This is a genomic window from Paraburkholderia sp. (assembly GCF_047605525.1).
Lineage (GTDB): Bacteria > Pseudomonadota > Gammaproteobacteria > Burkholderiales > Burkholderiaceae > Paraburkholderia.
Genome location: NZ_JASGFN010000009.1, coordinates 230,686 through 276,452, shown reverse-complemented (window position 1 = coordinate 276,452; position 45,767 = coordinate 230,686). Strand labels below are relative to the sequence as shown.

Sequence of the window (45,767 nt, the reverse complement as noted above, 5' to 3'; positions counted from 1 at the left end):
GAACGCGGCGCCGCCCAGCGCCGCGGCGCCCACGGCCCACGTGGCGTTACGCAGCCAGGCGCGGCGCGCGACGTTTGCCGGCGCGTTGTCGTCGTTGAAATGGTTCATCGCTTCCCCTGAAACGTGATGTGTTATGTGTCGAGACCCAGCAGCGCCAGCACCTGCCGGCGCAACGCGACGAGCGCCGGATCGTCGCGATGCCGTGGATACGGCGCGTCGTTGCGCACCTCCGCGACGATGCGCGCCGGCCGCTCGCTGAGCACGATCACGCGATTCGCGACATACAGCGCTTCCTCGACGTCGTGCGTGACGAGCAGCACCGAAAAGCCTTGCGCCTGCCATAGCTGCACGAGCTCGGCCTGCATGCGGATGCGCGTCAGCGAATCGAGCTTGCCGAACGGTTCGTCGAGCACCAGCAGTTGCGGATCGTTGACGAGCGCGCGCGCGAGCGCCGCGCGCTGCGCCATGCCGCCCGAAAGCTGATGCGGGAACGCGCTCGCGAACGCGGCCAGGCCGACCAGCTCGAGCGCGGCATCGATGCGCTTGCCGGCGTCGCGCGTCGCGCGCCGGGCCGCGGGGCCGAGTCCCACGTTGTCGCGCACGGTGCGCCACGGAAACAGCGTCGGGTCCTGAAACACGACCACGCGCGACGGGTCGGGTCCGCTCACCCGCTCACCGCCGGCGTGAATCGCGCCCTGTGCCGGGGCTTCGAGGCCGGCCACCAGCCGCAGCAACGTCGATTTGCCGCAACCGCTCGGGCCGAGCAGCGCGACGAACTCGCCGGGCTCGATCGTGAGGCTGATGTCGTCGAGCACGGGCAACGCGGCGCCTCGCAGCGCAAACCGGTGACTGACGTTGCGCACGTCGATGCGCGCGCCTTGCCGCCCATCGGCGGCGAACGGCTTCGGCGAGGCGGCTACCATTTCAGCATTCCTTTCTGCCATGCGAGCAGACGGTCGCGCACGCGGAACAGCAGCGTGATGAGCCCGGAGCACATCAGCGCCATCACGAGCAGCGCCGCATACATGTTCGGATAGGCGGCCCAGCCCTGGGCCCATTGCAGATACCAGCCGAGGCCGGCCTTGACGCCCATCATCTCGGCGACGATCAACACCGCGAACGACGCGCCGAGCCCCATGAACAGGCCCACGAAAACGGACGGCAACGCGGCGGGCACGGCGACGCGCAGGATCAGGAACGACGGCGTCGCGCCGAGCGTGCGCGCCACGTCGTAGTAGGCGGAATTGACGCTCGCGACGCCGGACCACGTGAGCACGGCAACCGGAAACGCGGTGGCCAGCGCGATCAGGAACACGCTCGCACTGAAGCTCGACGGAAAGAAGAAGAACGCGAGCGGCAGCCACGCGGTGGCCGGCAGCGGCCCGATCAGCCGCAGCACCGGGTGCAGCCAGTAGCCGATCGCCTTCGACCAGCCGATCGCGACGCCGGTCACGAAGCCCGTCAGCGCGCCCGCCGCATAGCCGTAGGCGAGCAGCACGAACGAATGCGCGACGCTCGCCGCGAGTCGAGGCAGATCGTCGGCATACACGGCGATCAGCGCCTGCGGCGGCGCGAAAAACGGACGCGGCAGCCATTCGAGTTGCGCCGTGACGACTTCCCATAGCGTGATCGCGACCGACAAGGCGAGCAGCCACGGCGCCGCGTCGAGCCAGGCCCGCAGACGTCCGCTCGCCGAGTTCGGCCTGACTTTCGCCGCCGTGCCGGCGCGCCGGCCGGCCACGCCGATGGCCAGCGATATCGCCGCGAGCACGAGTTTCAGGATCAGCAGCTCGCGCGTGTACGGCCAGTCGTCGAGCGCGGGCCACCATTGCGTGAGCGCCGCGCCGGCGAGCCAGCCGAGCGCGGCCAGCAGCGCGACGCGGCGCTTGCCGTGCTCGCGTGGCGCGGGTTCGGCGCCGGCGGGAAAACCGGCAAGCTCGAGACTCTGGGTCTGGGCAGACGTGGCGGGACGCTCCGTCAAGGCGAGATCATGCGTGGACAAGATGGGTCTCCGAAATGGCGCGCACGTCGATGCGGCGCGGCAGGATGGCATCGCGCCGCGCGCGGTCGGCGACTTTCTGTAGCGCGTCGATGTCACCGTCGGTGACGAAATGCTGTTTGAGCGACGCGCGCCTCGTGATCTGCCGCGCGGCATCGAGCGGCGAGCGCGTGAGCGTCGCGTAAATTTGCGCGTAGGCGTCGGGATTGGCGAGCGCCCAGTCGCCGGCGCGCTGGTAACGAAGCAGCAGGTCGGCGATCGCGGCGCGTTTGCGCGGATCCGCCAGCGCATCGCCCGATGCGGTGATAAAGCCGAGCCCGCTGTTGATGCCGGTGCCGTCGCGCAGAACCCGGCCACCGCGCTCTACCGCGATGCCGTAGTACGGATCGAAGGTCGCCCATACCTCGATCGCACCCGATGCGAACGCGGCAAACGCATCGACGGGCAGAATGAAACGCACCGTCACGTCGTCTTTCGACAGGCCCGCTTCAGCGAGCGCACCGTATAACTGGAACTGGGAAATGCTGCCGCGCGCCGACGACACGAAAACCGTGCGGCCCTTCAGGTCGGCGACCGTGCGAATCGTCGAGTGAGGGGCAACGAGAATGCCGAGTTGCGCGCCGGAACCGACACGCGTCGCGACGATTTTCAGCGACGGGTCGCCGACGGCCGCCGCGAGCACCGGCAGGTCGCCCGCCGGCGCAAGATCGACCGAGCCCGCGCGTTGTGCCTCGAACAGCGGCGCCGCGCCCTGGAAGTTGGCCCAGCGCCATGCGTAGGGCGTGCCGTCGAGTACCTTCGCCGCTTCGACGAGCGCCCGCGTGCCGCCCGCCTGATCGCCGAGCACGAGCGTTATGCCGTCTGCCGCGCTGGCGCCGCGCATGCCGGCGAGCACGGATGTCGTGGCGAGCGGCGCGACGACAAGCGAGCGCAGCAGCGTGCGCCGCCGTGTCGAAATGGACGTTGGAACAGATGCGGTCATAGGTCCTCGCTGTCGATATGCAACACAGCGTAGCGACGAAAAACCGCGCTGAGAATCATTCTATTTCGATATGTTTATATCGATTCAATATTTATGTTTTGCATTTTGTGATCCGTTCTGCAAAGCAATCAGGCTCGGGTTTGACGTTGGTCGGCGACATACGACGGGCTAGACGGTTAGTTGCCTTTCGACGCAAGCGAGCATCCCGCACATATAAAGCGTTTCGCCGCCGGCAATCGCATCAACCGGCGTTCCCGATCAACCCCACCACCGCGTCAAACAACGCACTCCCCGGCTCCGCCAACTCATGACGATATTGAAGTGATTCGAGTGCGTGTTCGGCACGAGCGAACCGGCAAGCCGCGCCGGCTGACGTCTTCATGAAACTGCAGCGTCTGATTCCTGAACCCGGTCGTCTCCAACCCACCCACCGACAGCACCAACGGCGGCGCCGTCCGCGGCAGACACAGCGCCGGACTCAGCAACGCCGCCTGATCATTCAAGCTCGGCCTGAATGCGACGCGCACCGTGTTTCATTCCGGACTCGAGGGTGCGAACGTGGACTTCAACAATTACGAAGCGTGGGTCGGTTACTACATCTCGCCCGCGTTGCAGATAGGTGGCGGCTACACGCTCACCGACGTCGACGAACACGCGACCGGCAACAAGCCGCGTTATCAGCAGGCGAATCTGATGCTCGATTACTTTCTGTCGAAACGCACCGACGTGTATGCGATGGCCGCCTGCCTCACCGGCAGCAGCGGCACGCACGCGCAGATGGACTATGTGACGGCCGCGTCGTCGAATAACCGGCAGGCGCTCTGGCGAGTGGGGATCCGTCACAAGTTCTGAGATGCTTGTGACGATGCGGTTTTGAGCGTCGCTATGTGTGGTGCAGCGGGCGGCGTTGGGTTTGCTCGTCCCGCCGCCTGCTTCAATGGCCGTTCGCCAGCGCCAGGCTCAGGAACGGCAAGCCCGCGCGGCAACCCGCGTCGACGAGACGCTTGCAATGCTCGAACCCGGCGATGCGGTAGTCGAAGAAATAGCAAGCCGTCGCGCGTTTTTCCGCATAGAAGGTGTCGTCCTTGCCGGCACCTTCCGCAATGCGCAGCGTGCGGGCCCATGCGTAGGCAAGCAGCAGCCAGCCGATCATCGCGAGGTAATCGTCGGCGACGCGATAAGGCAGTTCCTTGTCGTGAGTACTTTGCTCGAGGATCTTCCCGGTGATCTGCCATGCGTCTGTACACAGTACTTCGAGCGTCCGCGCCGCACTTGCAACTTCCGCATGCGCGGTGCCAGCGCGCTCGCATTCACGCGCCTCGCCGCGGATGTGCACGAGCAGTTCGCGCAGTTTCTCGCCGCGATCGCCGATTGTCTTGCGCACGAGCAGATCGATCGCCTGAATCTGGTTCGTGCCTTCGTACAGCATCGACACACGGCTGTCGCGCACCGATTGCTCGATACCGTATTCGTGGATATAGCCGTAGCCACCGAACACCTGCAATGCGTTCGATGCCGCGTCGAATCCATTCGCCGTGAAAAACGCCTTGGCTACCGGTGTCAATAGCGAAGCAAAGCGCTCCGCCTTCGCGCGCTCGATTTCATCCGGATGATGCGCGGCGATATCGAGCCACTGCCCGATCCAGAAGCCGATCGCGCGCTCGCCTTCGACCACGCAGCGCAGATCGAACAGAATGCGCCGCAGCGCCGGATGCAGCACGATCGGCGCGGGTTGCGCAGGGTCGCCCGTGTAATCGGCGGGTGCGGCGACGGCGCGCATCTGCGTGCGCTCGCATGCATAGGCCGCCGCGCGTTGCCACGCACTTTCGGCATGCGCGACACCCTGCATCGCTACCTGCAAACGCGCCGCGTTCATCATCACGAACATCGCGGCCAGACCGCGATGCGGTTCTCCGATCAGCCAGCCGAGCGCGTGCTCGAATTGCATCGTGCAGGTGGGGCTCGCCTTCAGGCCCATCTTCTTCTCGATGCCCTCGCAATACACGCCATTGCGCACCGGTTCCGCGGAGCCGGTTTCATCGATCCATTTCGGCACCAGAAACAACGACAGTCCACGCGTGCCTGCCGGCGCATCGGGCAACCGCGCCAGCACCAGATGCACGATGTTGTCGGTGAGATCGTGATCGCCGCCGCTGATGAAGATCTTGCTGCCGCTGATCCTGAACGCGTCGCCTATGTCGTTGCGGAAATCGGCGTCGGGCACCGCCTTCGCGCGCAGCAGGCCGAGGTCGGTGCCCGCCTGCGGCTCGGTCAGGCACATCGTGGTCAGCCATTCACCGCTGGCGATTTTCGACAGATAGCGCACCTTCAGGCGTTCGGCGCCGTGAGCCCGCAGGCACGCACTCGCGCCATGCGTGAGGCCCGGCGACATCAGCCATGCGTGATTCGCGGCGGCCAGCATTTCGTGCAGCGCCACTTCGAGCAATTGCGGCAGGCCCTGCCCGCCCGCGTCAGTGCTTATCGCCAGTGCCGGCCAGCCGCCGTCGACATACGCGCGATACGAATCGCGAAAGCCCGCCGGCATCGTCACGTTGCCGCCTTCGAACCGACAGCCTTCGAGGTCGCCGCTGCCATTCAACGGCGCAACCTGTTCGCCGACGAAGCGCGCGGCTTCCTCGAGAATCTGCATGGCCGTCGCCGAATCGAGATCGGCCCAATCGGGCACGCCGCGCCAGACGGTTTCGGCGTTCAGCCATTCGTCGATCACGAAGCGCATGTCGCGCAACGGCGCGCGGTAAGAAGACGTCATTCCACTCTCCATCGACGGGCTCGCAGCCCGGCTCCTGGCGAGCATTTAATATCAGGTCACCTGATATGTAAAGTGGAATTTGCGCTACGGCATGGCTTACGGATGTTCGCCGGAGAGTTCGCGCGATCTTCGCGCACCCTCCGGATAACGGCAGGATGAGTCGGGAATCAGTCGGGGATCTCGGGCTCGACCAGCTTCGCCAGTTGCGTCAGCGATTCCTGCCAGCCGAGATAGCACATCTCGACGGGAATGACCTCGGGAAGGCCTTCCTGCACGATGGTCATTTCGGTTCCGCACGACACCTGCCGCAATGAAACGGTCGTGTACATCTGCCCGGGCAGGTTCGGATCGTCGAAATGGTCGGTGTAGCGAATCTTTTCGAACGGCACCAGCTCGAGATACTCGCCGCCGAACGATTGGACATTGCCGGAGCTGAAGTTACGGAACGACATCCTGTACGTGCCGCCGACCCGCGCTTCCATCTGATGAACCTGACACGTGAATCCGTATGGCGGCAGCCACTTCGCCATCGCGTCGGGTTCGAGGAAGGCACGATAGATGCGTTCAGGTGTCGCGCGCAGAACGCGGTGGAAATTGACGGTTCCGGTAGCCATGGTGATCGCCTTTCGCTGGGGTTGAACATACTCTCACGACGGGCCGGCGACGTGGTTATCGACATCCGGGAGACCAGGAGAAACCCGCAGAGGCTGCCTGCGCGCGAACGTTGCGCGTCGATGCCTACCCCTGCTTTTGCGCAAGCGGTTGCCCGACGACGAAGCGATGCCCGTCGGGCGTCGCGACCACACATTCGCGCATTGCGTACGGACGATCCGCGGGAGGTTCGAGAATGAGCGCGCCCTTGCGCGCGAATTCCTCGTGGAGGGCGTCGACATCGTCGACTTCCATATAGCCGAAGTAGCTGTGATCGCCGATTGCCGACGCCGGCGCGGCGTTCGGGCACGAGCCGAGCATGATGCGCACCTGCCCTCGCGACATCAGGCGCCAATCGGAGGCATCGGTCCACTCGGCGTGAAAGCCGAGCACGTCGCGGAAATAGGCGGCGCTGCGCTCGAGGTCCTGAACGGCGAGGACGAAGGCGAAGGGACGCAGTGTGTTAGGGATAGGCATAAGGGCTCCTCGAGACAGGTTGTCGCCGGACCGGACGCTTCAAACTTGCCGCTCAACCGGCTTCACGTGGCGCGTGCCCACATCGATCGCAGCTTGCCGGTCGCGAGAGCAGTGCCGACAAGAATAGTCGCACAGCCGAGCACCATCCGCGGCGTAATCTTCTCGTCGAGAAACATCGCGCCCCACAGCACGCCGAAGATCGGAATGAGGAATGTCACCGACGCCGCATAAGCCGACCCGACATGCTCGACCAGCCTGAAAAACAGCACATAGGCGAACCCGGTGCAAAGAATGCCCAGCGCGATCACGCACGCCCACGTCGAAAGTGCGACGCCATGACGTGGCCACGCGAGCAGCGCGAGAGGAACCAGCACGATCGAAGCGAAAAGCTGACTGCCGAAAGCCACCACAAAAGGCCGCACGCCCGCGAGCCGGCGTTTCGAATAATTGACCGCAAAGCCGTAGAAGAACGTGGCGAGCAGCGCCGCGCCAATCGCGAGTGGAACGCCTTTTGCACCGGCATCGAGCGTGTCCCACACCAGCACCACAACGCCTGCGAGCCCGACCAGCAGACCGAGCGCCTGAGCGCGTCCCATCGCGGACTGGAACAGGGTTGCCGCGATCAGCGCGGCCCACAGTGGCGTCGTCGCGTTCAATACGGAGTCGAGTCCGGCATTCAGATAAAGCGTCGAATAAGCCAGCAGACAGAATGGAATCGCGGAATTGGTCACGCCAACGACGAACAACGGCCATAACTTCGAACGGAATTGACTGCGTGCGTCCGCGCTCCGCAACGCCGGCATCAGCACCAAAGCCGCAATGCCGACCCGCAACGCAATCAGCGCAACCGGCCCGAATTCGGGCGTTGCAACGCGCATGAACAGAAAAGAGGCGCCCCAGATTGCGGCGAGCAGGAAGAGTTCGATAAGGTTCATGGCCGTGGAAATGGATTGACGTCGGAACATCGTCTGCGATGCGCAGGGCGGTATTTGCAAGCGGACCGGGAGCTGCGTATTGGATCAGCCGGCATTACCGGCATCGATCCTCGTGTTGGCGCCACACATGAAGCGTTGCGTAAGCTCGCCACGGCTGCCACTGGTCGGCGTGCCGGCTAAGTTCGGACGCGCTCGAATAGCCGAGTTGCTTCTTCAGCACCGCGTCCCCCTCGGGAAACGCATTAGGCCATCCCAGGGAGCGCATCGCGATGTATTGGACCGTCCACTCGCCGAGGCCGCGAATACGCCGAAGCGCGTGAAGCGTGTCTTCGAGCGGCGCGGCCGGCTCCAGCATGATCCTTCCCGACACGACTTCGCCAGCGAGTGCAACGATTGCTTCGGCGCGACCCCGCGCGATGCCCGCTTCCTGCAACGCGGAGACCGGCAAGCGGGAGAACGTTCCGGCGGACGGAAACGTCCGCGTCAATCCACAGGGAGCCGTTGTCCGCGTTCCGAAGCGTTCCGCGACGCGCGACAGGATCGTCCGGGCGTTGGCCACCGAACCGTGCTGTCCGACGATCGCTCTAACCGCGATTTCGAAGCCGTCCAGCGCGCCCGGCACACGCATGCCGGGATGCCCGCTCGCAAGCTCGCCGAGGTGCCCGTCGATCAGATCGGGACGCGCCGAGAGGTCGAACATGCGCCGGACCCTTGCGAGAACTTCCGCCAGCACCGGTATCACGGACACCGGTATCGCCACGTTGACCGCGAAGCGTTGCGGGTCGTTCGTTACGCTGATCCAGCCGATTAAGCTCTGCTCGCCTCTGTTTATTTCGATGACCCGCGTATAGCAATCGTCGCCGACGTCCTCGACGCCGCTGATCTGCCGCTGCCGGAGAAAGGCCTGCATGCCGGACCACGAAAACGGCGGCCGATATCCGAGCGCGAAAGAAAGCGTATCGGGCGGATTCGAGTCGATTGTCTTGCGGAATCGCCGCGGGTTCAGGCCGTATTTCTTCAGAAAGAGATCGTTGAATCTCCGCACGCTCCCGAATCCCGCCGCCAACGCGATCTGCGTGACCGGCAGGCGCGTGTCGGTCAGCAAGCGCTTGGCCATCAGCAAGCGCTGCGTCTGCGCAAATTCGACGATCGACACGCCGTATCCGGCGTCGAAAATGCGCCGCAAATGACGATCGGTCACGCCGACGCGCGCCGCCAGCGCCGGAATCCCCGCGGAGTTCAGGAAGCCCTCTTCGATGAGCGTCGCAGCCGATCGCGCGAGTTGAGCGGACACGTCGAGAAGACCGTTGCCGGGCGCCAGTTCGGGCCGGCAGCGCAGACACGGCCGAAAGCCCGCTTTTTCGGCGGCGGCCGCGCTCAGGAAAAAATGGCAGTTCTCGCGCTTCGGCGTCCGGACGGGACAGACCGGCCGGCAATAGATGCCCGTCGAAGAGACACCGACGAAAAACCAGCCGTCGAAACGACGGTCTCGCGTGAGCAGCGTCTGATAGCAGGTGTCCGGGTCGAGTCTCATGACTCAACTGTAGCCGAAGCCCGGCCGCGATTCTGGCCAGATTCGGACATGTGTATCGGCGCGGGTGGACTGCGTGAGTCAAGCCATCGAGGCCTCGAATACACGCCGGTAATTGCCGCCCAGCAGCAATTCGGTTTCCTGCTGCGAGAACCCGGCCGAAAGAAGCGCCGCCCCCAGCGACGGCAACTGCTCATAGCTACGGAAAACCGGCGGCGAAATAAAGCCGAGCATGTCCGTGCCGAGACCGACATGTTCGACGCCGACGACATCCGCCATTCTTCTGAAACCGTGCGCCATGCCATCGAGATCGTGGAACGTTCCGGAACTCGGCCAAACACCGATAACGCCGCCGGTATCGGCGATCACGCGCGCATGATCGGCGCTGATCAAACGGCTGCGCGCACCGGGATGCCCCGCCAGCGCCGTATGCGACAGCACCAGCGGCTTCGTCGTGACGGACGCGGCGCGCTTGACGAGATCGTACGTGCCGTGCGCGACGTCCACCACCATCCCGAGCGCGTTGCAACGGCGCACGACGTCCGCGCCGAAATCGGTGAGCCCGCCATGCACGGGTGCCTCGGTTTGTATGTCGCCGAGTTCATTGACGCGGTAATGCACCAGTTGAAGATGCCGTAACCGATGCTGTGAATACGCTTCGTCGACACGATCCAATCGGCCTTCGAGAAAATCCGCCCCCTCGGCCGAGATAATCACGCGCGGCTTCGACGTGTCCGTCGCTGCCAGCGTGGCGGCGCCTGTCACGACCTCAAGCTGTTCACGCCCGATCAGCTCCGTCGCGCGGACAAACTCTGCCTGGCCGAGCCGATAAAGCTCGCCCGGTTGCGGCGTGCGCCATGCCTCGAAGCGCTTGCGATCGGCGGACACGCGCGTGACGACCGTATCCGTGACGATAGCGAGGCAGATCACGTTCATGCCGCCCGCGCGCATCGATGCGCTCACCGGTGTCAGCGGCCGGTTCGCGCCGATCTTCGGATCTCGCGAAACGGTTATGTGGCCGGTGTGGGTGTGCATGTCGATGGTCAGCGCGCCCGCGGATGCCTGCCACCGCGCAGGCTCGCTATCGCCTGGCCGCGTGTCGTCGTGCGCGTCGGTGTATCCGGCAAAGCGTCCGGGCGCGCAAGCCGCAAGGCCGAACGCGGCGCTGGAAGCGAGAAACGCGCGGCGGCTCATTGCCGACGACTCCGGCACCCGCTCCGCCGATTCGAGCCGATAACGCCAGCCGGCCGGGTCGTCGACGAGCCGCATCAGACGGCCGCGCAAGCGGACCGGACCGCTTTCAGGCACGAGCGGATCGCACGACGTCACTTCGATACTACGAAGCGGATCGCGTGGCACGCAGCCGCCGCAGCACGGTTCGTCTTCCGTGAGCAGGAAATAGGTGGCCGCGCCCGCAGTCGGCTCGAGCGGAATCATCCATCCGCGAATTTCCACTGTCGCCGCATGCAGCGTGCACGCGGCGTCGCCGCGGATTTCACTCCATAACGATTGCGCCGGGATGCACGCGTCATCGGTTCGCATGGGCTGTTTCCTCGCCGCATTGGCGCAGGCCTTTAACGGCTCGTCACCTGACTGGAAGATAATCGAGGATATCAGCGCGTGCTTTCGCGTTGCCTGCAATGGATGCCGATCATCACCTTTCTATCTATCCGGAGATGCACCGTGATCTCACATATCTTTATCGGCGTGAACGACTTCGATCGCGCATTCGAATTCTATTCGACCCTGATGCGGGAACTCGGTCACTCACTCAGGTTCTGCGAGCGTGACAAACCATGGGCCGCCTGGATGACGACGGAAGCACCGCGACCGCTATTCCTTATCGGCAAGCCTTACGACGGCAATGCGGCATACGGCGGAAACGGTCAGATGGTGGCATTGCTCGCGCGTGACAGGCAGACGGTCGATCGCGCCCACGCGCAGGCAATCGCGAACGGCGCCACGTGCGAAGGGCCTCCCGGACTGAGGCCGCAGTATCACCCGCACTATTACGGGGCGTACTTCCGCGACGCCGATGGCAACAAGCTTTGCGTGTGCTGTCACGATCAGCCGCGCTAGCCGTCCGCACACCCGGCGCGAATCCCGCTCCGTTCAATCGTCCATCGGCCGATCGTTCGGATGCTCGAACACCGCCTTCATCGTATCGCTCATCGGCATATCGAGGTTGATGCCCTTCGGCGGAATCGGCGACATGAACCACGTTTTATAGAGCTTCTCGCCCTCGCCACCCTGTTCGATCTTCGCAATCGTACGGTCGACAATTGCCTTCATCGCGGTATCGCCCTTCGGCAACATGCACGCAATCGCTTCGTGCGTCTGCGGCTCGCCTGTCACCACGTAATCGGCCGGATTGCCCGAGGTCGCCCGCTCCGCGGACAGCACGTCCGAATCCATGAAGAAGGCCTGCGCACGTCCCGTCTCGAGATTCAGGAACGAACCGCTGTGATCGCGCGCGGACAGAATCGTGATGTTCGCGTGCTTCTCCTCGACGTACTTGCGCAGAAAGCGCTCCGACGTGGTACCGGCCGTCACCGCAACCGTCTTGCCGTTCAGATCGTTGAACGAGTGAATGCCGGAATTGGTCCTGGTAAGCAGCCGTGTTTCAGTCACTGAGATCGTGTCGGAAAATCCGACCTGCTGCGCACGCTCCCTGTTATTGGTGGTGCCGCCGCATTCCAGATCGATCGTGCCGTTCTGCATCAACGGTATGCGGTTTTGCGCGTTGACCGGAATCATGCGCACCTGTAGCGACGGCGCGTTGATCGCCTGCTGGATCTCCTTGACGATTTCCTGCGCAATATCGCGCGAATAGCCGACGACCCTTTGCTCGTTGTCGTAGTACGAATAGGGCAACGACGATTCGCGGTAGCCGAGCACGATGGTATTGCGCGACTTGATATCCGCGAGCCGCCCCGTCAGATCCTGCGCGTACGCGCCGAAAGTAAAACAGCTTATCAACAGCGCCGGAATCGCGCGTCGTATCAACGTATGCATGGTTGTCTCCTTGTTTATTGTCAGATTCCATTCATGCCCGGGCTTGCAGCGATTCGCACGCGATCGCGATGCGCCGGCATCCTTCCTGCAACTGTTCGTACGATGTCGCAAACGAAATCCGGAAGGCGGGCGACAGACCGAACGCGGCACCCTGAATCACGCCGACGTCCTGCGTCTCCAGCAGGTACATCACGAAGTCGCCATCGTTGGCGATCACGCGTCCGTCAGGCGCGCGTTTGCCGATTACGCCGGCGCACGACGGATACACATAGAACGCTCCCGTCGGACGCGGACAATAGAGCCCGTCGATTGCATTCAGGCTGTCCACCACGAGATCCCGCCGTCGCTGGAATTGCGCGCGCCAATCCGCCAGAAAATCCTTTGGCCCGCTGAGTGCCGCCAGCGCGGCAGCCTGGCTGATCGCCGAAGGGTTGGTCGTGCTTTGCGACTGCAATTTCGCCATCGCCTTGATGAGTGTCTTCGGACCGCCCGCAAAGCCGATCCGCCAACCGGTCATCGCATAGGCCTTCGACACCCCGTTGATGGTCAGCGTGCGCGCCTGAAGCCGCGGATTGCACTGCGCGAACGTCGCGAATTTCAGGCCGTCGTAAATCAGGTGTTCGTAGACGTCGTCGGTCAGGATCCACACATGCGGATGGCGGTTCAGCACCTCGCCCAGCGCGACCAGTTCGCTTGCGGTATAGGACGCACCCGTCGGATTGCACGGCGAATTGAGCACCAGCCATTTGGTTCGCGGCGTAATCGCGGCTTCCAGTTGCGCCGGTGTCAGCTTGTAGCCGCTGTCGACGTCGCATTCGACGATGACGGGCTGCCCGCCATTGAGCAGCACCATGTCCGGATACGACACCCAGTAGGGCGCCGGCACGATGACCTCGTCGCCGTCGTCGACCGTGCAGGTCAGCGCATTGAAGATGACCTGCTTGCCGCCGTTGCCGACGCTCACTTCATCCTGCGCGAACACCAGGCCGTTCTCGCGTTCGAACTTCTCGCGAATCGCCCGCTTCAATTCGGGCGTGCCGTCGACCACCGTATAGCGCGTCTTGCCGCTTTTCATCGCGTCGTAGGCGGCTTCGATGATATGCGGCGGCGTATCGAAATCCGGCTCGCCGACGGTCAGCCCGATGATCTCCCGTCCCGCCGCGCGCAGTTCCTTGACCCGCGCGGTCGCCATCGAACTCGGCGACGGCTTGATCCGGTCGAGGCGCGCTGCAATCAGTTTCATGTCAGTCCTTTGGCTTCTGGTGCCTTCCGCCGCAAGTGCCTTTTACGCAATCACGCCGCGCTCTTTCAGGTATGCGTCGATCCAGCTGCGCTTGTCCTGTCCGGCGAGAATCGCCTCCTTGCGCTGTTGTTCGCGCCGCGCCTGCGCGCGCGCCGCCTGCAGTACTTCGCCGAGCCGAGCCGTAGGCACGGCGACGAGACCGTCTTCGTCGCCGACGATCAGATCGCCCGCTTCGATCACGAGACCGCCGATGGCAACCGGCACGTTGATTTCGCCCGGCCCTTCCTTGAACGGTCCGCGATGCGTATTGCCGCGCGCGAAGCACGGAAAGTCGGCGTGATGGAAAGCCGCGATATCGCGGATCGCGCCGTCGATCACGAAACCCGCGACACCGCGCACCTGCGCGTGCATCTGCATCAGTTCGCCGACCAGCGCCTGCGTCACGTCCGCGCCGCCGTCGACGACGATCACGTCGCCGGGCGCGGCGATATCGATCGCCTTGTGGATCATCAGGTTGTCGCCGGAGCGCACCTTGACCGTCAACGCGCGACCGACGAGTTTTTTCTCGCGGTGATACCGCCTCAATCCGGTCACCCCGCACAGGCGGTGCATGTTGTCGCTGATATGCGGAGTGGCGATCGAGCGGAATGCGTCGACCATGTCGGCCGGAATCGCCTCGGGCATCGGCAATATCCTGAATCCCAACTGATCGGGATGGCTCATGGGTTTCCTCCTGAACAGGTTCGAATCAGAAATGCGGATGCCGGCGCAGATACGGAACCAGCCCGCCCGCATCGAGAATCGCGAGCATGTCCGGTGCAATCGGCGCGGCCCGCAACGGCCCGGTCATGCCATCGCAGTGCACGACGACGCCGGCGCCTAATTCGATGTGCAACGCGCTGCCCTCTTCGATCCGGCTCGTGTCGCACTCGATCGGATAGAGTCCGTTGTTCACCGCGTTGCGGAAATAGGTGCGCGCGAAACTCTGAGCGAGCACGATCTTGATGCCGGCACCGACGACAGCCGTGACCGCGACTTCCATCGCCGAGCCGCAGCCGAAGTTCCTGCCGGCGACGAGAATGTCGCCCGCGCGGATCGACGCCGCGAATTCAGGCGCGATCGTCTCGAACAGATACTGTTTCAGCACCGCCGGATCGAGCGATTCCCGTTTACGCCGCGACGAAATGATGTAGTCGGTATTGACGTTGTCGCCGAAGCATCGGGCAATGCCGTGGATTGAAGTTGTCATGTCGATTGGCGGCCCGCAACGAGCATGCGTGGACTCGCGATGCGGCCGGCGACCGCGCTCGCCGCGCATACCTCCGGAGACGCGAGAAAGATATTGGCGCCCGGATTGCCCATGCGCCCCTTGAAATTGCGGTTCGCGGTGGAAATGACATTCGCGCCGTCCTCGGGAATCGCCCCGCTCGTTCCGCAGCACGCGCCGCAACCCGGCGTCACGATGACCGCGCCGAACCCGATCAGCTCGGCCAGTTCGCCGCCCTGCGTCAGTTCCAGCAGGACCTCGCGCGAGGCCGGCGTCACCACCAGTTGCACGCCGTCGGCAGGTCCGCCGAATTCGCGGAATACGTTCAGCGCCTGACGGAAGTCCTTGGTCCGGCCGCCGGTACAGGTGCCGAGAAACACCATCTGCACCGGCGTCGGCTCGAGCGACGTGACACCGACGTTGCCGGACACCGCATGCGGCAGCGCCACGAACGGCTCGAGCGTCGCGAGATCGATGTCGAGCGTGCGCGAATAGAGCGCGTCCGGATCGGCGCCGAGCGCGCCGGAGAAGTCGTTCACGCGCCCTTCGAGATAGCGCCGGCAGGCGTCGTCGAACGGGAAGATCGCGTTCTTCGCGCCGAACTCGACCGACATATTGGCGACCACCAGACGATCCTCGAAATCGAGGCTTCGCACGCCGTCGCCATCGAATTCGAGCGTTTCGTAGGTCGCGCCGTCGGTGCCGAGCAGTTGCGCGAGATAAAGCGCGAGATCCTTCGGATAGACGCCTTGCGCAAGCCGGCCATGCAGCCTCACGCGAATCGATGCCGGCACCTTGAGCCAGACCTTGCCGGTCTTCATGACACCGGCCAGATCCGATGAACCGATGCCGGTCGCAAAGCAGTTCGCCGCGCCATACGTGACCGCATGGCTGTCCGCGCCGACGAGCAGACGCCCTGGCGCGGCAAAGCCCTTTTCGACGACGAGCTGATGACCGATCCCCTCGCCGATATCGAATAGGCGTATACCCTGTTCTTTCGCGAAGCGCCGGATGCCCGCCTGTAACAACGCCGCTTTCGGGCTCGGCGCCGGCGCGTAGTGATCGAGCGCGAAGAGCAGCCGCTGCGGCGCGTGTACACGGCCACCGCCCATCGCGTCGAAGTAATCGACCGCCATCGGAATCGAACCGTCGGTGCCCAATGCGCAATCGACCTCGCAGATCACGACGTCGCCCGCGCGAACGTCGCGGCCCGATTTTGCCGACAGAATCTTTTCCGACAGGGTTTTTCCCGACATGGCCTCGATCTCGCCGATTGGATGCCGCGTTGCTGAATCTCGGGTTAGCGTCCCGTGCAACGCGATATCGGCACAGTATGGCAAAGCCGTCGGCGGCGAACGCGGAGTAATCGGCATTGCGACCCATGAAAAAAATTCCTGCTTCGGGTGATACCGCTTGCCAGAAAACCCTCCGGCCATCGATACTGCGCGTTATCCCCTACCGGCGCGAATGCCCGGTCTTCTCGCCCACAACGATCTTCCGACCTCCGTGATCACGCTCAAGCAGCTCGAAGCGGTCTACTGGGTGGCCCGGCTCGGCACGTTCGCCGCCGCCGCGGATCGCCTGCATACGACGCAGTCCGCGATTTCGAAGCGCGTCAACGAACTGGAAGTGTTCTTCTCGACGCCGCTATTCGACCGCAGCCACCGCACGCCCCGCCTGACGCCGAAAGGCCGCGACCTGCTCGACACCGCGGAGGAAATGCTGCAATCGCGCGACCGGCTGCTCGAGCGGATGGGCAAGCAGGTCGAGGAAGTGCGGCGCTTCCGGATCGGCATTACCGAGCTGATCGCGCTGACGTTTCTGCCGCGTCTCGTGCGCGAAATCCGGCTCGCGTATCCGGCGCTGTCGTTCGAGCCTGAAATCGACGTCAGCACGAAACTGACTTCGCGGCTATTCGCCGGCGAGATCGACTTCATCATCGCGCCGACCGCGATCAGAACGCCGCGCTTCACGTCGATCCCGCTGCGCAAACTCCATCTCGACTGGATGGCGAGCCCGTCGCTGGTCAGTGAAACGCGCACGCTGTCGCTCGACGAAATCGCCGCGTGGCCGATCCTGATGCAGGCCGGCACGTCGGGCGTCGACGCGATCTACGAACGCTGGTTCGAGTCGAACAACGTATCGATCCGGCGCGCGTTTGCGGGCAACAGTCTGATCTCGCTGTGTTCGCTGACGATTGCCGGAGTCGGCGTCAGCTATCTGCCGGCACTTTATTTCGCGGACTTCGTCCGGCAACGCGAACTCACGGTATTGCATTCGCAGCCGGTGCTGCCGGCAGTGCGGTACTACGCGGTCTATCGCAACGACGGACCACAGCCGCTCTATTCGCATGTCGCGAGCCTGACGCGCGAGTTCTGCGATTTTTCGAAGCCGGATTTTCATCCATCGATGAAACACGGGAGCGCGTGAGTTCTCGCGCAAAGCTCGCGGCCCACTTTCGCACAAAGATCGAACAGCCGACTTTTGGAGTGCTAGGATGTGGCCCGCAACCCGGCGGGTTCCGTGCTTTCGCACCACACGCACGGGTTGCGGATCATGCGGCGAAGACGCGCCGTCGAACCGGCAATCTTCGCGAGCAACCCGAAGCAATTCCATGAGCGTGGAATCGTTGCGTTGCGCAGCCTGACACTCAAGCACAGAGGAGACACTCAATGAAAATTTCGAAGCTGCTCATAAGCGCGCTGGCTCTCTCGGCCTTCGGCTTCACCGCGGTCGCGGCGTACGCCGAAGATCTGCTCGACTCGGTCAAGCAGACGGGGGTGCTGAAGATCGGTCTGGAAGGCACCTATCCTCCGTTCGACTCGCGCAACAAGGACGGTCAGCTCGAAGGCTTCGACGTCGACGTCGCAAAGGCTGTCGCGGCGAAGCTCGGCGTGAAGCCGGAGTTCATTCCGACCGAATGGAGCGGCATTATCGCCGGGCTGCAAAGCGGCAAATTCGACGTGATCATCAATCAGGTCACGATTACGCCGCAACGCAAGCAGATTCTCGATTTCAGCCAGCCTTATACGTTCTCGGCCGCGCAACTGATCCAGCGGTCCGACGACAAGCGCGAGTTCAAATCGCTGGACGAATTCAAGGGCGACAAGAAGCTCGGCGTGACGCTCGGCACCAACTATGACCAGATGGCGCGCGCCGTACCGGGCATCAACGTGCTGACTTATCCGGGCGCGCCTGAAAAGCTGCGCGATCTCGCCTCCAGACGTATCGATGCGACGATCGACGACCGGCTGATGCTGCCGTACATCATCAAGACCTCGCAGTTGCCGCTGCGTCCGGGCGCGGTGTTGAAGGGCGCCGATCAGGAAATGGGCATTCCGTTCCGCCAGAACAACCCGAAGTTCGCGAAAGCACTCGATGATGCGCTGACCGAACTGAAGCAGGACGGCACGCTGAAAAAGATCTCGATGCACTGGTTCGGCACGGACGTGACCCGGCCTATCGCGCAGTAATGCGGATTAGCGCTGCCCCACCACCGCGCAACCCGTCTGCCGGTTTGCCGCGATATCGAGGGCAGCCTTCGCACCCTCCACCCGAAGTCTGCCCGGCAGCGCCACGCCGTTCTTGACCGCGGTCACCTCGGCAAGTATCGATACCGCAATTTCCGGTGGCGTGCGGCTGCCGATATAGAGGCCAACTGGCCCGCGCAGCCGGGCCAGTTCCGCTTTGCCGAGATTGAAATGGGTTGCGAGCCGCTCGCGCCGCGCGGCGTTGTTCCGGCGCGAGCCCAACGCGCCGACGTAAAACGCGGGCGTGCCAAGCGCCTCCAGCAACGCGAGGTCATCCAGCTTCGGATCGTGAGTGAGCGCGATCACGGCGCAGCGTTCGTCGAGTTTCATTTCGAGCACCGTGTCGTCCGGCATCGTGCGCACCAGCGTCACGTCGGGTACGTCCCACGTGTCGGTGTACGCCTCGCGCGGATCGCAGACGGTCACCCGATAGTCCAGTCCGGTCGCGATCTGGCAGAGATAGCGCGAGAGCTGACCGGCGCCGATCACGAGCATCCGGTAGCGCGGACCGTGCACGGTCAGTAGCCGGTGCCCGTCGAACTCGACACCGTCGGTCGAGTGCGCCGGCAGCAGGCTCGCCGTGCCGCTCGCCAGGTCGAGCGCGCGCGCGACGAGCTGCCCCGCGTCGACGCGGCGGCACAAAACGTCGATGCGGCTCGCGCGCGTGAGCGGCTCCGCCACGAGCTCGATCGTGCCACCGCACGGCAATCCGAATCGATGCGCGTCGTCAGCCGAGATACCGTACTTCAATGCTTCCGGAAGCGTCTGCGCGATACCGCGCCGCCGCACGCGGTCGATCAGGTCGTCCTCGATGCAGCCGCCGGACACCGAGCCGACCACCGATCCGTCATCGCAGATCGCAAGCATCGCCCCTTCCGGACGCGGCGACGAGCCCCACGTCCTGACCACGGTCACGAGCAGCACGCGGCGGCCGGATTCGATCCAGCGCACGCTCGCCTTCAGTACTTCGAGATTGACGCTGTCCATGAAGATGTCGTCTCCCGGCGTTCACCGGGAACGTCCCGGATGCACGGCTCAGCCCGATGCATTGCGCCGCCCTATTCCTGCTTCCACCGTTTCACGATGTCAGTCTCGATATCGAACAGATCGAGCAGGCGTCCCACCGTATGGTCCACGACTGCCTCCAGTGACCGCGGGCGCGAATAGAACGCAGGCACGAGCGGCGCGACTACCGCCCCCATCTCGGACAGTTGCAGCAATGTGCGCAGATGGCCGCTATGCAGCGGTGTTTCGCGCACGCCGAGCACGAGCCGGCGCCGCTCCTTCAATACGACGTCGGCCGCGCGACTCATCAGCGTGCTCGTCACGCCGGTTGCTATTTCGCTCATGGTCCTGACCGAACAGGGCGCGATCAGCATGCCCATCGTCCGGAAAGAACCCGAGGAAATCGCCGCGCCGATGTCGCCGGATGCGTACCAGACCGACGCCATTTCCCGTATGTCCGCGGCCTTGAAATCCGTCTCGTACGTCATCGTCAGTTCGGCGGCCTTGCTGAGGATCAGATGCGTCTCGACACCGGCCTGCCTGAGCACTTCGAGCGCCCGGATCCCGTACGCGACGCCCGATGCTCCAGTAATACCGACGACGATGCGTCGCGCTGCCATGCCGTTCATGGGCTTTCCATTTCAGAAACGTGTATGCAGGCCGATGCGAAACAGCGCCTGATTCGGCCCGCTCGACGCCGCGGTCGGACCGAGCAGACCGTTGATGTTCGCGTGGGCTCCGTCGTTCGCACGCTGCCACGCACCGATCGCATAGACCGACGTGCGTTTCGACAGCGCATAGTCGGCGATCCCGGCCACCTCGTTCGAGTGCTGGTTCTCCAGTTGGCCGTTGCCTTTCTGGTACATGTAGCTCAGGCCGAACGACCAGATCGGGGTGAGGTGATACATCGCGCCGGTCGAGTAGGCCGCGGCAGCCGCACCGTTCGCCACGTTGCGCACCGTCGTGATCAGCGCCGTCATGAAGACCGGGCCCCACGTATAGCGCGAACCGACTGCCGCGTTGCGAATCGTGACGTCCGGGCCGCCCATCGTGCCGAGATGCTTGGTGGTCGTATAGGCGGCGTCGGCCGAAAAAGTGCCGCGCTGGTAGCTGGTAAAGAAGCTCGATGCATTGCCGGCGCCGATCGAGCCCGCGACGTTGCCGAACCCATACATCGCGCCGAAATGGAAACCGCCGAACCTCGGCGATTCATACCTGACCGAATTGGCGATCGGCGTGCCGGTCAGGCGGCTCCAGTCGAAGCTGCCCGACGGATTGCCCGGAATGGCGAGCCCCGTGAACATACCCCCCGGATACATATAAAGGTGTCCGGAGATTTCGGCGGGCGAATCCGCCACCATGTCGCGCATGAAGTCGTACTGCTCACCGAGCGTCACGCTACCGTAACGATCGTTTGTCATGCCGACATACGCGGTCTTCGACCAGAGGTCCTGACCGGCGAGAATCGAACCGGTGCCGATAACGATCTGGTCACGCAACATGAAAATCGTTTTCCATCCATTGCCGAGATCTTCGGTTCCGCTAATGCCCCATATGTTCGGGGAATTCTGCCCGTCCTTGAACTGCAACGCCGAGTGGCCGCCCATATTGCTGATGTAAGTCACGCCTACATCCAGCAAACCGAATATCGTTACGCTGCTTTGGGCATTTGCATGGGTCGACGCAATGGCGAGCGCCGCCGCGCAGGCAGCCCGGGTCCACTTCTTTTCCAATTTAGTCTCCATATTTTTATTTCTCCGCACCACGACGGGCGGCGTGCGTTCCGATAGCGCACGTTTTCTTCTTCACATCCGCTATTCATCATCCGTATATCGAATGCTGAATAGCGCAACAACGATGCACGCGTTCACGCGCAACGCGATTACCGGGCAGCTCAATCTACTCGATACCAGTCAAGCATGCTCATCAGCGGTTCGTCCGACACCCGCAGCAGCATTGCATCGGTGCTTGCTTCGATGCTGTACTCATACCAGCCCGGGAGCGCAATCATGTCGCCCGTGCACCAATGGAATTCACGCCCCTCGACGCGCGTCACACCGTGGCCCCCGATCACCGTGAAGATGCGGTTGGCGGTGGTTCGCGCGCAGCGCCACCGCGCGCCGGCCATCAGATGCAGCACCACGCGGTCGAACGTCACGAGTTCCGGCGGCCCGAGCTTCAGGCTGCGCACGCCCGGCGCAATCTCGGCCGACTCGATGAGCCGCTGTCGATAATCCGCGTACGCGAACCGCATCGGCGAACGCGCGTCGACGCGCTCGCTTTTCTCCAGTGCGTCAGGATGAACCTCGAAGAACATCGGACCGAGATGCTGGACCAGCGGCGCATCGAGAAAATCGATCCAGTAACCCTCCTGGTCCGATTCGCTGAGGTGGCCGTGATAACAGCCGTTCGGCGTCAGCAGGATGTCTCCGGCTTCCATCGGGATCTTCACGCCGTCGACGATCGTGTACATGTTCGGCGCGCCCTCGAGCACGATGCGCATCGCGTTCGGCGTGTGCCGGTGGCTGCGTGCCGATTCATGCCCCTTGATCATCTGATACGCGCCGACCAGCGTGCGTACCGTCGCATAGTCGTTGCCCGGAATCGGGTTGGCCATGATCAGGTTACGGCGTTCGGCCCACTCGGTGCCGACGAGGCGTCCTGCCGCATGCAACGCAGCCCGCGCATCGCGATAACGCCAATGCGCGGGCACGAACACCTGCTTCGGTTGGGGGTACAACGAAGGCGTGGGCTTGGCCCATCCGTTCTTCATCTGGACATGATCGAGCAGCGCGTGCAATGCGGGCAGATCCTGCGCTGAATCGAAGTCGACTTCGGCATGCTCGGTTTGCGACATCGAAATCATCCTTTCGGTTGTATGCGAAGAACGGACGTCATCCGGATCCATCGCGCCGCGCGAGATTCCCGCCAGCACCATTTCGCATCACTTCGGACTTGTAATTCGCTATGCAAATTGAAATCTGTACAGCAAATTATATAGGTTCAAACTGGCATGTCAATTTGTTTCAGCGAATTCGCCACGCATCGAGTGGGCAACGATCACGGACGCAGGAAATCTGAATGCCCTTCAATTCACTCTGCGAATACGCTATCCTCGCCGTGAAAACACGAGGCGACCGGGCCGCGCTCCGTGTTCCGACGGCGCCGGCCGGTCGACATGTTTTCGCACACAAGAGGATCGCTAAATTGACCGAACGAAAAACACCCAGAAAAAAGACCGCCAGCACGCCTCGCGAAGACGCTCCGGAGAGAGATCGTCAGTTCGTGACCGCGCTGGCCCGAGGCCTCGACGTGCTGCGCTGCTTCACTCGCGCGACCCCGGCGCTCGGCACCGCGGATATCGCGCGGATGACCGGCCTCGCGCAGCCGACCGTCTGGCGGCTTTGCTACACGCTGATCCAGGAGGGTTATCTGGTGCAGACCGACCGCGGCGGCAGGTTGCGCCCCGGCATTTCGGTGCTGGGCCTCGGGCAGGGAGCGATCGCCAGCCTGCCGATAGCCGAACTGGCGCGGGACGACATGCAGGCGCTCGCGAGCCGCTACCAGTGCGCGGTCTCTCTGGGCATGCGCGATGGGCACTATATGGTCTACATGCAGCGCATGCAGGGTTCGCAGATCATCCTGCGCGATCTGGAAGTGGGCTCGCGCGTGCCGCTGTCGTCGTCGGCAACCGGCTGGGCCTACCTTGCCGGGCTGCCCGAAGACGAGCGCGAAAAAGTCTTCAAGGAGCTTCAGGAAATCGAGAAGAAGCAGTGGACCACGCTGCTGCCGAAGATCAAGCAATCCATCGCCCAGTACAAGCGCACCGGCTACATCGTCAACAAGGGATCGCTTCACGCGCAGATCAATGCGGTGGCGGTACCGGTGATGTCGTCGAACGGCGACGTGCTGCTGTCGCTGAGCGCGGGCGGTATCAGCCTCGTGTTCGACGACGCGACGCTCGTCAAGGTGGGCAACGAATTGAAGCGGCTCGCGGCCCGCTTCGCATCGGCGCTGGATACGATGAAATGACCGCCGGCTACCGCGCCCGACCTCGACATGATCGGGCGCGGTAGCCGCGCGGGCGTCTCGAAGCACGACGTCACGCTACTTCACTGCTGTGCCGCGAGCGCGCTGACGTTGTCGTTGAACCGCTGAAAGAAACTGGCGGCCAGTTTGTTCGCCACCGACGAAACGAGCCGCGTGCCGATCTGCGCGAGCTTGCCGCCCACCTCCGCATACGCAACGTACGACAGCACCGTTTCTTCGCCGGCGTCCGCCAACGCCACCTCTGCGTTCATCTTGCCGTAGCCGGCAATTCCGCCTTCGCCCTGGCCGACGATCCGGTATCTCTCCGGCTCGACCCGGTCGGACAACGTCAGGTTGCCCTTGAAATTGGCCTTTACAGGGCCAACCGAAACCGTGACCGTTGCCAGAAACGCGTCTTCGCCTGCCGCGGTGAACGACTGACAGCCAGGCACGCAGTTCTTCAGCACTTCCGGGTCGTTCAAACATTTCCACACAAGGCTACGCGGCGCCTTGATCGTCTCCGATCCTTTGAAATCCATCTCGAGCTCCTGCTCCGCAACGGTTGCTTAACGGACGTCCAGCGTCATTTCGCCGATGTGATCGATGGCGATGCGCATGCGGTCGCCGCGCTTGACCGGTCCGACACCGGCCGGCGTGCCGGCCGCGATGATGTCGCCGGAATACAGCGTGGCGGCGCGCGAAATCAGCTCGATCATGCCGGGGATGTCGACGATCAGATCCTTCGTGTTCGAGTCCTGCCTCAGTTCGTCGTTGACCCAGAGCCTCGTTTGCAGATTGCCCGGATCGGGTACTTCGTCCGCGGTGACGATCCACGGCCCGAACGGGCAGAACGTGTCGTACGACTTACGCATCACACGCTCTTCCTTGCCGCGCACCACCATGTCGATCAGGCACGCGTAGCCGAAAACATGCCCGTACGCATCCTCGCGGCGGATATGGCGGCCGCCCTTGCCGATCACGATGCCGAGCTCGCACTCGTGATGGATTTCGCGACCCGGCAGATCGGGCAGCACGACGGGGTCGTTCGGCCCCGATAGCGACGAGTTCGCCTTCAGGAAAAACCCGTTCAGGTCGGCGCGGTTGGGCGAGTTCATTTCGGCGCCGTGCGCCATGTAGTTGACCGGCATCGCGAGCAGCTTGTTCGGCCATTCGATCGGCACGAGCAAACGCACGGCGGCCAGATCGATGCGGCGCGTTTGCGGATGATCGAGCACGGCCGGCGCCGATTCGCAGAACCGGCGAATGACCTGCACCATCTGCACCGGCGGCCACATTTTCGTGTCGATACCCAAGGCGTCGGTGATATCGAAGCTCGCGTCGCCGGTTTGCATGCCGATCCGGCCATCGTCGAAACGGAACAGTTTCATCGTTATTCCTTCTTTCCAGAAATCGTTGCCAGAAGCCCCATCAGATCGACGGGGAGTTCGTCACCGCGCCATGCGACGTGTCCGTCCGGACGCACCAGCACGTGACGCTTTTCATAGAGAGCGGCCACCGCCGGTGCGTCGATCGCATGGAACGCGACCGGCACGCGGGCCTCGCGCGCCGCGTCGGCAAGGCGCGCCACGTCATCGTCGGGGGCGAAGCTCAGCAGCACGTAGCCGCGGCCGAACAGATCGAGCGTCGAGCGGCCGTCGGCGAGCCACGCATGGGGCGCACGACAGCCGGGACGCGTCGTGGGCCGGTAGTTGATGCCGTCTTCGTACTCGGCGGCGATCTGCTCGCGATCCTCATGCTCGGAATAGACGCAAACCGGCGAATCGACATAGCGGTTGCCGAGGTGCATGTTCAGCGAGAGCCATTCGCGCCTCAGGCCTTCGCTCAGCGCGTGGCCGACCTGGCGCCGCTCGGCCGCGCCGGTCTCGCTGTCTTCCTCGAGCCGGTTGCAGTTGCCTACCCGCTTCATCGTTTCGAGATTGCCGGTCGAAAAGCGCGTGATGCGTTCGGCGATCGACTTGCGCTCGATTCCATACGAGTCGAACAGCACCGGGCCGCCCCACCCCTGTAGCGCGGCATCGAGTTTCCATGACAGATCGACTGCATCACCGATGCCGGTATTCATCCCGAGGCCGCCGGTTGGCGACGTCAGATGGCACGCATCGCCACAGATGAAGACTCGTCCGCGCCCGTACTGCTCGGCGACCAGTTCCTCGCGCGTCCAGTTCAGCACGCTCAGTATCTCCGGCTCGAACCGACGGCCCAGCGCGCGGCAGGCGAAGCCCTTGAGTTCGTCGTTCGTATAGCGCTTGCGCTCGTCCGCGTTGCCGACGAGCGACATGCGCCAGCAATCCTTGCCGTTGATCGCGACGATGGTCGCCCACACGCCGCTTGCGTCGACGAACATATACCGGTAGCCCGGCGCCTTGTCGTGCAGGCTGTTGAATTCGGGGCAGCGGAAAATGACGTTGGTCGTGTAGGTCAGCAAGCCCCGACCCTTCATCCCGATGCCCAGTTGCGCGCGCACCGAGCTTCGGCCCCCGTCGCAACCGACGAGATAGCGCGCACGAATCCCGAACTCGCGGTTGTCCGCGTGCCGCACGACTTTCGCCGTCACGCCGTCGCCATCCTCGTCGAACGACAGGTACTCGTGCCCGTACAACAGTTCCACGCCCGCCTGGGATTCGGCGAATTTACGCAGGATCGGATCGAACATATTCTGCGGACAACGCTCGCGCTTCTGCGGGCTCTCGGGCGGCGGCAGTTCCTCGCGCATCGACGGCATCGCCTGGCGCCCCAGTTCATAGCCGTTCAGCGTCGTCAGATAGATGTTGTCCTGCGGATAGTCGCGATCGTAGGGGCTGCTCTCCACGTCGCCGACAATCCCCCAGCGGCGACAAAACTCCATCGTGCGGATGCCGACCAGGTCCATCTTCGGTTGAAACACCGACCCATCGCCGCGGTCGACCACGATGCATTTCCGGCCGCGCCAGCCGAGATCCCCTGCCAGTGCGAGTCCGACTGGTCCGGCGCCGATGACCAGAACTTCGCATTCCAATAAGCCTGATTTGACTGTCATGTGTATTTGATTCGTGGTTGCATTGCATCGGCTTCCCGCTGTGCGCAACGTCTTGCGCAACACCCTTATATTCGCTATGCGAATAGTGATTCGCACTAAGTTTATGGAGCGTCGGCAGCGTTGTCAACTCGTTGCGCGAGCTTCGATCACGCGCGTGCGCCACCGGTCTCTTTCCCTGTCTCTTTCCGATTGACAGCGTGGCATCGTCCAATCGATACTATTTGCTATGCGTTTTGTTATCCGCTTTGCAAATTAAGCGGCGCGAGGGGCGAGTCGATGGCCACCCCATCGCGTCGCACTTCGGAGGAGCACATGCATCGAATATCCCTGACGGTGAATGGACTCCCGTCATCGGCCGAGGTGGAGGGCCGGACACTGCTGGTCGAACTGCTGCGCGACCATCTGGGGCTGACCGGCACGCATGTCGGTTGCGACACCAGTCAATGCGGCTGCTGCACCGTCGAGGTAGACGGCAAATCGGTCAAGTCCTGCACGTTCCTGGCCGTTCAGGCCGACGGCGCCGCCGTCAGGACCGTCGAGGGGCTGACCTCGCCCGACGGTACGTTGCATCCGATGCAGGAGATGTTTCGTCGGCACCACGCGCTGCAGTGCGGCTTCTGCACACCCGGCATGATGATGAGCGCGATCAATCTGATCGAAACCCATCCGGATGGCCTGACGACGGAGCAGATCCGTCATGCGATGGAGGGCAACCTGTGCCGCTGCACCGGGTATCACAACATCGTCAAGGCGATCGAGGCCGCGTGGCCGCTCGTGCATGCCGACGCGGCGCGGACTGCAGGATAGCGGGAGGTGGCTATGTACGATTTCGACTATGTGAAGCCGTCCACGCTCGAAGAAGCGGTCAGGATTCTTTCGGACGATGACGCGGCCAAGGCGCTGGCCGGCGGCATGACCTACATCCCCGTGTTGAAACAGCGGTTCAGCCAGCCGTCCGTCGTCGTGGACCTGAGCGGTCTGGGCATGTCCTACATCCGCCGCGAAGGCGACACGCTGGTGATCGGCGCGATGACCCCGCATGCAACGGTGGCGGCCTCGCCCATCGTCCGCGAGGCGATTCCGGCGCTCGCCTGGCTCGCCGGCCATATCGGCGACCGGCAGGTGCGTTACCGCGGCACCATCAGCGGCTCGCTGGCGAATAACGATCCGTCTGCCTGTTATCCGTCCGCCGTGCTGGCGCTCGGCGCCACCGTCATAACGGACCGGCGCGATATCGCCGCGGACGACTATTTCCAGGGAATGTTCACCACCGCGCTCGAACAGGGCGAACTGATCACCGAGATCCGGTTTCCCGTCGTCGAACGCGCCGCCTACGTGAAATTCCCGAACCCGGCATCGCGCTATGCAATGGTCGGCCTGTTCGTCGCGAAGGCCGCAACGGGCGTACGCGTCGCCGTGACGGGCGCGGGCCAGGACGGTGTATTCCGCCATCGCGCGTTCGAACAGGCACTCGCAAATTCGTTCAGCCCGTCCGCGCTCGACGGTATCGACACGCCAGTCGACCTCATGAACGACGACATGCACGCCGGCGCCGCCTATCGCGCGCATCTGGTCGGCGTGATGGCAAAGCGCGCGGTCGGTATCGCCAACGCTTGAACTTGTTCCGCGCCGAGTCTTAAGGGCGGCTTCGATGAGCCGCCCTTTTTACGTCATTCCTCGAAGTCGGACGATCACGGCGCCGTGGGCAGATCCAGAACTTCGCGCAGCATGGCCAGCGTGCGGGTGCCTGCCTCCCGCGCCGCGTGTGCGTGATAGCGGTCGGCCCTCGTTGGATTGAAGAAGCCGTGTTTCGCTTCGGGATACACACGGACGTCGACCAGCGGATTCGGCTTCGACGCCGCTTCGATCCGGTTGACCAGATCAAGCGGGATCTGCGCATCCTGGCCGCCGAAATGAAGCAGCAGACGCGATTTCGCACTCGCGATCTCGTCGACGTAATCGTTCAACTGGATGCCGTAAAACGACACGCCTGCGTCGATCTCGCCCCGCGCACCCAGCAGGGTCGCGAGTTTGCCGCCGATGCAAAAGCCGATCGCGGCGACACGGTGTCCGGCACCGTCGCGCTGCTTCAGCCACGCGACGAGCCGGCCGATATCGGTCAGCCCCAGATCGGTGTCGAAATGGCGCAGCAGCTCGCCGGCCCGCGTGCGGTCCGGCTCGACGTAGCCGAGCGAGATGCGCGGCGCGGCGCGCCAGAACAAATCCGGAATGAGCACCTCGAAGCCTTCGTGCGCGAGCATTTCGGCAACGTCGCGCATCGACCCGTTCACGCCGAAGATCTCGTGCAGCACGATGACCGTCGGCCGCGCCGCATCGCCGTCCGGCGCGACGCGGTAAGCATCCATGCGCCAATCGCCCGACTTCGGCAGTTCGATCCATTCTCTCCGCATCGCTTACTGTCCCTGCCCGTCGCCGGCATCCTGATTGCCGTTACAGCAGCCGCAGGTCGCCGCGCGGGCGTACTTGACGCGATTGGTCCAGTATTCCCACGCGCGGGTGTAGGCCGGTGAATCGATCGGCGTCTTGTGGCGAATCGCGATTTCCCCCGGCGACAACGGCTTGATCTCCCCGCCGAGAGCAATGGCCGCCTGCATGACCCGCGCATTGAGCGGAAGGTAGATTGCCAGCTTCACCGCTTCGATCAGGGTGCGTCCGACGGCCGTGAAGCCGTGCCCGCGCATCAGCGTGACGCTGTTGCCGGCCAGCGTGCGTGCGAGGTCGCCCGCCTGCTCGATGCTTTCGACGAGGATGTTCGTATCGCCGAAGTTGTCGCGGATGTCCCAGACCGGCACGTTTTCACCGATGCCGGACGCGGTGTTGAGCACCGGCTGCAGTGGCCGGGGACTGATCGTGAAAGGCAGCACGTCGGCGGCATGGCTGTGAATGACCGCATTCACGTCGGGCCGTGCGGCGTAGACGCCCGCGTGAATGAACCGTTCGAGATACGGCTTCTTGCCGCCGCGTACGATCGGCTCTCCATCGAGGCCGAATTCCAGAATATCGTCGGCTTCCACGAACTCCGGGCTGCGCGAGCACGAGAGCAGGAATCGCCGTGGATCGTCCGGGTGCCGGACACTGACGTGACCGTATGCATCCACGATGTTTTCGTTGGCGAGGATGTGATTCGCCATCACGAGGTCCTGTATCACCACGCTCGGTACCTTCATTGACCGTCTCCAGTAATTTGCATTGCAAATATAATAACGCACTGCAAATATTAAGATGTCGCCGAATTCATTGTCAACGGACATGCATACCCGCGCCTCGACGCCCGTCGCGCCCGTGAAATGCAAGAGAGCCGTTTTTGCGTTGACAGCCCTCCGGCACGGTCTTAAAATTTGCAATGCGCATCATAATTCGCTTAGCGAATAAAATAGATGCAAGGTAAGCTGTGAAGATCTGTCGCCGACAGTGAGTCACGGCAAACGTATAAAGCCGACAGGACGCGAGCATGGCAATGCGGCGAAAGGAGACACGGCATGGCTGAACCAATCAACGTCGTCGAGATCATCGACAATCAGAAAATCAGCTGGTTGCAGATACGCGTTGCGCTGCTGGGTGCAATCACGCTGATGCTCGACGGATTCGACAATCAGATGATTGGGTATGTGGCGCCCGCGCTCAAGACCGCCTGGCATCTGGGTGCGGGCGCGCTCGGTCCGGTGTTCAGCGCCGGGGTATTCGGCGTGGGCCTCGGCAGTATCGTCATCGGTCCATTCGGTGACCGCTTCGGCCGCGTCAAGACGCTGCTTTTCACCGTGCTGTGCTTTGCGGCGTTCTCCTTTCTGCTCGCCCAGGCCACGAACATTGCCGAACTCGCGGTGCTGCGTTTCGGCATCGGTCTCATGCTCGGCTCCGTCATTCCGCTGGTGGTCGTGCTCTGCAACGAATATGCGCCGCTGCGACACCGCGCGAAGATGGTCACGCTGATGACCTGCGGCTACGCGGTGGGCGCGGCCTCGGGCGGTTTTCTCTCCATTCATATCGTGCCGCGTTTCGGCTGGGCCTCCGTGTTCTATGTGGGCGCCGTGCTGCCGCTGCTGCTCGGCCTCGCACTGCTCGTGTGGATGCCCGAATCGATCCGCTTCCTCACGCTGCGTAACGAAAACCTGCGCATCGCGGCGATCATGCGCAAGATAGCGCCGTCGGTGACGCTGCCGCCGGACGCGCGTTTCATGATGCTGACGACCGGCCGTGACACCGGAAGGAATGGCACGTTCTCGCATGTGCGCGAGCTGTTCACGGAGAACCGCGCCCGGATCACGCTGCTGCTGTGGACGTGCCTGTTCATGAACCTCGTCGTGCTGAACTTCATGAACAACTGGCTGCCGTCGCTGGTGATCCAGACCGGCCTGCCTGTCCCGCAGGCATTGCGCACCGCCACGATGCTGCAATTCGGCGGCTTCGTCGGCATCGCGCTGATGGGCATCTTCGCGGACCGGTTCGGCTACTACAAAGTGCTCGCGGCGGTCTTCGCGATCGGCTGCGCCGGCATCGCGATGATCAGCCAGGCCGGGGCTTCGCAGGCCGGCCTGATGGTCACGATCTTCATCGGCGGCTTCGCCGTGATCGGCTCGCAGATGACGCTCGGCGCACTGTCCGCCACGCTTTATCCGACCCGTATCCGCGCAACCGGGTCGAGCTGGGCATTCGGCGTCGCCCGCCTGTTGTCGGTCGTGGGGCCTTTTCTCGGCGGCCGGATGATCGGAAGCCACTGGTCGCTCACCTCCATCTTCTATTGCGCCGCCGTGCCGATGTTGCTTGCAATGGTCGCCGTGCTGCTGATGATGTGCAGCCGGCAGCCGCCGAGCACTCGCCAGGACGCGCGGATTCAGGCAAGCAGAGGTCTATCTTGAGCCAGTCTCGACCCATCCGGGACGGTATCGGCCAGCCGGTGCAACGCCGTGAAGACCTGCGTCTGGTTCAAGGCCGCGGCTGCTTCAGCAACGATGTCCGCCTGCCCGGCGAGGCGCACGCGTATTTCGTCCGGTCGCCTCATGCGCACGCGAAGATCGTGTCGATCGACCCGTCGGCCGCACTGGCGCTCGACGGCGTGATCGCCGTTCTGACCGGCAAGGATGTCGAGGCGGACGGGCTAAAGTCGCTGCCGCACCGGCCTGTGCTCGGACACCACGCCGACGTCCAGCTCACCAACACCGACGGTTCGGACAAGTTCATCTCCCCGCACCTGCCGCTGCCGGCGGACCGCGCGCGCTTCGTCGGCGAGGCCGTGGCCGTCGTCATCGCGGAGACGGTGGCGATTGCGAAAGATGCCGCCGAGGTCGTCGGTATCGACTACGAGGCGCTGCCCGCGGTGACCGGCACGGTTGCGGCCGCCGCGCCGGACGCGCCGCGCGTGTGGGACGAGCATGCCAATGTCGCGCTCGATGCCCGGATCGGCGACGTCGAAGCGACGGAGGCCGCCTTCGCCCGCGCCGCCCATGTCACTTCGATCAGGACATGGATTCAACGATTGACCGGCGTGCCGATGGAACCGCGCGCCGCCACCGGCAGTTACGATGCGCAAACCGGCCGCTATACGCTCTTCGCCGGCAGCGGCAACGTGGTCCGCCAGAAGCGCGAGCTGGCCCATATCCTCGGTATCGAGGAGCCGATGGTGCGGGTGGTCGCGCGCGACGTCGGCGGCAATTTCGGCACCCGCAACGCCTTTTATCCGGAGTTCGCGGTGATCGCCTGGGCGTCGCGGCGCGTCGGGCGTCCGGTGCACTGGAACTGCGAGCGCCAGGAAGCTTTCCTGAGCGACTATCAGGGGCGCGATCTGTATGTCGAGGCGGAGATCGCACTCGACGAAGACGGACGCTTCCTCGCGCTGCGAGGCTCCAACCTCAGCAACGTCGGCGCCCACACGGTGTCGTTCGTCCCGCTGACGAAGGGCATCGGCCTGATGAGCAGCGTGTATGACATACCGAGCGCCAGCTTCCGCGGGCGGGCGGTCAACAGCAATACTCCGTCGACGAATTCCTACCGCAGTGCCGGACGTCCCGAAGCGATGTTCGTCATCGAACGGCTGATCGACATGGCGGCGCGTGAACACGGCTTCGACCGGGTCGCGCTGCGCCAGCGCAATCTGATCCAGCCCGACCGGTTCCCCTACGCGAATCCGCTCGGCCTGACCTACGACAGCGGCGCTTATCCGCAGGTCATGGAGCGGGCGCTCGAACTCGGCAAATGGAGCACGTTCCCGGCCCGCCGGGCCGAAGCACGCCGCCGCGGGAAATGCCGCGGCATCGGCGTGGCGAACTACGTCGAAATCACTTCCGGCATGCCGCGCGAGCGCGCCGAAGTCACGGTGCAGCCGGACGGAAGCGTCGATGTCGTGATCGGCACGCTGTCGAGCGGCCAAGGTCACGAGACGAGCTTTGCCCAACTGATTACCGAATGGTTCAAGGTCCCGATCGAACAGGTCCGCATCATCACCGGCGACACGGACATCGTGCAGGCCGGCGGCGGGTCCCAGTCCGGCCGCTCGATGCGTCTGGCCGGCATCGTGATCGGCAAGGCAAGCGAGGCATTGCTTGCCAGGGCCACGCGCATCGCCGCCCATCTGCTCGATCTGAACGATCCGGCGGCCGTGAGCTTCGGGAACGGGCGCTTCGGCAGCCCCGACAGGTCGCGGAGTTTCGACATCTTCGAGATTGCCGCCGCGGCGAATGCGCCCGGCAGTTCGCTGCCCGACGAGCTGCGCGGACCGTTTTCCGCGGTGTCCGACGAGACCGTGCAGGTGGCGGGCTACCCGTTCGGCAGCCACGTCTGCGAGGTCGAGGTCGACCCCGACACGGGAACGGTCGAACTCGTCGACTACGTCGCCGTCGATGACGTGGGCCAGGCGATCAATCCGCTGATCCTGCACGGCCAGGCCCACGGCGGCATCGCTCAGGGCGTGGGTCAGGCGCTGCTCGAACGCTGCTATTACGAAGACAGCAGCGGACAGTTGCTGACAGGCTCGTTCATGGACTACGCGATCCCGCGCGCGTCCGATCTGCCGGACTTCATCACCGAGATCAGCGAGACGCCGTCCCCCACCAATCCGCTCGGCGTGCGCGCCGGCGGAGAAGGCGGCACGACGCCGGCGCTGGGCGTGGTCATCAACGCGATCGTCGACGCGCTGGCCGGGTTCGGCGTCACCCATATCGAGATGCCGGCGACCCCCGAGCGAGTATGGAAAGCGATCCAGGATGCGCGCGAGCACCGGAAAAACATCGACCTGGCTGGAGCACATTGATGAGCGGCGGAATCATTCGACAACTGCATGGACGTTGCCTGAAGTTGATCATCGACAACGAGGAGCACGGCAACGCCGTCTCCGACGAGATGGCCCGCGAACTGGCCGACCTGCTCGATGCGGCGGCGGACGAAGCGGACCTGATCGTGCTGCGTGGGGCCGGCGGCGATTTCTGCGGCGGCCGCATGTCGATGGGCAAACGTAGCGGCGTTCAACCGCAGGCACTCGAGCGGCGCCGCAAGACCGAGGTCATCTTCCGCTGCTACGACGCGTTCCGCGCGACGCCGGTGCCGGTGATCGGCGTGGTCCGCGGCCGCGCGCACGGCTTCGGCTGCGCGATCGCGGGGCTGTGCGACATCACGCTGGCGGCGAGCAGCGCGACGTTCCAGATTCCCGAGATGGCCCACAACATCCTGCCGACGATGGTGATGTCGGCGCTGATCGATCGCATGCCGGCCAAGGAACTCGCCTATCTCGTCTATTCGACCCGCGAGATCGATGCGGCGGCGGCCCGAACCTATGGCCTCGCCAGCGAAGTCGTGCCCGACGCCGGGCTCGAAGCAGCCTGCGAAACGCTGACGGCGACAATGCTGAAGATGCCGCGCGCAGCGCTGCTGGGCGTCAAGGAATATCTGCGCTCGGCGCCGGACATGCCCATTCGCGGCGCGGTGGACTTCGCGCAGAACCTGCACGCGACCATCAATTCCTCGAACGAAATGCTCAAGCAGAAAGATCACTCAACCAGGGACGAGTAATGAGCAACGACATTCCGCAATTCGACTTCGACAAATTCCGCCTGCGCCGCTTTGTCGAAAAGCTGATTGAAGCCGGCGAAGTCGCAATTCACGACGAGCCCGTTTCGCTCGCCGACCTCAGCGCACGCATCGACGAAACCCCGAAGGCCTCCCTTTTCAGGCAGGTCGGCGACGAGAAGTTCGAAATGATCGCGGCCGTTTCCGGCAGCCGCAAGCGGCTCGCGATGGCGTTCGGCGTCGACGAAAGCGAGGTCATCGACGAATACACGCGGCGCATGGCCAATCCGCAGAAGGTCGTCGAGGTCGGCTCGGCAAGCGCGCCCGTGCATCAGGTCGTCAGGACCGGCGACGAGATCGATCTGCTGAAGCTGCCGTTCCATCTTCAGCACGAGTATGACGGCGCGCCCTATATCTCTTCGGGCATCGACTATAGCGTGGACCCGGCCACCGGGCGAACCAACGTCGGCTGCCGGCGGCTGATGTTCCGCAGCAGGAACACGATGCGCGCGAATCTGTCCCAACCGTCCGATCTGAAACGCGTCTACCTCTCCTGCGTGGAGCGCGGCGAAAAGCTGCCGGCGAGTTTCGCGATCGGCTCGCATCCGCTCGACTACCTGGCTGCCGGTTTGAGAATTCCGGTCGATGAGTTCGGCCTCGTCGGCACGCTGCGCGGCGAGCCCGTACCGATGGTGCGCGGACTGACCAACGGCGTGCTCGCGCCGGCCGATGCCGAAATGATCGTCGAAGGCTATTTCGACGAACTGGGGTATCGCGAGAAGGAAGGCCCCTATGGCGAGTTCTACGGCTACTACGGCCCGGTGCATATGGATCCGGTATTCCACGTCACGGCGATCACGATGCGCAAGGACGTGCTGCACCAGACCGTGCGCCACAGCGGCCGTCATCTGAGCTGGACCGAATCGGCGAATCTCGGCGGCCTCAATTCGGAATTGCAGATGTGGCGTCTGTTGCGCGCGGCGAATATCGAGCCGACCGCGGTTTGCGCGGTGCCGGGCACCAACGGCCGCCAAAGCGCGCGCGTTGCGCTCAGGCGCGGCACGCCCGGTCAGGCGCGGCTCGCGATTTCGGCGCTGGCGTCGATTCCGCGACTCAAGTACATCTACATCGTCGACGACGACGTCGACGTGTTCTCGAACGAACAGGTCGAATGGGCGATGTCGACGCGCTTTCGCAGCGACCGGGACATCGTCGTGCTAGAGGGCTTTGCACCGTTCTACATGGATCCGACGGCCGGAGATCACGGCAGCATTGCGAAGGTGGGTTTCGATCTGACGGCCCCGTACGGCCGCCCCGAGACGGTCGAAACCCGGCGAGCCTTCGCGCCGCGCTTCGCCAGGCCCTCCGGAGAGAAGCGTTTCGGCAGCGTGCGCGACGCGTTGGCGGCGGCCCCGCTGTTCTTCATGGAACTGATGATTGCGCTCGGCAGCCAGGACGGCCGGGAAATCGCGCTCGAACTGGAGGCGCTGAACGAGGAAGGCGTTCTGTGCCGCCTGCGTGACGGCGAATGGGCGCTGGAAGGTAGCGCCGAAAAGAAGTAGAGACAACGGCAGAGGTAAGGCAAAGCTACAGACACCGCCGGCGTTTGCCGGCGGTTTTTTTATTGTTGCAGAGGTGCCTCGACACCTTTCAAAAAGATAAAAAGCAGCGGAACGTTTGTTTTTCAAACGTTATGATATAACATTCTCAGCCGGTGCCCGAGTGCCGCTGTCGGGTGCCGCGCCTGTGTATTGCCGCAACGGCAATAGCACGCCGCCGATGCTTTGTTCCAGCGTGACATCGTCCACGTGTCGAGTGGACGACATGACCATCCGCCTACTTCACACATAACTGACAAGATGAGAACTCGCCACCGCATCACCCTGGCTGCGCTGCTACTGTTCGCGCTCGCGGCTCGCGCATACGCGTCGGACGACAGCTCGGTAACCGGCATGGTCGCCGACAGTTCGGGTAAGCCCGTCGGCAACGCGACTGTCACGCTGCAGAACGCCAGCGGTAAAGCCATGGCAACGGTGCAAACCGATGCCAACGGTCATTTCACGCTCGCCCACGTCGACCCGGGGTCGTATGCGATCGTCGTGAGCGCCCCCGGTTTCGCCAGTGGCAGCAGTATCGCGACGATCACGCCGGCCCAGCAAAACCCGGTGTCGATCGTGCTGGCAAAGAGCGATACGCTCGACGTGCAGGTCAATGCCCAGCGCCTGAACCGCGCGCGCAACGATCTGCTGCCCGAAACAGGCAGCAGCGTCTATCGCTTCAGTCAAAGCGACATCAGCGATCTGCCGGCCGGCCAGAACACGCCGCTCAATCAGGTCCTGTTGCAGGCGCCCGGCGTCGCCAGCGATTCTTTCGGTCAACTGCACGTACGCGGCGATCATGCCAATCTGCAGTACCGCATCAACGGCATCATCATTCCCGAGCCGATCAGCGGTTTCGGGCAATCGCTGGACACGCGCATCATCGACCAGATGAATCTGCTGACCGGCGCGCTGCCCGCGCAATATGGCTACCGGACTGCTGGCATCGTCGACATCCGCACGAAAACGGGCGACGACGGCAGCGGCGGTTCGATCGACGTGTTCGGCGGCAGCCATCAGACCATCCGCACGAGCGGCGACGTCTTCGGCAGCCGGGGGCCGTTCAGCTACTACTTCAGCGGCGCGATCGGCGAGAACAATCTCGGTATCGAAAACCCGACCTCGAGCGCTAGCCCATTGCACGATCACACGCGCGAGGGGAACGCGTTCGGCTACATGTCGTACATCATCAACCCGCTGACGCGCGTGAGCGTGATGTTCGGCGTCGCGAGCAACCAGTTCCAGATTCCGAATACGCCCGGCCTGACGCCGTCGTTCGCGCTCAACGGCGTGAACAGTTTCGATTCGAGCCAGCTCAACGAAACGCAATCGGAGCTGAACCAGTTTGCCGCGATCGCGCTGCAAGGCACCAACGGCGGCGCGCTCGACTACCAACTGGCTTTCGTGACCCGCTATTCGCGCACGCAATTCAACCCCGACCCTATCGGCGATCTGCTGTTCAACGGCGTCGCATCGAAGGACTTCCATAGCGATACCGCGAACGGGCTGCAATTCGACACCACGTACCGTCTCAACGATAAACACACGATTCGCGCGGGCGTGTTCGCGCAGCAGGAACATGCGGTCTTCGACAACGATCTCACCGTCTTCCCCGTCGACGAAAACGGCAACCAGTCCTCCGATCAACCGCTCAACATCCCGGATGCGAGTTCGAAAACCGGCTATCTATACAGTGCCTACGTGCAGGACGAATGGAAGGCCACCAGCAAGCTGACGATCAACTACGGCCTGCGCTACGACAAGATGGACGAGTACGTCAGCGCCAGCCAGTTGAGCCCGCGCGTCGGCGTCGTGTATGCGCTGACGCCGTCGACGACGGTCCACGCGGGTTACGCCCGCTACTTCACGCCGCCGGCGTTCGAGCTCGTGTCGAACGCCGACATCGCGCGCTTTGCGGGCACCACCGCTCAGGTGAACGGACAGAACGACCCGGTGCAACCCGAGCGCAGCCATTATTTCGACCTCGGTATCACGCAGCAGATAACGCCGGCCCTCAGCGTCGGCCTCGACGCCTACTACAAGAAGTCGACCAATCTGCTCGATGAAGGCCAGTTCGGCACCGCGCTGATCTTCACGCCGTTCAACTACCAGTACGGCCGCGTGTATGGCGTCGAGCTCACGACGAACTACCGGCAGGGCAACGTTTCCGCCTATGCGAACGTCGCGCTCAGCCGCGCCCAGGGCAAAAACATCAACTCGGCGCAGTTCAACTTCGACGCCGATGAGCTCGCCTACATCTCGAACCACTGGGTGTATCTCGATCACGATCAACGCGTATCGGCATCGATCGGCGGCACCTATACGTTCGGCCAGACGACCTTCACCGTCGACAGCATCGTGGGCAGCGGCCTGCGCAGCGGCTTCGCGAATACCGATCGCCTGCCGTGGTACACCCAGGTGAATCTCGGCGTCATCCATCACTTCAACTTCAACAACCCGCTGCTCGGCAAGTTCGACGGCCGCCTGCTGCTGATCAATGCATTCAATCGCGTCTATGAGTTGCGCGACGGTTCGGGCATCGGCGTGGGGGCGCCCCAGTACGGGCCGCGCATCGCCGTATATGCGGGCATTACCAGAAGCTTCTGATGCCTGACGGGGACATGCCGACATGAACGACTGGACGACTTTTGCGGGCGCGGTACAGCTCGGCGGATGGGTGATCTTTCCGCTCAGCGTGCTCGCTGTCCTCGCGATTACGATCGTGATCGACCGCGCGTATGTTTTTCTGCGCTTCGCGCGCACGCCTGCTACGGCTACACGGCCTGCGACCGACGGCGGCGTGCATGCCCGTCCGCTTGCCGGGGACCTCGATCTGTTGCCGCCACGCCATGTTTTCCGACGTCTGAGCGTGCCGCTGGCGGATCGTCCCGCGGCGCCCATCTGGTATCGCGAGGCGAAGACCGAAGCAGTCGCGGCGACGATCGAACGCGACATGAGCAAGGGCTTCTGGGTCCTTGAAACGATCGTGACCGCCGCACCGCTGCTCGGCTTGCTGGGCACGATCGTCGGCATGATGCATTCGTTCCGGCTATTCGGCGGAAACGGTCTCGTCAATCCGGGCGGCGTGACGGGCGGCGTCGCCCAGTCGCTGGTGGCGACCGCCGTCGGCCTCGTCGTCGCGTTGTTCTCGCTGTTCGCGTTCAATTACTTCTCTCGGCGCCTCGAACGGCTGATGGACGAACTCGAGTCGTTCGCGAACGAGCGTCTCAGCGAGATCCGCCTCGCGGCCGAAGGGCAAGGTGTCGCGTCGTGAAGTTTCGCCGCTCGCGAGCCGCAAGGCGTGGCCGCATCGAAATCATTCCGATGATCGACGTGATGTTCTTTCTGCTGGCGACGTTCATGCTCGCATCGCTCGCGATGCAGCGGCTCGACGCCGTGCGGGTGAACCTGCCGTCGGGTCACGCGCAGCAGATGTCCACGGAAGGACCGCCGACCGTGAGCATCGACCGGAGCAACGGAATCTTCGTCAACCACGAAGCCGTTCGCCTCGATCAGGTCGAGCCGGCGATCAGGCGCACCTTGCGCCCGGACCACGACGTCATCATCGCCGCCGATGATGCGGCGGGACATGGCGTGGTCGTGCAGGCGATGCTGGCCGCCCGGCGCGCGGGAGCAGAGCATTTTCTCGTTGCGGTCCATCGTGAATAGAGCCGGGCGGCGTCTTGTCGACGTGGGTGACAACCGGGGAGCGAGAATCACGATTGCCGCCACGCTAGGCACAGTGGCATGGGGGATTTTTCTTGTCGTGCTGGGACGCGGCCTCGAGGCAACGTCAGTCCCCGAACGCAAGCCTGAACAGCCGCTGGAGATGAGCGTCGTCGAAATGCCGGATCCGGCTTCGACACGGCCGGCCGCGACAACAGGCTCTCCACCGGCCGTCGCCACCGGGGCGGCACGCGAAGCCTTGCCTGCGAAACAGCCGTTGCTCAAACCTGCGCGCACCCGACCGGCGCCGGCTCATACGCCAATGCCGGTGCCGCACGCCCCGTCGATAGCTCACGCGCCGGAGCCCTCCCCGGCGACCGACGCCGGGACCAGCTCGCATGCTCAAACAGCGACGGCCGACGCGCGCCCATCATCATCATCGGATTCCCGTGACGCAGCCGCGGAGCAGGCAGCCGCGGCATCGACGTCCGGCAATTCGCCGGCGCGCGCGATCTCGCAGCCGTTGCCGTCCGTCCCCGACGACTTGCGCGAACAAGCCTACCGGACAGTCGCGGTGGTCCATCTCATCATTCATACCGATGGCTCCGTCGCTGTCGAACTCATCAAGCCGACGCCGTATCCGCGTCTGAATCAGATTCTTGTCGAGACTCTGCGAGGCTGGCGTTTCTTTCCAGCGCTACAAAACGGCCATCCGGCTGAAACCCAGCAAGACATCCGGGTCCATTTCAACGTGAGTTGACTATCGCTTCGAGCCGAAGCGTCCCTCTTCATCTTTTTACCCGCATTAATTTTACCGGTTAAAATTACCACTCCCATTTGAATGTCCGGCGAAAATAATTCCGAATTCAACATCCATATAAAAACGCCAATCCAATTCCCTATTTAATGCAGCGCGGATAAATAAACAGCTCACTCCAGTCCCGCCGGATATGCCGCAGGGAACCCCGCTCATGCTGCAACGCAAGGATGCGCCTTAGCCGCTGCGTCTCTGATTCCTTCGAATCGCATAATCAATCGTTCATCCTTGACAAAACCTTATTTCGCATCCTATTTTCATTTTGCTGTAAGCATCGGAAATATTAATTCTCAAAATTTACCTTGAAATGTCGGCATAAATCGACAGGGAATTCCTTTGTCCATTCAATAATCACTGGACAGAAAGCATATAGAAATATTAATGCAGGCAATTTGAATTACGGCATTCTGGAAAAAGTCAATGCAACCGCTGCGTGCCCTCGAGCGCGGCGCGGGTTGTTCGATCTTCAACGCGCGCGACCGGCGAAAAGCGGCCTTTATGCAGCGTTCCTCAACCAGTCAACAGGGAATGAGATGAAACCAGACAGGAGAAGTACCGGCGACGGTCAGATCCGCCGTCTCAGCCGGATAGCCGCGCCAGGCGCGCTGGCACTCGTCGTCGTGATCCTTGCGGGATGCGGCGGCGCGGACGGCGGTTCATCGGCCTCGGTGGTGCCGACCAGCATGGCGCAGGTCGCCAATCAGGCACAGTCGCCTCAGTCGCCCGCGGCCAATCAGCCCTACACCGATCCCATCGCCTATTCGACGACCGCGAGCGCCGGTCTTGCCGCCGCGCAGGTGGCGGAAAAAGCGGCGACCATGCATTACCAGTGGACCTCGGGCAACAGCACCGTCAACTATACGACCACCACCGGCCACCTGACCGCGATGGATCTGAAGAGCGGCGCGCCCGAAGCCACGATGTCCTACGTGGCCTACACCGCGCCGTCCACCAACGGCGCGCCGCGGCCCGTCACGTTCGTCTATAACGGCGGGCCCGGCTCCTCGTCGATCTGGCTGCGCCTCGGGTCGTTTGCGCCGACGCGCGTCGCCACCACCGACCCGCTGCTGAACGGCACGAGCTGGCCGAACTTCCCGCTGGTGAACAACACCGAAAGCCTGATCGACACGACGGACCTCGTGTTCATCGACCCACCGGGAACGGGCCTCTCCGAAGCGATCCTGCCGAACACGAACCAGACCTACTGGAACACCGATGCGGACGCGAACATCATGCGCGACTTCATCGTCCGCTACCTCGACGTCAACGCGCGCAGCAGTTCGCCGATCTATCTGTACGGCGAATCGTACGGCACGCCTCGCACCGACATCCTCGCGCTCGCGCTCGAATCGGCCGGTGTGCATCTGACGGGCATCGTGCTGCAGTCGTCGATCCTGAACTACTTCGCCGATGCGATCGAGGCGGTGGCCATCACCGGATCGACCGCGCAACTCGCGCTCGAGACCGATACGCTGAGCGGCTATATGCCGGGCTACGCGGCGGTGGCGGCCTACTACAACCAGGTGTCGCCCGCGCCCGTGAATCTGCCTCTCTATGCGCTGCGCAGCGAAGCGTTCGTGACGGCCAACTACAACTGGTTCAAGAACTATTCGCTGTACTGGACGCTGGCCCAGCTCGGTGCCCCCGATTTCGCCGGGCCGCCGAATTTCCCGCCGACGTGGACGGAGCAGATCTGGGATGCGGAGTCCGGCCTGACGCTGCAGGCGATGCAGGGCTACTTCAACGTGAATCCGTTCAACATCACGCTGGTTCCGGGCATGACGATCGGCCGCTACGACGGACGCGTGTCGCTGCCCAACTCCGACCCGCGGCTGCAGTCCGACGGCGATCCGTCGGATATCCTGATCTCCGAGCCGTTCACGAATGCGTTGGCCACGCAAATGCCGGATTACCTCGGCTACACGGCGCCGAACGCGACGTACATGCCGTTGAACGACAGCATCATCGAGGTATGGGATTTCTCGCATGGCGGCCAGCCGTTGCCCGACACGATTCCGGATCTGCTCGGCGCGCTCACGCTGAATCCGCAGCTCAAGGTGCTCTCGGAGAACGGCTTCCACGATCTCGCCACGCCGTTCTTCAATACCGAGAAGCAGCTCGCGCGGCTCAAGACGGTGCACGGGCTCAATCCGAATCTGCAGGTGAACTTCTTCCAGGGCGGCCACATGATCTATCTGGATGACGTTGCGCGCCCGCAAATGAAAGCGGACCTCGCGAACTTCTATCAGGGCACGCCGATTCCGGGCGCCCTCAGGCTCGCGACACTGCCGCAGCCGTGGTCCGACGAAGCGCCGGCCGGTACGCCGACGAGCGAGGCGGTCGCCGCGGCCGCGCCCTGATGATCGATAGCGGGTTCTCCGCGAGGGGAGCCCTCCGTTTACCTATTTATGGCGAATGATCATGTCTCCAATCGATATGTTGCGACGTACGCTTGCATTGATCGTCTTCGGTGTCGTCGCCGGCAGTGCGCACGCGTTACCGCCGCAGGACGTGGCGCCGGTCACGCTGCCCCAGGGCGGCCGCGGCGTGGACGGTCCGTTCTTTCCTCGCAACCGTGTCGCGGCTGTCACGCCGACGACCGGCTCGACGCTGCAACAGCAGGCCCAGCAGCGGATGGAGAGCAGGCTGGGCGCGAACTCGGTCCTGAGCGACGGCTCCGCGATCACCAAGGCGCAGGCTCAAAGCAATGGGCTCGGCTATATCGCGAAGCACTTTGACGAGATCGACACCGCGCATACGGGACGCGTGACGTTGAACGACGTCAGGCAGTATCTGCAGCAGCATCAGTAGCGATTCTTCGTTGATCCGTCCCGGCGGCCGGTGGTGCGTTGCGATTACGTGACGTGCCGCCGGCCGTATTGCATTCACCGTATTGCATTCGACGACCGCAAGCGCAGAGATACGCGCATCGCGACCAGGCATGGCACGTATTCCATCCCCCTGCGAAATCGCTAGAATCCAGAGGTTCACGGTCCCGCCTGCACAAGAATCCGGGCCCACTCCAACAAGAACAGCGCAACCTCAGGAGACGAAACCCATGAGTGATCAGCCGTTTGGACGCTCCCGCCGCGACTTCATGCGTCTTGCCGTGACCGCCGGCACGACCGCCGCGCTGCCCTGGATGCAGGACGCGAACGCGCAGTCGCCGGCCAGCGCCGCGACCACGCAGACCACATCGACCACGGCCACCTTCGCGACCACCGCCGGCCCCTCGGCAAAAGGCACGCAGCTGATCCTGCTCGGCACCAAGGGCGGCCCGACGCCGTCCGACCTGCGCGCGGCGCCGTCGAACGTGCTGGTCGTCGACGGTCAGCCCTACGTGGTCGATTGCGGCAACGGCGTCGCGCTGCAGTTGACGAAGGCGGGCATCAAGCTGCCGAATATCCGCGACATCTTCCTGACGCATCACCACTCGGATCACAACGCCGATCTCGGCAACCTCGTGTTCCTCGCCTGGGCCACCGGCCTGCGCACCCCCGTCAATCTGTACGGACCGCCGCGCATCACGAAGATGATGGACGACTTCGTCGACATGAACGCGATCGATCTCGACGTGCGCATGCGCGAAGAAGGCCGTCCGCCGCTGCGGCCGCTGATCAACGTTCATGAATTCGACGGCCCGCGCGTCGTGATGCAGGACGACCGCGTGCGCGTCACGTCACAACTGGTCGACCACTACACGATCAAGCCGGCGTTCGCCTACCGCTTCGAAACGCACGACCGCACCATCGTGTTCTCCGGCGACACGACCTATTACCCGCCGCTCGCCGAATTCGCGAAGGGCGCGGACGTGCTCGTGCATGAAGTGATGTACCTGCCCGCGCTCGAAAAGCTGATGAAGACCGTCGACAACGCGCCCACGCTGCTCGATCACCTGATGAAAAGCCACACCACGACCGAACAGGTCGGCCGGATTGCCGCGGCCGCCGGCGTGAAGACGCTGGTGCTGAGCCATTTCGTGCCGGGCGGCGACCCCGCGATCACCGACGACATGTGGGCCGCCGGCGCGCGCAGGCATTTCAACGGACAGGTCATCGTCGGCAAGGACCTGCAGGTGATCTGAGTGCCTGAGAACGCCATCACGCAAGCGGCGCCTGCCGCCACGATCGCCGTCACGTTGCTGACGGGTTTTCTTGGCTCGGGCAAGACCACGCTGCTCAATCGCCTGCTGCCGCAGCCAGCGCTGGGCCGTTGCGCGGTGATCATCAACGAACTCGGCGCAATCGGTCTCGACCATCTGTTCGTCAGCACGTCACGCGACGAAACCGTCGCGCTGCTCGAAAACGGCTGCCTGTGCTGCGGCGTGCGCGACGAACTGGCGGCCACCGTCGCCGAATTGCTGGCGCGCCGCGAGCGCGGCGAGATTCCCGCGTTCGAGCGGATTCTGATCGAGACCACGGGGCTGGCGCGACCCGGCCCGGTGATCTCGCTGCTGCTCGGCGACGCCGCGCTCGAGGGCCGTTTGCAACTCGACGGCATCGTGACGACCGTCGATGCGAAGCACGGTGCCGCGCAATTCGCGCGGCACGAGGAATCGCGTCAGCAGGTCGCGGTCGCGGACCGGCTTCTGCTGACCAAAGCGGAACTCGTCGACGATGACGCGCTCGCCGAGCTCATGGCGACGCTCGAAACGTTGAACCCGACCGCGACGCGCATCCCCGTGCGCAACGGCGAGATCGACGCACGGCACCTGCTCGGCATCCTGACGCCGCGTACGTTGCGCCCCTGGCTGCGCGCCGCGCCATCGTCGCGCAAGTCGTTGATGGGCGGCACGACGGCATCACGCGCCGCCCATCCGGACATCGACAGTTTCTGCCTCACTTACGCGCAGCCGTTGCCGATGCAGGCCTTCGAAACCGCGCTGACCGTGCTGCTCGGCTATCACGGCGAGCGCATTCTGCGGGTCAAGGGAATCGGCAATTTCATCGGCGAGGCGCGGCCGATCGTGTTTCATGGCGTGCAGCAGTTGCTGCATGAACCGCTGCGTCTGGACGCATGGCCCGACGACGATCGCACGACGCGGCTCGTGTTCATCGTCCAGGGACTCACGAGAACGGTCATCGAGGACACGATTGCGCATTTCCTGCGCGAAGCCGAAGCGTGCGGATAAGACCCCTCGGCGATACCTGATTGCCGGGGGGTCGCCAGCCTTTACTTCTTGCTCGCCGGCGCCTCGAT

General features: G+C 63.5%; 43 protein-coding genes (1 of these 43 running past the window's edge). 19 read left to right on the top strand and 24 right to left on the bottom strand.

Features of this window, described 5'->3' with window-relative positions; all coding sequences use genetic code 11:
* Window positions 1-131: 131 nt before the first annotated feature.
* Genes QM685_RS15670 through QM685_RS15660 form a run of 3 tightly spaced genes read right to left on the bottom strand, consistent with a single transcriptional unit; the run spans window position 132 to window position 2,981 of the window.
* Window positions 132-923, bottom strand: coding sequence for an ABC transporter ATP-binding protein (locus QM685_RS15670; RefSeq protein ID WP_415117275.1), 792 nt, complete (start codon window positions 921-923; stop codon window positions 132-134).
* Window positions 917-2,053 (bottom strand): ABC transporter permease, encoded by a 1,137-nt coding sequence (locus QM685_RS15665; RefSeq protein ID WP_415117274.1) that lies wholly within the window; start codon window positions 2,051-2,053, stop codon window positions 917-919. Before QM685_RS15665 ends, QM685_RS15670 begins: the two co-directional genes overlap by 7 nt.
* On the bottom strand, window positions 1,989-2,981 hold the full coding sequence (locus tag QM685_RS15660; protein ID WP_415117273.1) for an ABC transporter substrate-binding protein: 993 nt from the start codon (window positions 2,979-2,981) through the stop codon (window positions 1,989-1,991). The genes QM685_RS15665 and QM685_RS15660 overlap by 65 nt, the downstream gene beginning before the upstream one ends.
* A 528-nt stretch (window positions 2,982-3,509) precedes the next feature.
* On the opposite strand from QM685_RS15660, the gene QM685_RS15655 reads away from it, so the two are divergent.
* Window positions 3,510-3,833 carry a porin gene (locus tag QM685_RS15655; RefSeq protein WP_415117272.1) on the top strand — a complete coding sequence of 108 codons (324 nt, stop codon included), beginning with the start codon at window positions 3,510-3,512 and terminating at the stop codon, window positions 3,831-3,833.
* An 82-nt stretch (window positions 3,834-3,915) separates the two neighbouring features.
* Here QM685_RS15655 and QM685_RS15650 read toward each other — a convergent pair whose 3' ends face one another.
* From QM685_RS15650 to QM685_RS15625, 6 genes are all read right to left on the bottom strand, one after another.
* Window positions 3,916-5,751, bottom strand: coding sequence for an acyl-CoA dehydrogenase family protein (locus tag QM685_RS15650; RefSeq protein ID WP_415117271.1), 1,836 nt, complete (start codon window positions 5,749-5,751; stop codon window positions 3,916-3,918).
* Window positions 5,752-5,918: 167 nt separating this feature from the next.
* On the bottom strand, window positions 5,919-6,365 hold the full coding sequence (locus QM685_RS15645; RefSeq protein WP_415117270.1) for an SRPBCC family protein: 447 nt from the start codon (window positions 6,363-6,365) through the stop codon (window positions 5,919-5,921).
* Between the two features lie 124 nt (window positions 6,366-6,489).
* On the bottom strand, window positions 6,490-6,879 hold the full coding sequence (locus QM685_RS15640; protein ID WP_415117269.1) for a VOC family protein: 390 nt from the start codon (window positions 6,877-6,879) through the stop codon (window positions 6,490-6,492).
* A 62-nt stretch (window positions 6,880-6,941) separates the two neighbouring features.
* Entirely contained in the window at window positions 6,942-7,814 is an 873-nt protein-coding gene (locus tag QM685_RS15635) for a DMT family transporter (protein WP_415117268.1), read from the bottom strand.
* Window positions 7,815-7,908: 94 nt separating this feature from the next.
* Window positions 7,909-9,348, bottom strand: a complete 1,440-nt coding sequence (locus QM685_RS15630) for an AlkA N-terminal domain-containing protein (RefSeq protein ID WP_415117267.1) — start codon at window positions 9,346-9,348, stop codon at window positions 7,909-7,911.
* Window positions 9,349-9,426: 78 nt separating this feature from the next.
* On the bottom strand, window positions 9,427-10,887 hold the full coding sequence (locus QM685_RS15625) for a dipeptidase (RefSeq protein ID WP_415117266.1): 1,461 nt from the start codon (window positions 10,885-10,887) through the stop codon (window positions 9,427-9,429).
* Between the two features lie 141 nt (window positions 10,888-11,028).
* Between QM685_RS15625 and QM685_RS15620 the strand changes: the two genes are divergently transcribed.
* A complete protein-coding gene (locus tag QM685_RS15620) occupies window positions 11,029-11,424 on the top strand; it encodes a VOC family protein (RefSeq protein WP_415117265.1) in 396 nt (131 codons plus the stop codon).
* A 33-nt stretch (window positions 11,425-11,457) separates the two neighbouring features.
* Here the strand turns inward: QM685_RS15620 and QM685_RS15615 are convergent, their stop codons facing one another.
* From QM685_RS15615 to QM685_RS15595, 5 genes are read right to left on the bottom strand one after another with little or no spacing between them, the layout of a single operon-like run.
* The gene (locus tag QM685_RS15615) at window positions 11,458-12,360 is read right to left on the bottom strand and encodes a transporter substrate-binding domain-containing protein (protein WP_415117264.1); all 903 of its coding nucleotides are present in this window, start codon (window positions 12,358-12,360) and stop codon (window positions 11,458-11,460) included.
* A 31-nt stretch (window positions 12,361-12,391) separates the two neighbouring features.
* Entirely contained in the window at window positions 12,392-13,603 is a 1,212-nt protein-coding gene (locus QM685_RS15610; RefSeq protein ID WP_415117263.1) for an aminotransferase class I/II-fold pyridoxal phosphate-dependent enzyme, read from the bottom strand.
* A 42-nt stretch (window positions 13,604-13,645) separates the two neighbouring features.
* Complete coding sequence (locus tag QM685_RS15605) at window positions 13,646-14,326, bottom strand: RraA family protein (protein ID WP_415117262.1); 681 nt, start codon at window positions 14,324-14,326, stop codon at window positions 13,646-13,648.
* Between the two features lie 25 nt (window positions 14,327-14,351).
* The gene (locus tag QM685_RS15600; protein WP_415117261.1) at window positions 14,352-14,852 is read right to left on the bottom strand and encodes an alpha-IPM isomerase; all 501 of its coding nucleotides are present in this window, start codon (window positions 14,850-14,852) and stop codon (window positions 14,352-14,354) included.
* The gene (locus QM685_RS15595) at window positions 14,849-16,126 is read right to left on the bottom strand and encodes a 3-isopropylmalate dehydratase large subunit (protein ID WP_415117260.1); all 1,278 of its coding nucleotides are present in this window, start codon (window positions 16,124-16,126) and stop codon (window positions 14,849-14,851) included. The genes QM685_RS15600 and QM685_RS15595 overlap by 4 nt, the downstream gene beginning before the upstream one ends.
* A gap of 211 nt (window positions 16,127-16,337) precedes the next feature.
* Here QM685_RS15595 and QM685_RS15590 point away from each other — a divergent pair, with 211 nt between their 5' ends.
* Window positions 16,338-17,300 (top strand): LysR family transcriptional regulator, encoded by a 963-nt coding sequence (locus QM685_RS15590; RefSeq protein ID WP_415117259.1) that lies wholly within the window; start codon window positions 16,338-16,340, stop codon window positions 17,298-17,300.
* A 242-nt stretch (window positions 17,301-17,542) separates the two neighbouring features.
* The gene (locus tag QM685_RS15585; protein ID WP_415117258.1) at window positions 17,543-18,343 is read left to right on the top strand and encodes a transporter substrate-binding domain-containing protein; all 801 of its coding nucleotides are present in this window, start codon (window positions 17,543-17,545) and stop codon (window positions 18,341-18,343) included.
* A 6-nt stretch (window positions 18,344-18,349) separates the two neighbouring features.
* On the opposite strand, the gene QM685_RS15580 is transcribed toward QM685_RS15585, so the two are convergent.
* From QM685_RS15580 to QM685_RS15565, 4 genes are all read right to left on the bottom strand, one after another.
* Window positions 18,350-19,387, bottom strand: a complete 1,038-nt coding sequence (locus QM685_RS15580; RefSeq protein WP_415117257.1) for an XdhC family protein — start codon at window positions 19,385-19,387, stop codon at window positions 18,350-18,352.
* A gap of 71 nt (window positions 19,388-19,458) precedes the next feature.
* Entirely contained in the window at window positions 19,459-20,034 is a 576-nt protein-coding gene (locus QM685_RS15575; protein ID WP_415117256.1) for a UbiX family flavin prenyltransferase, read from the bottom strand.
* Between the two features lie 12 nt (window positions 20,035-20,046).
* Window positions 20,047-21,150, bottom strand: a complete 1,104-nt coding sequence (locus QM685_RS15570; protein WP_415117255.1) for a porin — start codon at window positions 21,148-21,150, stop codon at window positions 20,047-20,049.
* Window positions 21,151-21,299: 149 nt separating this feature from the next.
* Window positions 21,300-22,262 (bottom strand): cupin domain-containing protein, encoded by a 963-nt coding sequence (locus QM685_RS15565; RefSeq protein WP_415117254.1) that lies wholly within the window; start codon window positions 22,260-22,262, stop codon window positions 21,300-21,302.
* Between the two features lie 350 nt (window positions 22,263-22,612).
* On the opposite strand from QM685_RS15565, the gene QM685_RS15560 reads away from it, so the two are divergent.
* Window positions 22,613-23,437, top strand: coding sequence for an IclR family transcriptional regulator (locus QM685_RS15560; RefSeq protein ID WP_415117253.1), 825 nt, complete (start codon window positions 22,613-22,615; stop codon window positions 23,435-23,437).
* Window positions 23,438-23,517: 80 nt separating this feature from the next.
* On the opposite strand, the gene QM685_RS15555 is transcribed toward QM685_RS15560, so the two are convergent.
* Genes QM685_RS15555 through QM685_RS15545 form a run of 3 tightly spaced genes read right to left on the bottom strand, consistent with a single transcriptional unit; the run spans window position 23,518 to window position 26,471 of the window.
* Entirely contained in the window at window positions 23,518-23,973 is a 456-nt protein-coding gene (locus QM685_RS15555) for a CoxG family protein (RefSeq protein ID WP_415117252.1), read from the bottom strand.
* A gap of 27 nt (window positions 23,974-24,000) precedes the next feature.
* Window positions 24,001-24,822 (bottom strand): fumarylacetoacetate hydrolase family protein, encoded by an 822-nt coding sequence (locus tag QM685_RS15550; RefSeq protein ID WP_415117251.1) that lies wholly within the window; start codon window positions 24,820-24,822, stop codon window positions 24,001-24,003.
* A 2-nt stretch (window positions 24,823-24,824) separates the two neighbouring features.
* Window positions 24,825-26,471 carry an FAD-dependent oxidoreductase gene (locus QM685_RS15545; RefSeq protein WP_415117250.1) on the bottom strand — a complete coding sequence of 549 codons (1,647 nt, stop codon included), beginning with the start codon at window positions 26,469-26,471 and terminating at the stop codon, window positions 24,825-24,827.
* A 312-nt stretch (window positions 26,472-26,783) separates the two neighbouring features.
* Here QM685_RS15545 and QM685_RS15540 point away from each other — a divergent pair, with 312 nt between their 5' ends.
* Together QM685_RS15540 and QM685_RS15535 are read left to right on the top strand one after the other, a co-directional pair.
* Complete coding sequence (locus QM685_RS15540; protein WP_415117249.1) at window positions 26,784-27,278, top strand: (2Fe-2S)-binding protein; 495 nt, start codon at window positions 26,784-26,786, stop codon at window positions 27,276-27,278.
* 12 nt (window positions 27,279-27,290) lie between these two features.
* Window positions 27,291-28,088 (top strand): FAD binding domain-containing protein, encoded by a 798-nt coding sequence (locus QM685_RS15535; RefSeq protein ID WP_415117248.1) that lies wholly within the window; start codon window positions 27,291-27,293, stop codon window positions 28,086-28,088.
* Between the two features lie 74 nt (window positions 28,089-28,162).
* On the opposite strand, the gene QM685_RS15530 is transcribed toward QM685_RS15535, so the two are convergent.
* Both QM685_RS15530 and QM685_RS15525 read right to left on the bottom strand, forming a co-directional pair.
* A complete protein-coding gene (locus QM685_RS15530; RefSeq protein ID WP_415117247.1) occupies window positions 28,163-28,882 on the bottom strand; it encodes a dienelactone hydrolase family protein in 720 nt (239 codons plus the stop codon).
* 3 nt (window positions 28,883-28,885) lie between these two features.
* Window positions 28,886-29,785 carry a class II aldolase/adducin family protein gene (locus tag QM685_RS15525; RefSeq protein WP_415117246.1) on the bottom strand — a complete coding sequence of 300 codons (900 nt, stop codon included), beginning with the start codon at window positions 29,783-29,785 and terminating at the stop codon, window positions 28,886-28,888.
* A gap of 186 nt (window positions 29,786-29,971) precedes the next feature.
* On the opposite strand from QM685_RS15525, the gene QM685_RS15520 reads away from it, so the two are divergent.
* The 12 genes from QM685_RS15520 (at window position 29,972) to QM685_RS15465 (ending at window position 45,699) form a co-directional block, all read left to right on the top strand.
* Window positions 29,972-31,348 (top strand): MFS transporter, encoded by a 1,377-nt coding sequence (locus QM685_RS15520; RefSeq protein WP_415117245.1) that lies wholly within the window; start codon window positions 29,972-29,974, stop codon window positions 31,346-31,348.
* Window positions 31,231-33,735, top strand: coding sequence for a xanthine dehydrogenase family protein molybdopterin-binding subunit (locus tag QM685_RS15515; protein ID WP_415117244.1), 2,505 nt, complete (start codon window positions 31,231-31,233; stop codon window positions 33,733-33,735). Before QM685_RS15520 ends, QM685_RS15515 begins: the two co-directional genes overlap by 118 nt.
* Window positions 33,735-34,490, top strand: a complete 756-nt coding sequence (locus QM685_RS15510) for an enoyl-CoA hydratase/isomerase family protein (RefSeq protein ID WP_415117243.1) — start codon at window positions 33,735-33,737, stop codon at window positions 34,488-34,490. Before QM685_RS15515 ends, QM685_RS15510 begins: the two co-directional genes overlap by 1 nt.
* Window positions 34,490-36,049: a UbiD family decarboxylase gene (locus QM685_RS15505; protein ID WP_415117242.1), complete on the top strand. Its 1,560-nt coding sequence runs from the start codon at window positions 34,490-34,492 to the stop codon at window positions 36,047-36,049. Before QM685_RS15510 ends, QM685_RS15505 begins: the two co-directional genes overlap by 1 nt.
* A 297-nt stretch (window positions 36,050-36,346) precedes the next feature.
* Window positions 36,347-38,692 carry a TonB-dependent receptor gene (locus tag QM685_RS15500; RefSeq protein ID WP_415117241.1) on the top strand — a complete coding sequence of 782 codons (2,346 nt, stop codon included), beginning with the start codon at window positions 36,347-36,349 and terminating at the stop codon, window positions 38,690-38,692.
* Window positions 38,693-38,714: 22 nt separating this feature from the next.
* Window positions 38,715-39,359 (top strand): MotA/TolQ/ExbB proton channel family protein, encoded by a 645-nt coding sequence (locus QM685_RS15495; RefSeq protein WP_415117240.1) that lies wholly within the window; start codon window positions 38,715-38,717, stop codon window positions 39,357-39,359.
* Entirely contained in the window at window positions 39,356-39,754 is a 399-nt protein-coding gene (locus tag QM685_RS15490) for an ExbD/TolR family protein (RefSeq protein ID WP_415117239.1), read from the top strand. The genes QM685_RS15495 and QM685_RS15490 overlap by 4 nt, the downstream gene beginning before the upstream one ends.
* A gap of 160 nt (window positions 39,755-39,914) precedes the next feature.
* Window positions 39,915-40,511: an energy transducer TonB gene (locus QM685_RS15485; protein ID WP_415117238.1), complete on the top strand. Its 597-nt coding sequence runs from the start codon at window positions 39,915-39,917 to the stop codon at window positions 40,509-40,511.
* 590 nt (window positions 40,512-41,101) lie between these two features.
* Window positions 41,102-42,928: a S10 family serine carboxypeptidase-like protein gene (locus tag QM685_RS15480; protein ID WP_415117237.1), complete on the top strand. Its 1,827-nt coding sequence runs from the start codon at window positions 41,102-41,104 to the stop codon at window positions 42,926-42,928.
* Between the two features lie 55 nt (window positions 42,929-42,983).
* Window positions 42,984-43,379 (top strand): 2-oxoglutarate dehydrogenase, encoded by a 396-nt coding sequence (locus QM685_RS15475; RefSeq protein WP_415117236.1) that lies wholly within the window; start codon window positions 42,984-42,986, stop codon window positions 43,377-43,379.
* A 286-nt stretch (window positions 43,380-43,665) separates the two neighbouring features.
* Window positions 43,666-44,652 carry an MBL fold metallo-hydrolase gene (locus QM685_RS15470; protein ID WP_415117284.1) on the top strand — a complete coding sequence of 329 codons (987 nt, stop codon included), beginning with the start codon at window positions 43,666-43,668 and terminating at the stop codon, window positions 44,650-44,652.
* A complete protein-coding gene (locus QM685_RS15465; RefSeq protein ID WP_415117235.1) occupies window positions 44,653-45,699 on the top strand; it encodes a CobW family GTP-binding protein in 1,047 nt (348 codons plus the stop codon).
* A 41-nt stretch (window positions 45,700-45,740) separates the two neighbouring features.
* Here QM685_RS15465 and QM685_RS15460 read toward each other — a convergent pair whose 3' ends face one another.
* Window positions 45,741-45,767: the 3' end of a VOC family protein gene (locus tag QM685_RS15460; protein ID WP_415117234.1), read on the bottom strand. It continues 390 nt past the right edge of the window; only the last 27 of its 417 coding nucleotides appear in the window; its start codon lies off the right edge, out of view; the stop codon is at window positions 45,741-45,743.

What these genes read in the sequence shown, in the direction of transcription:
- QM685_RS15670 (WP_415117275.1), bottom strand. Translation starts at nt 923, where the DNA reads ATGGTAGCCGCCTCGCCGAAGCCGTTCGCCGCCGATGGGCGGCAAGGC.
- QM685_RS15665 (WP_415117274.1), bottom strand. Translation starts at nt 2,053, where the DNA reads ATGCCATCCTGCCGCGCCGCATCGACGTGCGCGCCATTTCGGAGACCC.
- QM685_RS15660 (WP_415117273.1), bottom strand. Translation starts at nt 2,981, where the DNA reads ATGACCGCATCTGTTCCAACGTCCATTTCGACACGGCGGCGCACGCTG.
- QM685_RS15650 (WP_415117271.1), bottom strand. Translation starts at nt 5,751, where the DNA reads ATGACGTCTTCTTACCGCGCGCCGTTGCGCGACATGCGCTTCGTGATC.
- QM685_RS15645 (WP_415117270.1), bottom strand. Translation starts at nt 6,365, where the DNA reads ATGGCTACCGGAACCGTCAATTTCCACCGCGTTCTGCGCGCGACACCT.
- QM685_RS15640 (WP_415117269.1), bottom strand. Translation starts at nt 6,879, where the DNA reads ATGCCTATCCCTAACACACTGCGTCCCTTCGCCTTCGTCCTCGCCGTT.
- QM685_RS15635 (WP_415117268.1), bottom strand. Translation starts at nt 7,814, where the DNA reads ATGAACCTTATCGAACTCTTCCTGCTCGCCGCAATCTGGGGCGCCTCT.
- QM685_RS15630 (WP_415117267.1), bottom strand. Translation starts at nt 9,348, where the DNA reads ATGAGACTCGACCCGGACACCTGCTATCAGACGCTGCTCACGCGAGAC.
- QM685_RS15625 (WP_415117266.1), bottom strand. Translation starts at nt 10,887, where the DNA reads ATGCGAACCGATGACGCGTGCATCCCGGCGCAATCGTTATGGAGTGAA.
- QM685_RS15615 (WP_415117264.1), bottom strand. Translation starts at nt 12,360, where the DNA reads ATGCATACGTTGATACGACGCGCGATTCCGGCGCTGTTGATAAGCTGT.
- QM685_RS15610 (WP_415117263.1), bottom strand. Translation starts at nt 13,603, where the DNA reads ATGAAACTGATTGCAGCGCGCCTCGACCGGATCAAGCCGTCGCCGAGT.
- QM685_RS15605 (WP_415117262.1), bottom strand. Translation starts at nt 14,326, where the DNA reads ATGAGCCATCCCGATCAGTTGGGATTCAGGATATTGCCGATGCCCGAG.
- QM685_RS15600 (WP_415117261.1), bottom strand. Translation starts at nt 14,852, where the DNA reads ATGACAACTTCAATCCACGGCATTGCCCGATGCTTCGGCGACAACGTC.
- QM685_RS15595 (WP_415117260.1), bottom strand. Translation starts at nt 16,126, where the DNA reads ATGTCGGGAAAAACCCTGTCGGAAAAGATTCTGTCGGCAAAATCGGGC.
- QM685_RS15590 (WP_415117259.1), top strand. Translation starts at nt 16,338, where the DNA reads ATGCCCGGTCTTCTCGCCCACAACGATCTTCCGACCTCCGTGATCACG.
- QM685_RS15585 (WP_415117258.1), top strand. Translation starts at nt 17,543, where the DNA reads ATGAAAATTTCGAAGCTGCTCATAAGCGCGCTGGCTCTCTCGGCCTTC.
- QM685_RS15580 (WP_415117257.1), bottom strand. Translation starts at nt 19,387, where the DNA reads ATGGACAGCGTCAATCTCGAAGTACTGAAGGCGAGCGTGCGCTGGATC.
- QM685_RS15575 (WP_415117256.1), bottom strand. Translation starts at nt 20,034, where the DNA reads ATGAACGGCATGGCAGCGCGACGCATCGTCGTCGGTATTACTGGAGCA.
- QM685_RS15570 (WP_415117255.1), bottom strand. Translation starts at nt 21,150, where the DNA reads ATGGAGACTAAATTGGAAAAGAAGTGGACCCGGGCTGCCTGCGCGGCG.
- QM685_RS15565 (WP_415117254.1), bottom strand. Translation starts at nt 22,262, where the DNA reads ATGTCGCAAACCGAGCATGCCGAAGTCGACTTCGATTCAGCGCAGGAT.
- QM685_RS15555 (WP_415117252.1), bottom strand. Translation starts at nt 23,973, where the DNA reads ATGGATTTCAAAGGATCGGAGACGATCAAGGCGCCGCGTAGCCTTGTG.
- QM685_RS15550 (WP_415117251.1), bottom strand. Translation starts at nt 24,822, where the DNA reads ATGAAACTGTTCCGTTTCGACGATGGCCGGATCGGCATGCAAACCGGC.
- QM685_RS15545 (WP_415117250.1), bottom strand. Translation starts at nt 26,471, where the DNA reads ATGACAGTCAAATCAGGCTTATTGGAATGCGAAGTTCTGGTCATCGGC.
- QM685_RS15540 (WP_415117249.1), top strand. Translation starts at nt 26,784, where the DNA reads ATGCATCGAATATCCCTGACGGTGAATGGACTCCCGTCATCGGCCGAG.
- QM685_RS15535 (WP_415117248.1), top strand. Translation starts at nt 27,291, where the DNA reads ATGTACGATTTCGACTATGTGAAGCCGTCCACGCTCGAAGAAGCGGTC.
- QM685_RS15530 (WP_415117247.1), bottom strand. Translation starts at nt 28,882, where the DNA reads ATGCGGAGAGAATGGATCGAACTGCCGAAGTCGGGCGATTGGCGCATG.
- QM685_RS15520 (WP_415117245.1), top strand. Translation starts at nt 29,972, where the DNA reads ATGGCTGAACCAATCAACGTCGTCGAGATCATCGACAATCAGAAAATC.
- QM685_RS15510 (WP_415117243.1), top strand. Translation starts at nt 33,735, where the DNA reads ATGAGCGGCGGAATCATTCGACAACTGCATGGACGTTGCCTGAAGTTG.
- QM685_RS15505 (WP_415117242.1), top strand. Translation starts at nt 34,490, where the DNA reads ATGAGCAACGACATTCCGCAATTCGACTTCGACAAATTCCGCCTGCGC.
- QM685_RS15500 (WP_415117241.1), top strand. Translation starts at nt 36,347, where the DNA reads ATGAGAACTCGCCACCGCATCACCCTGGCTGCGCTGCTACTGTTCGCG.
- QM685_RS15495 (WP_415117240.1), top strand. Translation starts at nt 38,715, where the DNA reads ATGAACGACTGGACGACTTTTGCGGGCGCGGTACAGCTCGGCGGATGG.
- QM685_RS15485 (WP_415117238.1), top strand. Translation starts at nt 39,915, where the DNA reads ATGAGCGTCGTCGAAATGCCGGATCCGGCTTCGACACGGCCGGCCGCG.
- QM685_RS15480 (WP_415117237.1), top strand. Translation starts at nt 41,102, where the DNA reads ATGAAACCAGACAGGAGAAGTACCGGCGACGGTCAGATCCGCCGTCTC.
- QM685_RS15475 (WP_415117236.1), top strand. Translation starts at nt 42,984, where the DNA reads ATGATCATGTCTCCAATCGATATGTTGCGACGTACGCTTGCATTGATC.
- QM685_RS15470 (WP_415117284.1), top strand. Translation starts at nt 43,666, where the DNA reads ATGCGTCTTGCCGTGACCGCCGGCACGACCGCCGCGCTGCCCTGGATG.